This is a genomic window from Arthrobacter sp. 01N442, from assembly GCF_056399345.1.
Map to the genome: position 1 here is coordinate 397,274 of NZ_JBFTRD010000001.1, position 56,506 is coordinate 453,779.

50 protein-coding genes, 7 tRNA genes and 1 riboswitch (2 of these 58 cut by a window edge) are annotated in these 56,506 nt (G+C 66.6%); of the genes, 20 read left to right on the top strand and 37 right to left on the bottom strand.

Annotated elements, in window-relative coordinates:
- Both AC1DNC_RS01800 and AC1DNC_RS01805 read right to left on the bottom strand, forming a co-directional pair.
- Window positions 1-79: the start of an NAD(P)-dependent oxidoreductase gene (locus AC1DNC_RS01800; protein WP_476860849.1), read on the bottom strand. 839 nt of this gene lie to the left of the window's left edge; only the first 79 of its 918 coding nucleotides appear in the window; it begins with the start codon at window positions 77-79; its stop codon lies beyond the left edge, outside the window.
- A 441-nt stretch (window positions 80-520) separates the two neighbouring features.
- Window positions 521-1,444 (bottom strand): LysR family transcriptional regulator, encoded by a 924-nt coding sequence (locus AC1DNC_RS01805; RefSeq protein WP_476860850.1) that lies wholly within the window; start codon window positions 1,442-1,444, stop codon window positions 521-523.
- 122 nt (window positions 1,445-1,566) lie between these two features.
- Here AC1DNC_RS01805 and AC1DNC_RS01810 point away from each other — a divergent pair, with 122 nt between their 5' ends.
- Together AC1DNC_RS01810 and AC1DNC_RS01815 are read left to right on the top strand one after the other, a co-directional pair.
- Window positions 1,567-2,109 (top strand): PadR family transcriptional regulator, encoded by a 543-nt coding sequence (locus AC1DNC_RS01810; RefSeq protein WP_476860851.1) that lies wholly within the window; start codon window positions 1,567-1,569, stop codon window positions 2,107-2,109.
- A gap of 3 nt (window positions 2,110-2,112) precedes the next feature.
- Window positions 2,113-3,825, top strand: a complete 1,713-nt coding sequence (locus tag AC1DNC_RS01815; RefSeq protein WP_476860852.1) for an ABC1 kinase family protein — start codon at window positions 2,113-2,115, stop codon at window positions 3,823-3,825.
- A 27-nt stretch (window positions 3,826-3,852) separates the two neighbouring features.
- On the opposite strand, the gene AC1DNC_RS01820 is transcribed toward AC1DNC_RS01815, so the two are convergent.
- The 8 genes from AC1DNC_RS01820 to AC1DNC_RS01855 all read right to left on the bottom strand — a co-directional run bounded on the left by AC1DNC_RS01820 (window position 3,853) and on the right by AC1DNC_RS01855 (window position 15,053).
- Complete coding sequence (locus AC1DNC_RS01820) at window positions 3,853-4,380, bottom strand: DUF427 domain-containing protein (protein WP_476860853.1); 528 nt, start codon at window positions 4,378-4,380, stop codon at window positions 3,853-3,855.
- Window positions 4,381-4,403: 23 nt separating this feature from the next.
- Window positions 4,404-4,706, bottom strand: coding sequence for a DUF4193 domain-containing protein (locus AC1DNC_RS01825; protein WP_476860854.1), 303 nt, complete (start codon window positions 4,704-4,706; stop codon window positions 4,404-4,406).
- Between the two features lie 144 nt (window positions 4,707-4,850).
- Window positions 4,851-5,510, bottom strand: coding sequence for a dihydrofolate reductase family protein (locus tag AC1DNC_RS01830; protein ID WP_476860855.1), 660 nt, complete (start codon window positions 5,508-5,510; stop codon window positions 4,851-4,853).
- A 59-nt stretch (window positions 5,511-5,569) separates the two neighbouring features.
- A complete protein-coding gene (locus tag AC1DNC_RS01835; protein ID WP_476860856.1) occupies window positions 5,570-6,319 on the bottom strand; it encodes a lytic transglycosylase domain-containing protein in 750 nt (249 codons plus the stop codon).
- 109 nt (window positions 6,320-6,428) lie between these two features.
- A complete protein-coding gene (locus AC1DNC_RS01840; protein ID WP_476860857.1) occupies window positions 6,429-6,839 on the bottom strand; it encodes a hypothetical protein in 411 nt (136 codons plus the stop codon).
- 390 nt (window positions 6,840-7,229) lie between these two features.
- Window positions 7,230-7,778: a hypothetical protein gene (locus AC1DNC_RS01845; RefSeq protein WP_476860858.1), complete on the bottom strand. Its 549-nt coding sequence runs from the start codon at window positions 7,776-7,778 to the stop codon at window positions 7,230-7,232.
- 70 nt (window positions 7,779-7,848) lie between these two features.
- Window positions 7,849-14,079 carry a hypothetical protein gene (locus tag AC1DNC_RS01850; protein WP_476860859.1) on the bottom strand — a complete coding sequence of 2,077 codons (6,231 nt, stop codon included), beginning with the start codon at window positions 14,077-14,079 and terminating at the stop codon, window positions 7,849-7,851.
- A gap of 892 nt (window positions 14,080-14,971) precedes the next feature.
- Window positions 14,972-15,053, bottom strand: a tRNA-Leu gene (locus AC1DNC_RS01855).
- A 207-nt stretch (window positions 15,054-15,260) separates the two neighbouring features.
- Here AC1DNC_RS01855 and AC1DNC_RS01860 point away from each other — a divergent pair.
- A complete protein-coding gene (locus AC1DNC_RS01860; RefSeq protein WP_056739732.1) occupies window positions 15,261-15,866 on the top strand; it encodes an ANTAR domain-containing response regulator in 606 nt (201 codons plus the stop codon).
- Window positions 15,867-15,963: 97 nt separating this feature from the next.
- Here AC1DNC_RS01860 and pyk read toward each other — a convergent pair whose 3' ends face one another.
- From pyk to hisI, 11 genes are all read right to left on the bottom strand, one after another.
- Window positions 15,964-17,463 carry a pyruvate kinase gene (gene pyk, locus AC1DNC_RS01865; protein ID WP_476860860.1) on the bottom strand — a complete coding sequence of 500 codons (1,500 nt, stop codon included), beginning with the start codon at window positions 17,461-17,463 and terminating at the stop codon, window positions 15,964-15,966.
- Window positions 17,464-17,554: 91 nt separating this feature from the next.
- A complete protein-coding gene (locus AC1DNC_RS01870; RefSeq protein WP_476860861.1) occupies window positions 17,555-19,012 on the bottom strand; it encodes a glutamate synthase subunit beta in 1,458 nt (485 codons plus the stop codon).
- Window positions 19,005-23,621 (bottom strand): glutamate synthase large subunit, encoded by a 4,617-nt coding sequence (gene gltB, locus AC1DNC_RS01875; RefSeq protein WP_476860862.1) that lies wholly within the window; start codon window positions 23,619-23,621, stop codon window positions 19,005-19,007. Before gltB ends, AC1DNC_RS01870 begins: the two co-directional genes overlap by 8 nt.
- Before the next feature lie 264 nt (window positions 23,622-23,885).
- Window positions 23,886-25,184 (bottom strand): prolipoprotein diacylglyceryl transferase, encoded by a 1,299-nt coding sequence (lgt, locus tag AC1DNC_RS01880; protein WP_476860863.1) that lies wholly within the window; start codon window positions 25,182-25,184, stop codon window positions 23,886-23,888.
- A gap of 3 nt (window positions 25,185-25,187) precedes the next feature.
- A complete protein-coding gene (gene trpA, locus AC1DNC_RS01885) occupies window positions 25,188-26,012 on the bottom strand; it encodes a tryptophan synthase subunit alpha (protein ID WP_476860864.1) in 825 nt (274 codons plus the stop codon).
- Window positions 26,009-27,370, bottom strand: coding sequence for a tryptophan synthase subunit beta (gene trpB, locus AC1DNC_RS01890; RefSeq protein ID WP_476860865.1), 1,362 nt, complete (start codon window positions 27,368-27,370; stop codon window positions 26,009-26,011). The genes trpA and trpB overlap by 4 nt, the downstream gene beginning before the upstream one ends.
- 93 nt (window positions 27,371-27,463) lie before the next feature.
- Window positions 27,464-28,279: an indole-3-glycerol phosphate synthase TrpC gene (gene trpC, locus AC1DNC_RS01895; protein WP_476860866.1), complete on the bottom strand. Its 816-nt coding sequence runs from the start codon at window positions 28,277-28,279 to the stop codon at window positions 27,464-27,466.
- 2 nt (window positions 28,280-28,281) lie between these two features.
- Window positions 28,282-28,569, bottom strand: coding sequence for an HGxxPAAW family protein (locus tag AC1DNC_RS01900; RefSeq protein WP_476860867.1), 288 nt, complete (start codon window positions 28,567-28,569; stop codon window positions 28,282-28,284).
- Window positions 28,570-28,648: 79 nt separating this feature from the next.
- Entirely contained in the window at window positions 28,649-29,275 is a 627-nt protein-coding gene (locus AC1DNC_RS01905) for a Trp biosynthesis-associated membrane protein (RefSeq protein ID WP_476860868.1), read from the bottom strand.
- Window positions 29,272-30,840, bottom strand: a complete 1,569-nt coding sequence (locus tag AC1DNC_RS01910; RefSeq protein ID WP_476860869.1) for an anthranilate synthase component I — start codon at window positions 30,838-30,840, stop codon at window positions 29,272-29,274. Before AC1DNC_RS01910 ends, AC1DNC_RS01905 begins: the two co-directional genes overlap by 4 nt.
- 73 nt (window positions 30,841-30,913) lie before the next feature.
- Window positions 30,914-31,390, bottom strand: coding sequence for a phosphoribosyl-AMP cyclohydrolase (gene hisI / locus AC1DNC_RS01915; protein ID WP_476860870.1), 477 nt, complete (start codon window positions 31,388-31,390; stop codon window positions 30,914-30,916).
- 144 nt (window positions 31,391-31,534) lie between these two features.
- Here hisI and AC1DNC_RS01920 point away from each other — a divergent pair, with 144 nt between their 5' ends.
- A complete protein-coding gene (locus tag AC1DNC_RS01920) occupies window positions 31,535-32,179 on the top strand; it encodes a TIGR03085 family metal-binding protein (RefSeq protein WP_476860871.1) in 645 nt (214 codons plus the stop codon).
- A gap of 128 nt (window positions 32,180-32,307) precedes the next feature.
- Here the strand turns inward: AC1DNC_RS01920 and hisF are convergent, their stop codons facing one another.
- From hisF to AC1DNC_RS01990, 14 genes are all read right to left on the bottom strand, one after another.
- Entirely contained in the window at window positions 32,308-33,084 is a 777-nt protein-coding gene (gene hisF, locus AC1DNC_RS01925; protein ID WP_476860872.1) for an imidazole glycerol phosphate synthase subunit HisF, read from the bottom strand.
- 65 nt (window positions 33,085-33,149) lie between these two features.
- Window positions 33,150-33,992: an ATP phosphoribosyltransferase gene (hisG, locus tag AC1DNC_RS01930; RefSeq protein WP_476860873.1), complete on the bottom strand. Its 843-nt coding sequence runs from the start codon at window positions 33,990-33,992 to the stop codon at window positions 33,150-33,152.
- Window positions 33,993-34,092: 100 nt separating this feature from the next.
- Window positions 34,093-34,356 carry a phosphoribosyl-ATP diphosphatase gene (locus AC1DNC_RS01935; protein ID WP_476860874.1) on the bottom strand — a complete coding sequence of 88 codons (264 nt, stop codon included), beginning with the start codon at window positions 34,354-34,356 and terminating at the stop codon, window positions 34,093-34,095.
- Window positions 34,357-34,437: 81 nt separating this feature from the next.
- Window positions 34,438-34,923, bottom strand: coding sequence for a 6,7-dimethyl-8-ribityllumazine synthase (gene ribH, locus AC1DNC_RS01940; RefSeq protein WP_476860875.1), 486 nt, complete (start codon window positions 34,921-34,923; stop codon window positions 34,438-34,440).
- A 44-nt stretch (window positions 34,924-34,967) separates the two neighbouring features.
- A complete protein-coding gene (gene ribA, locus AC1DNC_RS01945) occupies window positions 34,968-35,663 on the bottom strand; it encodes a GTP cyclohydrolase II (protein WP_476860876.1) in 696 nt (231 codons plus the stop codon).
- Between the two features lie 21 nt (window positions 35,664-35,684).
- Window positions 35,685-36,377 carry a 3,4-dihydroxy-2-butanone-4-phosphate synthase gene (gene ribB / locus AC1DNC_RS01950; protein WP_476860877.1) on the bottom strand — a complete coding sequence of 231 codons (693 nt, stop codon included), beginning with the start codon at window positions 36,375-36,377 and terminating at the stop codon, window positions 35,685-35,687.
- On the bottom strand, window positions 36,374-37,030 hold the full coding sequence (locus tag AC1DNC_RS01955) for a riboflavin synthase (protein ID WP_476860878.1): 657 nt from the start codon (window positions 37,028-37,030) through the stop codon (window positions 36,374-36,376). Before AC1DNC_RS01955 ends, ribB begins: the two co-directional genes overlap by 4 nt.
- Window positions 37,030-38,094, bottom strand: a complete 1,065-nt coding sequence (ribD, locus tag AC1DNC_RS01960; protein WP_476860966.1) for a bifunctional diaminohydroxyphosphoribosylaminopyrimidine deaminase/5-amino-6-(5-phosphoribosylamino)uracil reductase RibD — start codon at window positions 38,092-38,094, stop codon at window positions 37,030-37,032. Before ribD ends, AC1DNC_RS01955 begins: the two co-directional genes overlap by 1 nt.
- Window positions 38,095-38,350: 256 nt before the next feature.
- Window positions 38,351-38,502: riboswitch (FMN riboswitch) on the bottom strand.
- A gap of 82 nt (window positions 38,503-38,584) precedes the next feature.
- Entirely contained in the window at window positions 38,585-39,241 is a 657-nt protein-coding gene (gene rpe, locus AC1DNC_RS01965; protein ID WP_476860879.1) for a ribulose-phosphate 3-epimerase, read from the bottom strand.
- A 62-nt stretch (window positions 39,242-39,303) separates the two neighbouring features.
- Window positions 39,304-40,959 carry an RsmB/NOP family class I SAM-dependent RNA methyltransferase gene (locus tag AC1DNC_RS01970; RefSeq protein ID WP_476860880.1) on the bottom strand — a complete coding sequence of 552 codons (1,656 nt, stop codon included), beginning with the start codon at window positions 40,957-40,959 and terminating at the stop codon, window positions 39,304-39,306.
- The gene (gene fmt, locus AC1DNC_RS01975; RefSeq protein ID WP_476860881.1) at window positions 40,956-41,876 is read right to left on the bottom strand and encodes a methionyl-tRNA formyltransferase; all 921 of its coding nucleotides are present in this window, start codon (window positions 41,874-41,876) and stop codon (window positions 40,956-40,958) included. The genes AC1DNC_RS01970 and fmt overlap by 4 nt, the downstream gene beginning before the upstream one ends.
- On the bottom strand, window positions 41,873-42,448 hold the full coding sequence (gene def, locus AC1DNC_RS01980; protein ID WP_476860882.1) for a peptide deformylase: 576 nt from the start codon (window positions 42,446-42,448) through the stop codon (window positions 41,873-41,875). The genes fmt and def overlap by 4 nt, the downstream gene beginning before the upstream one ends.
- 70 nt (window positions 42,449-42,518) lie before the next feature.
- Complete coding sequence (locus tag AC1DNC_RS01985; RefSeq protein WP_476860883.1) at window positions 42,519-43,364, bottom strand: cytochrome; 846 nt, start codon at window positions 43,362-43,364, stop codon at window positions 42,519-42,521.
- Between the two features lie 86 nt (window positions 43,365-43,450).
- Window positions 43,451-43,522 (bottom strand) — tRNA-Val (locus AC1DNC_RS01990).
- A 1,077-nt stretch (window positions 43,523-44,599) separates the two neighbouring features.
- Here AC1DNC_RS01990 and AC1DNC_RS01995 point away from each other — a divergent pair.
- From AC1DNC_RS01995 to AC1DNC_RS02020, 6 genes are all read left to right on the top strand, one after another.
- A tRNA-Gly gene (locus AC1DNC_RS01995) sits at window positions 44,600-44,672 on the top strand.
- A 46-nt stretch (window positions 44,673-44,718) separates the two neighbouring features.
- A tRNA-Cys gene (locus AC1DNC_RS02000) sits at window positions 44,719-44,789 on the top strand.
- A gap of 41 nt (window positions 44,790-44,830) precedes the next feature.
- Window positions 44,831-44,905 (top strand) — tRNA-Val (locus AC1DNC_RS02005).
- A 57-nt stretch (window positions 44,906-44,962) separates the two neighbouring features.
- Window positions 44,963-45,035: transfer RNA gene (locus tag AC1DNC_RS02010), tRNA-Gly, on the top strand.
- 50 nt (window positions 45,036-45,085) lie between these two features.
- Window positions 45,086-45,160 (top strand) — tRNA-Val (locus AC1DNC_RS02015).
- 159 nt (window positions 45,161-45,319) lie between these two features.
- Window positions 45,320-45,586, top strand: a complete 267-nt coding sequence (locus tag AC1DNC_RS02020; protein WP_476860884.1) for an antitoxin — start codon at window positions 45,320-45,322, stop codon at window positions 45,584-45,586.
- A 99-nt stretch (window positions 45,587-45,685) separates the two neighbouring features.
- Here AC1DNC_RS02020 and zapE read toward each other — a convergent pair whose 3' ends face one another.
- Window positions 45,686-46,723, bottom strand: a complete 1,038-nt coding sequence (gene zapE / locus AC1DNC_RS02025) for a cell division protein ZapE (RefSeq protein WP_476860885.1) — start codon at window positions 46,721-46,723, stop codon at window positions 45,686-45,688.
- Between the two features lie 214 nt (window positions 46,724-46,937).
- Here zapE and AC1DNC_RS02030 point away from each other — a divergent pair, with 214 nt between their 5' ends.
- The 3 genes from AC1DNC_RS02030 to ybaK are packed head-to-tail and all read left to right on the top strand — an operon-like array spanning window position 46,938 to window position 48,884.
- Complete coding sequence (locus AC1DNC_RS02030; RefSeq protein WP_476860886.1) at window positions 46,938-47,855, top strand: sulfurtransferase; 918 nt, start codon at window positions 46,938-46,940, stop codon at window positions 47,853-47,855.
- A 57-nt stretch (window positions 47,856-47,912) separates the two neighbouring features.
- Entirely contained in the window at window positions 47,913-48,377 is a 465-nt protein-coding gene (locus AC1DNC_RS02035) for a SufE family protein (protein ID WP_476860887.1), read from the top strand.
- Between the two features lie 9 nt (window positions 48,378-48,386).
- Complete coding sequence (ybaK, locus tag AC1DNC_RS02040; RefSeq protein WP_476860888.1) at window positions 48,387-48,884, top strand: Cys-tRNA(Pro) deacylase; 498 nt, start codon at window positions 48,387-48,389, stop codon at window positions 48,882-48,884.
- A 35-nt stretch (window positions 48,885-48,919) separates the two neighbouring features.
- Here ybaK and AC1DNC_RS02045 read toward each other — a convergent pair whose 3' ends face one another.
- Window positions 48,920-50,146 (bottom strand): alpha/beta hydrolase family protein, encoded by a 1,227-nt coding sequence (locus tag AC1DNC_RS02045; RefSeq protein ID WP_476860967.1) that lies wholly within the window; start codon window positions 50,144-50,146, stop codon window positions 48,920-48,922.
- A 213-nt stretch (window positions 50,147-50,359) separates the two neighbouring features.
- Here AC1DNC_RS02045 and AC1DNC_RS02050 point away from each other — a divergent pair, with 213 nt between their 5' ends.
- From AC1DNC_RS02050 to AC1DNC_RS02080, 7 genes are all read left to right on the top strand, one after another.
- The gene (locus AC1DNC_RS02050) at window positions 50,360-50,851 is read left to right on the top strand and encodes a hypothetical protein (RefSeq protein WP_476860889.1); all 492 of its coding nucleotides are present in this window, start codon (window positions 50,360-50,362) and stop codon (window positions 50,849-50,851) included.
- Window positions 50,852-50,865: 14 nt separating this feature from the next.
- The gene (msrB, locus tag AC1DNC_RS02055) at window positions 50,866-51,402 is read left to right on the top strand and encodes a peptide-methionine (R)-S-oxide reductase MsrB (RefSeq protein ID WP_476860890.1); all 537 of its coding nucleotides are present in this window, start codon (window positions 50,866-50,868) and stop codon (window positions 51,400-51,402) included.
- A 147-nt stretch (window positions 51,403-51,549) separates the two neighbouring features.
- Entirely contained in the window at window positions 51,550-52,947 is a 1,398-nt protein-coding gene (locus AC1DNC_RS02060; protein ID WP_476860891.1) for a DUF6421 family protein, read from the top strand.
- Window positions 52,944-53,690, top strand: coding sequence for an SDR family NAD(P)-dependent oxidoreductase (locus AC1DNC_RS02065; RefSeq protein ID WP_476860892.1), 747 nt, complete (start codon window positions 52,944-52,946; stop codon window positions 53,688-53,690). The genes AC1DNC_RS02060 and AC1DNC_RS02065 overlap by 4 nt, the downstream gene beginning before the upstream one ends.
- 35 nt (window positions 53,691-53,725) lie before the next feature.
- Complete coding sequence (locus tag AC1DNC_RS02070) at window positions 53,726-54,829, top strand: threonine aldolase family protein (protein WP_476860968.1); 1,104 nt, start codon at window positions 53,726-53,728, stop codon at window positions 54,827-54,829.
- A 69-nt stretch (window positions 54,830-54,898) separates the two neighbouring features.
- Window positions 54,899-55,543, top strand: a complete 645-nt coding sequence (locus AC1DNC_RS02075) for a DUF3000 domain-containing protein (RefSeq protein ID WP_476860893.1) — start codon at window positions 54,899-54,901, stop codon at window positions 55,541-55,543.
- 63 nt (window positions 55,544-55,606) lie between these two features.
- On the top strand, window positions 55,607-56,506 hold the 5' portion of the coding sequence (locus tag AC1DNC_RS02080; protein WP_476860894.1) for an HRDC domain-containing protein. The gene runs 519 nt beyond the window's last position; 900 of the gene's 1,419 nt are visible here — the first part of the coding sequence; it begins with the start codon at window positions 55,607-55,609; the stop codon falls past the right edge of the window.

Genomic DNA, 56,506 nt, shown 5'->3' on the forward strand with positions numbered 1-56,506 from the left:
CGGCCCGCAGCAGATTCCGGGCCATCGCGGCCCCCATGATGCCGGTGCCGAGCACAGCCACCTTGCGTTTCATGTCCATCCCGAAGTCCTCTCGATCGTTGCGGGTGCCTTAGCGATCCACGTCTGTGTAACTGCCCTGGCGGCCCTGACTGTCCCAGGCAGTCATCCTACCCACCAGGGTGTGGACGTCCGCGTAGCTGCCCGGTCGCCCCGCATGCTCGGCCCGCCCCCCGGCCAGGACGTCGACGTCGGTGTACCCGCCCGGCTGCGTCCTCTTCGCCGGGGCCGAGCGATGAAGGGTGTCGGTATCCGTGTAGGCGGCCTTCCTGGCCGGTCCGCGGAGTGGCTGGTGAATGGCAAAAGTACTCAAGGAATCTCCAATTGCTTAGACAGGCGTCCAAAGAGGCCGCGCCGTGAAGTGCCGCGTCCGGGCTCTTCCTGAGCCCGCGGCTGCTACCCACCCTTCTCCGAGCAGCGATAGCTTTCAAAGAAGCAAAGTCCATCGCGCGATAGGGAATGTTTATTCCTGCTGGTCAGCCGGCGCATTTTCCAAGAATGTGAGATCGATCCCACGGGCCACCTCAGTGAGCGCGCGTGCAAGGACGCTTTGCGGCTCGCGAGAGAGCGTCACGAGCCCGATGTGTGGCCGCCGCTCCGATCCGATCAGCCGGAGGGCGCGCAGGCCACGGGGAATCCGAAACACATGCAACCAAGCCGCCGGCACAATGGTGGCCCACAGGCCGGCGCTCATTTGGGCCAGGAGCGAAGCGACCGAGTCCGTCTCAAGCCGCGGGTCAGCGGTCAAACCCACGTCCAGGAACGCTTCGTCCACCTGCCGGCGCCCCTGCATCGACCGGTCCAACAGGCACAGAGGCAGTGTCGCGGCGCCCGACCAGCCCACCGCAGTGCCCTTGAATGCCCCGTGGGCCTCCGACGTGAGGAGCACATACTTTTCGCGGTACAAGCTGGTCATCTCAAAACCGTCCGGAACCGGGTCGGCGACGTAGCTAATTCCGGCGTCAATTTCGTAGTCGGCCAGCAGCCGCAGCACGTCCTCGGACCTGAGGTCGGACGCGACATGGACGTTGGCCAGAGGATGCGCCGCGCAGAAAGCGGCGGTCAGCCCGGACACGGCGGGTGACGCGGTCGGGATCGTGCCGATTCGAAGCTGTCCCGTCACGCCGGACCGCATGGCCGCGATCTGCGCCGTCAGGGCACTGCGGTCCGCCAGAATGCGGCGCGCCCACACCACAATCTGTTCACCCTCGGCCGTCAGACCTTCGAACCTATTGCCGCGCCGGATCAACGGGACGCCCAACTCGACTTCAAGCTTCCTGATGCCCTCGGACAAGGCCGGCTGGGACACCGAGCAACTCTCGGCCGCCCGTGCGAAGTGGCGCTCCCGGGCCAACGCGACCATGTATTCAAGCTGGCTGAAGATCATAGCTTCTGGTCTACCGCACGCAGACAACGAATCCACCACCCCGGCCGCTCCAACCCCTAGTTTTCCCCTATATCGGAATGTATCGTTGAGTATCGTTCGCGACTCACTAAGGAGAGACCAGCATGCGTAGTTCATACCCGGCCGGCGGCTTTGGAGCACCCAACATTGATAGCATGTGGCAGGCGGTTGAAGACCTGCGCGCGCGGTTCGAGAAGCGCTCGGGAACCCGTGCGGGTCGTGGCGAGGTGCGGTCGGCGGTACTCGCCCTGCTCGCTGAGCGGCCGATGCACGGCTACCAAATCATCCGTGAAATCGAGGAGCGCAGCAGCGGCAGCTGGAAGCCGAGTGCCGGCTCCGTCTACCCCACCTTGCAGCTCCTGGCCGATGAGGCGCTGATCCGTGCCGAGGAGTCCAACGGCCGCAAGATCTACTCGCTAACCGAGGCGGGCCGGGAGGAAGTCGCCGGCGCCGATGCGTCGGCACCGTGGGAGCCTACGGGCCACGCAGCCGCCCCCGGTTTCGCGGCGCTACCCAAGGCCGGAGTCGAGCTCGCGCAGGCTGCCTCCCAGGTGGGCCGCACGGGCTCGCCAGAGCAGGTGCAGCAGGCCGTGGCGGTGCTCAACGAGGCGCGTCGCCGGCTGTATTCGATCCTCGCCCAGGACTGACCGGTGCCGTCGGGCCGCCGGGACCGGGCGGATCCGGTTCCCGGCGCCGGGGACACCCGTGCACGCTACCGTCGGATCCTGCGCTTCGCCGCGTGGCATCTCGCGGAGACCTGGTGGTTTGAACTGTTCCTCCCCCGGGTGGGGCTGGGCAGCGTTGCCGGGCGTACCCGGACGAAGCGGATGCGCCGTTTCGCGCAGCGCTTCCATGTGCTCGCGGTGGAGCTCGGCGGCCTGATGATCAAGGTCGGGCAGTTCCTGTCGTCCAGGCTCGACGTGCTTCCGCCCGAAATCACCAAGGAGCTGGAGGGGCTGCAGGATGAGGTGCCGCCCGTTCCGTTCCCCGCAATCCGCGCCCTTGCCGAGGCGGAGCTGGGTGCCCCGCTGGACCAGGTTTTCGACTCAGTAGAGGAGGTCCCGATCGCCGCGGCATCGCTTGGGCAGGCACATCGAGCACGGCTCCTGCCCGCCAATGCCGCCGACGCCGGGCTTCACAGCGTGGTCTTGAAGGTGCAGCGCCCGGGCATCCGCGAGATTATCGACGTCGACCTGGCGGCCCTGCGGAAGGTCGGCGGATGGCTCAGCCGCGTGCGCCTGGTGTCCAGCCGCGCGGACATGCCGGCCCTGGTCGAGGAGTTTGCACAGATCAGCCTCGACGAGATCGACTACCTGCATGAGGCGGCGAACGCGGAGCGCTTCGCGGCTGATTTCGCCGATGATGACCGGGTGGACGTGCCCGAGGTCGCATGGGAGTGGAGCACCCGCCGCGCGCTTGTTCTCGAAGACGTTGCGGCGATCAAGATCACCGACGCCGGGGCGCTTCTCGCGGCGGGAATTGACCCGGCGAAGGTGGCGCCGGTTTTTGCCTCGGTGATGTTCGACCAACTGTTTACCAACGGGTTCTTCCATGCAGACCCGCACCCCGGCAACATCTTTGTCACCCCGGTTACCGATCCATCGGCGGCTCGCCCGTGGAAGCTGACGTTCATCGACTTCGGCATGATGGGCGAAGTTCCGCCGCGCACCCGCAGCGGCCTACGGAAGCTGCTGATCGCGGCCGCCTCGCGTGACGGCAAGGGCCTGGTCAACGCGATCAGCGACGTGGGGGTGCTGGTTCCGACGGCCGACAGGGCAGAGCTGGAGCGGGCGATGACGCAGCTCTTCGCCCGCTTCGGCGGGATGGGCTTTGCCGAGCTTCGCGAGGTGGACCAGCAGGAGTTCCTCGAGTTCGCCGTGGAGTTCGGCGATCTGGTCCGCTCGCTGCCGTTCCAGCTGCCGGAAAATTTCCTGCTCATCATCCGGGCGATGTCGCTGACCTCGGGTGTGTGCAGCTCGCTGGACGCCCGCTTCAATCTCTGGGACGCCGTCGAACCCTATGCGGCGCAGCTGCTGCGCGACGAACGGGGCAACCTCGTCCAGGATGTGGCACAGCAGGTGCTCGACGCCGCCGGGGTGGCCGTGCGCCTGCCGAAACGCCTGGACGGCCTGATCACCGGGTTCGAGGACGGGCCACTGTCCGTGGCCAATCCGCGCCTCGAACGGCAGCTGGCCCGGCTGGACCGCACGGCGCAGCGAGCCGCGTCGGCGCTGGTCTTCGGCGCGCTGCTCATTGCAGGCGCCGTGATCCGGGCGGATGACTTGTTGCTCGGCAACGTGCTGATGGTTGGGTCGGTTGTTCCGCTGCTCCACGGGCTGTGGGCGGGGCGCCGAGGCCTCTGAGTGCGGTGTGAGGACAAACCGCTCGGACTACCACCCGCCGGTGCCCGGACCGCCCTTGAAGGGACCGACGATCTGCCTGGTGATCCAGCCGCCGTAGAAGTCACCCGCCTGGGCGGCCACTCGCTCGCCGTCGACCTCGCAGGAATCCATGCGGGCCGGGTAGAGGGCCACCCTGGTGCTCAGCGCTTCGAACCCCCGGGCGGGATCGGGATAGGTCCACCCGCCGCGGGGAACCACAACACCGCCGGCCACGACGTCGAAGTAGTGCGCCTGCCCCTTGAACTCACAGAAGCTGGTGCCCTCGACCGGGACCAGGACGCCGGCGGAAAAGGCATCCAGCGGCAGGTAGTAGACCGGCGGATGACTCGTTTCCAGGACGCGCACTGAATCGGTGGTGTCGGCAATCACCTGGCCGCCGAGCCGGACAACGATCCGTTCCGATCGCGGCTCGACCCTGGGCGGCCGCGGATAGTCCCAGACCGACTCTTGACCGGCCTCAGGTTTGATGGGCTGCGGACGCCGTAGGAAGCCGGGAAAGCCGTGAGCAGGAGTCATATTAACCGGAGACCTGAGCCGTCCTAGCCTTCGCACTCGATGCAGTACGAATGTCCGTTCCTTTGGCTCGCGAGCTGGGAACGGTGCCGGACCAGGAAACAGGAGAAGCAGGTGAACTCGTCTTCGGCCTGGGGAATGACTTCAACGACGAGTTCCTCGGCGACAAACTCTCCGCCGGGGGTGATGGCATCATCCAGTGCATCGGATTCGTCCAGTTCCCGGACAACGCTGCGGGCATCCGGCGCGTTGGCGGACTGCAGCGCTTCGAGGGAGCGTTCCTGGGATTCCTTGACGTCGGAACGTACTTCGTCGTAATCAGTTGCCACTTAGGTCATTCTCTCTTCCGTCGTTCTTATCTGACGCAGATGCAACGTACGAAGTGGCTACGGAATTCCCTGTTTCGGTGTACAAGCTTCGCGGAGTGTGCGAACAGAGAGAACGCGCCTCCCGGACTGGCCTACCGGCCCTACCTACCTGGCCGCGCGCCGCGTGAAGATCAGGTGGGTGACTCCGAGTGGAGAAGGGGTGGCTTCGATGTCAAAGCGTTGTTCAAGGTCTTCGAGTCCGTCCCAGAGCCGTTCCCCTCGTCCCAGGACGATCGGCACGAGGACGATGTGCATGTGGTCGATCAGGTCGGCCTCAAGGAACTGGCGAATCGTCCGGACGCCGCCACCTATCCGGACGTCGAGGTCTCCGGCCAGGGCGCGGGCCTGCTGAAGCGCTGAGACGGGATCGGCGTCGACAAAATGGAAGGTTGTCCCGCCTTCCATTTCGAGCGTCGGCCGGGGGTGGTGTGTCAGAACAACGACGGGGGTATGGAAGACGGGGTTATCGCCCCACCACCCCTTCCATTCCTCGTCCTGCCAGGGACCGCGTTGAGGACCGAACTTGTTTCGACCCATGATCTCCGCACCGATCCCTGGCTTCCACTGGCTGGCGAAGGCCTCATCGACGCCGGAGGAGCCTTCCGACTCCCCGTGGAAGCCCATCTCGCGGAAGGTGCGCGTTTCGAAGGCCCATTCCATGAGCCGTGAGCCAGCGTGGCCAAATGGAGCCTCGAGTCGCTGGTCCTCGCCGGTGCCGAAGCCGTCCAGGGAGACCGAGAAGTTGTGCACGCGGACGAGGGACATGTCATCTCCTGGGGCTGCTGGCCGTTTGCGGACACTCTATGGGGATCACACCCCGCGGCTCAAGGGGTTCCAGCCTTCTCGGCATAGGCAGTGGCGTGGCTGCGCACCTGGCGGATGTAGTCGCCCGACTGGTTGTAGGCGTAAATGGCGTCGGTCCATCCTTGCGCCGTAGTGAGGTCGCGGCCGCTGCCGCACAGATACGTCGCCGCGCTGAGGGCGGCGTCGTCGATATTGAGCGGATCCGCTTTTCCGTCACCGTTCCCGTCCCGCCCGGCGAGCTGCCAGGTGGAGGGAATGAACTGCATGGGCCCGACGGCGTGGTCCCAACGGGCATCACCGTCCAAGGCGCCGGCGTCCGTGTCCGCGATGGCGGCAAAGCCGACGCCGTTGAGGCTGGGGCCCACGATTGGGCCGCTCGCCTGCCCGGCGCTGTTGAGGCTGCCGCCGCCGTATGATCCGTGCGCTGATTCGACGAAGCCGACGGCCGCCACGGTGTTCCACCCGATCCCGCAGCCGGGCGTCGCTTCATTGGCCGAGACAGCCGCAGCCACGTAGGCCCGGAGCGCGCGGGCCGGGATTCCGGTCTGAGCGGCGGCGCGGGTGAGCCACTGGGCATCAGGGTTGCGGCTGACGTTCACGGCGGTTGTGATCCCGGTGGACAACATTTCAAGCTTTGCCCCGGCCCGCGGCGGTGCAGGAGGGGCCCCGGCTGAGTCCGCGCCGGGCTGCCGGATTACCCAGAACGAGAACGCGATGATGATGCACAGGGCGAACAAGCCGAAAACCAGAAGGCGTTTGAGACGGAGCACTGACCAATCAAACCATCCGGCCCTGAACAGGGAAAACCGGGGAATTGCGGTAGGCAGTCAGAGCCGGAACCCGGCTCACCATCAGGAGCTGATCCTCACCCTGAGTCGGTCAGATGCCTTGGTAGGCGCCGGAACCCTGCTCGGGAATCTCCCACTCCCCCTCCGGCGTCCGGAACCCACGCATCGACCCGAACATCAGGTCGGTCATCCCGGTGGGATCCCCGCCGCAACGGACAAAATCTTCCCGCCGACGGCGGCCCATCCGCGTGGTATTTCGGACGCCCCCAACCGTGACCAGGGTTGCGCCCAACACTGCGGCGGTCAGGACGAACGGCACGTCAGTGCTGAAGCAGGAGGCCAGCCATCCAGCGGAAATTGCTCCAGCCGCGATCCACAGAACGAAGCCGGTGACTACTGCGCCGCGCAGCGATGCGTTACTGGGACGGCGGATGGGGGTGAACTTGGCGGGGTCGACGGGGGTATAGCCGTGCCTGGCACGGCGGCCGGATTGTTCGGGCATGAAGTTCGTCTCCCCTTGAGATGTTTTGACGGCTGCCTCCGCTGGCCGGGGGCATGCTGGCTCTCCCCCGATCCTAGTCCGGAAAACGGCGACGGCCCCGCTAATCGACGTGGCCCGGGATGCTGCTGCGTCCGCGCACCCGTCCGACGCCTAGCCGCCGCGTTAAAGCAAAACCCCCCTCCTGCGAGGGGGTTGCTGTGCCCGAGGTGGGACTCGAACCGGGTTCCAGCCCTTGGATTTCCGCCCTTCCCCCGAAAATGTCCCTAATCCGGCCGAGTCCGGCACCAGTACGACTCGATCCGAAGCCCAGGGTGTGCACATTGTGCACACCCCCCATTTTCCCCATTTTGTTGCAGGCCCGACAGGCTCCGCAGATCTCGCTGGAACGGCTCATTGCTCTTCTGGCGGCGCCGGTTCGGATGCCTCGCGGACCAGGGTCTCCAGAAGCTCGATTACGGACTTAGAGCGTTCAACAATTTTTGCCCGCGCAACTGCAACCGGAGTCTGATCAGAGTCCTCGGCCTGCTCATAGCCTTGCAGCAGCTGTAGGTAGTCGAGCTGAACTGCGCCTGCCGCTCGAGTATGTAGCACCCACTCGTTGTCCTTCGCAGCCGACATCATCGCGGCGCAGGTAACCAGCGAGCGTACAAGATCCGCCATTATTCGGTCAAGGCCCACAGCGGCCCGGAGAAAAGTGTTGACCTCTACCTCTGTTGCGCTCGGGCCAGCCTCTTCTTCGAAGGTTTTGTAGTAACCCCAGGGCTGGAGCCCCTTAGGGTCCAGCCGAGCGATTGCCCGCTCGACACTCTCGGATAGGGCGATAGGATCCTCACGAAGTGCAGCTCCGTGCCGATGTTCCCAGAGCCGGAGGATATGGTCGGCAATTGCATCCTCGGCTTCTGAACGCTCCCGCCCCCGAAGGGACTCGAGTGTGGCCATGCGCTCGGCAAGGTAGTGCGCCATCCACCGTGACAGGAAATCATGCTCATCCAGAGTGGCGGCGATTTGCTTACCTAGCAATAGGATCGCCGCGGTAGTCGCGCCATCCCTCGTTGGGCGTGAAGAGGAAGAACTTGACGTAGTCATCGAGATACCCCAGAGAGTCATCGGAGCCTGAATAGCGCCGGGTGGATTCGTCATTCCTATCAAAGCGGACTGCAAGGATCACCGCACTGTCTGTTGCGGCGGCGAGATCTTCAAGGAGTGTTGGCGTGACTCGAAGTCGGGCACCGTCTGGCCCCCGCCGCTCACGACTACCGTCTTTTTGAGACCACGCCGCAGAGACGGCAACGGCTTCCGGCTTCCCAGGCTGGAGCCAGTCCAGTCCGTTCGTCGTCGAGCTCAGGTTCAGCAGCTTTCGCACCCAGTCGGAAGGTCGCGGTGTTGGGTACCGCACATCGAGGGAGAATTGGTCTCGTCGGTCACTGCCACTTTCCGAGTCAGGATCGTCAAGCCATCCTTGAAGCCGAAAAGTTCCGAGGTCGTATGTGAAATCTTCATCACCACCGAGCGGGATACGGAAATTGTTGAATGACGGTGAAGTTTGCAGGGCCCGGACGAGCGCCGGACCAGTTTCACGGCCAACGAGGGCGCTTGTCACGAAAATATTGTCTGAGGTTCCATAATCAATTCGGTGAGCGGATTGTCTCACCGTGATCCAACCATCCGCCCCGAGAAATGCCCGGACGAAGTCGCCGGTGGTAACTTCCCACAACCATCCGTCGCGGCCACTACGCGAAGAGTGGCCCAGGTCGCGGGGCACGGCCCGACGGGCGTCGGACAGCCACAGCCGGTCCTCGCGGCTTAGATCGAATGTTGAAAACCAGCGGTCGAACTCTGTACGGTCATCCTCTGGCTCCTGATACGGCGTCTTACTCCTAAGCAATCGGCCAGCGACTGTGAGCATCGCGTGATATGAGAGATAGAAGTCCAAATCCTCCGCTTCGGGGAAGTCGTATTTGTAGAAGTATGTTTCCCCCTCCATGTAGGTGTCTGCGGCTCGTCGGGGGTCGAGCGTCAATAACGGCGAGTCGCGCCACTCCCACTCTTCAAGGATCAAGTCGCTCGCGGCCTTAGCCACATCGGAGTGCTCAACCTGGAAAGAATCGCTCAAAGGACCAAGCCAGTACTCATCTATATCGAAGTGGAAGTCGAACTCCGAGGTCACCCGACTTGTGGTGAATGGTTTGGGCGCACCAGCGCGTTCATAGCGGGCGAGCACTTCAATTGGCTTCGGAGTGATCGTGGCTTTATCGGCCAATTCGTTATCGCCAGTACGAATGCCGATTTGGGCGCAGCAACGCTGCATTCGTACATGATCCGGGTATTCTGCCTGCAGCCTCTTGATTGTTGGCAGTACCGAAACGACGTTCCCGGGATGTGCGACGGAGGCACGCTCGGCGGCAACCAGCAGCGCTTCCACGGCGTGCATCCGATAGAAGGTAAACCTCTGGTCGGCGTAGCCTATGGGCGCATCGCCACGGGAGAACTCGCAAAGGGCATCAATCAACATTTGATCGCCGTACTCGAAGAGGAATCGCACAGCGTGTGTAGCCCGCCAGCGAATACTAGCCCGCGGATCTGCCAGCGCGGACCAGAGAAAGGCAGCGGTAGCGGAGTGGATATCCGAGGAGGTAGGGATTTCAAGACCCTCCGTTGACCACGGTTCAATCTCTAGGGCCTGTTCCAGGTCAGTGAGCGCCGACGTGAGTGAGGAGACTGCCTCCTGTGGCGTCAGGAGAGACGCAACTGCACCTGCTAGGCGGTAGCAGGACTCCGCAGACGAGACGACGATCGTGGCATCCGTTGCCTCGAGCGCAAGCATGGAGACGCCGCGCGCGTTTGTGCCCAGGAGAGCAGCGAACTCTTCCAGATCGATTCCAAATCGGTATCCCGACATGATGGTTGTGCCATTCTCAGCGAGAAAGTCGTTGGCGAGTGCACGGAGAGCTCCACGAAATGCCTGGCTGTTCGACGGTAACTGTAAGGCATGTTGAAGGAAGGACGCTCTCTGCCATGCCGTGAACTCATCACATTCACGGAAGGCATGAGTCACTGCCGCCCAATGGCTGACGGGCCGCTCCATCATCGCCTCGATGAGCGGAAGAATCTCGCTCCCGTGGTTGGCATCCGCGATTGCTTCTGCGGCCTGCGACATGCTCTTTTGCGCAGAGAGGTTGAGCTCGTGCAAACGTTCTCGCAGCCCCGCGAGTTTAAGTGCCTGTGATGCCACGTAGGCGCCATTGTCGTTAGAAAAACTGGATTCATAATCTTTGCTCCGGGTCTCGGAGGTGTCCTTGGAGTCCAGCCCGAAGCGGGCGGCAACACTGGCATCAGTGTCTTCAGCGTGGAGCTCCGAGCCACGTGCCCGCGCCAAATCGCGAACTGCAACGAATCTACTGTCGGTGAGTTCGCCGCGGTCCTGAAGCAGGGTCAGTTGCGGACCTATGGATATACGTTCGCTAAACGAGGCCAAAGCTATCGACAGATGAGGCGCTGGCTGAAACAAACCAGCTTGTTCCTCGGAAAGTGAGTGGAGAAGCCACTCCAAAGACCCAAACCGCCGATCGCGCCACTGGCCAAGCAACCCCAAGGATCTGGGGCCAGCGATTTGTCGAACTGCTAGGATCAGTTCCCCCTCTTCGAAGCCGTCGTCCAGGTAGGGCTTTATCCTTTCTGATACATACGCAAGGTGTGCAGCCAACACGAACGCCTCGCTCTCGTCTTCGACTGCGGCTACGCGTCCAATCGCGATAATCGACCCCCAGCGTTGCCACCCGTCATCACCCACACGGGACACGACCGTGACCGCGCGCTCGAAGTAAAGGCGCGCTTCAAGAGAGTCATAGGTAAAGATCGATCGCGCTATGCGAACCAGGTCATCCGCCATCTGGTCTGCAGACTGGTGTTCTCGCTCGGACGCGCCGGCCGCGGCACTGGCGCAGGCATAAGCAGCATCAACGAAGCGTTCGTCCCCGCGCAAGCAGGCAATCATGTCGGCCGCTACATATAGCCCTGAATGGTCGTTGGCGTTTCGCAGGATTTCACGGAATCGATCTGCAACAGTTTCTTCGCGGGTGTCACGCGCTAATTGGGCGGCGATAGGCCCGGCTATCCGGCGAAGGAGAACAGGGTCCCGGTAGCCTGAGCGCTTGTTCGGATAGGTGCCAAGCAAGGCATCAATCCCGCTAGCTGCGACACTGCCCAAGCTCCAATTCGCCCATTCGTTAAGCCACGGGAGAAGCTGCTGGAGTTGAGCTTGCTGTTCTTCAGATTCTTGCCGTCCTCGGCGACGTTCGACCGTATCGTTTGTTGGTTGCAGGTCCGGAAAAGTGAGCGGTTGCTCTCGTAGGCGCGCGCGCAATGCATAAGCATGAAGCATGCCAGCACGCATGCGCCCATGGATGTCACCCAAGTCGGTTGGCGGTTCGGTGGGAAGGTACTCGTTCAGCAGCGAAATCGCTTCCCCTGGGGCCGCGATGCTGGAGCGTACAGCCCATGCTGCGATCCAAGAGACACCGCGATAGACCATGTCTGCCGCATTCTGAAGCGCGTACTCTCTGAAATCGATGTCGAGGCGCTTTCCCCGTAACGTCTCCCACGCGCGCTGGGCGTGCTTCTGCGTCAACGGAACGCCACGGCGCTGCGATTCGGCAGCGATCGCTACGCTGAGCGCTGCCGTCTGGGATGCGGCTCCGAGTCGCGTGGCGTTAACCTCCTCGCCTCGTGCTAAAAGGGTCGCGGTTACAAGACCCGCGGGCTCGAGGATCCAGCGAGCTGGACGCCAACTTTCCAAGAATCGCGCCGCAGGTCCTTCTCCGTGCAGGTAGAGGGCCGCCAGCGCGATGTCTGCAACGTTTTTGGGCTCGACCCTAGAATCGACTGATTCTTCAGACGCCTGGACCCATGCGTGCAACGCGGCTTGTGCAGCCCGCAGCCGGTTCCGTCCTTCAGCTTGTCTATCTGCCCTCATAGCCAACATGACAGATTCAGCTCCTAGCACCGCGCCCGGCCAGTCACTCGGAAACATGCGGGCGGCTCGTAGCTCATCCAGTGTTGAGCTGTCGAGAATTTCTCCTGTCAGGTCGGGTTCGTTGCAGAGGAGCTTATAGCGACGCTCACTGCTTGCTGCCGCCACGCCTGCACGCATCGCAAGTCCTACGATGTCCTCAGGATGACGAAGCTTTATTGCTGCACGGAGCGCGAAGGCGGTTCGCAATTGTGCGATCTGGCGCCGCTCGACCTCGCTTGCACTTGGAAGCGCGAGATCGGCACCCGCAAGTTGTGTCAGTTGGGTGTAGCGACCGGTCTCCCACAGCACCTGTGGGAGTGAACCAGCGGCATACGAACTCGTGGCCGATAGCTCTGTAAGAGTGGCCACAACTCGCTCAGCATTTTCCGGGTTCAGCGCATATCGCGTCCGAAAAAACGTTTCGGTTGGTTCGTCTAGGAATTGCACCGAGTCTTCATCGACGAGGAGCCCACGACCAAGGTCAGACACAAAACTGCGTATCAGCCCACTGTCCCGTTCGGTTAGAGACGCCAGAACACTAATCGGAATTCGGGGGCGCAGGGTAGCGAGCAGCTGTCCGGCGAACTCTAGCGCGTCACGGTCATCCCCAGCAGCGTCAAGAATTTCATCGAGCTGTTGATTGAGCAACTGCTCGACGGCATCGCCACCTTCCGCCGTTATCCCAGCAAGCCATTCAAGACATTGGCGAAGGCTACTGCACCGCTCGAGCGATAGCGCTTGGATTCGAGGATTGGCCGAAGTCCGTCGATGGAATTCTTCTACCTCGGTCGGCGTCGCTTCTGGATATCGCGAGCGAAGCATTCCCGAAGATTCGGCAATGGAGAACTCTGACAAGTCGAGTTGTACGAGTCCCGGGGGCGGGTCAAGGTCATTTACACGGTAAGGGCGACAAGTGAGGACTATGCTCACGTTTTCGACTGGATCTAGGCGCAGCAAGTCACGCACGAACGATTGTTCCCCCGGCCGGGAATCGGCTGCAGCCGCGGCATTATCAGCCGCATCGACAATGACGACAATTCGAGCACCCGGGCTGACTTCGGCATTCCGTAAGGCAGCCTCCACCAGACGCTTACGAAACGCCTTGAGGTACTCAGTTGAAGCCGTCGCTGAGCGCGGGATGATCGGAGGGCAGAGCGCGGCGGCGGCAAGCTCCGAAGTAATCTGGACTAATCCGTCGCGGTGTCTGTGTCTGGAGTGGTTGGACGCACGATAGGATCCATTTCCGAAGCAGTCGTAAACGATCACAGTAGCGCGGTCTTTAAGCAACTGGGGAAGCTGCCTGGCGAAGGTGCTCTTGCCCGCCCCGCCGACCGCTGTAATGATCATCGGACGCTCGGCTGCGAGTATTGCCTCAGCCAGTTCTTTGTAGCGCTCTCGTTCGACTTCGGCCGGTTCGGTGGACAAGAGGGATGGGGCCGGGACGAGGTCTTCAACCGCTACCCCGAACGCGGCAGCCACGGTTGCAAGTCGAATTGGAGCGGCCGTTTCTCCGCTCGCACGTCGACTGACTTGTTCTATCAGAACGGATGGGATCGTAGGGTCCGTCTCTCCAGTAAGCGCTCCCGTCAAGTCATCGAGTTGTGACCTGAGCGCCTTGAGCTCTAACTCGCCGGAAGCAAACTCGACCCGGTTCAGAAACTTGATTGCCGCTTCGCGATCCAGCTGAAGCCACCTCAGCACCTTCCCTGGATACGAATTCTCAGTAAACTGCCGCCCCTCGGTAATCTTTGTAAACGCGGTTGTCAGGGTGCGACTGATAGGACGATTCGTGACGATGACGTAGCGGGCCCTCACATGGGACGGCACTTTCAGAGCTTGAGAGGCCCGAGAGTCGATCTGCGCGAACTTGCGGAGCGTCGGGCCCAGATCACTCAAGCCCATGTTTCGGGTAGCGCGAGTTGTAGAGTACTTCAATTGCCGGACGACGACCTCGTCGAAATCATCAGGTCCCTGACCGTAATACTCAGCTACGTCGATGATCTCATCACCCGCAACCGTTTCACCTCCGGCTCCTTCGATCCACACAGCTTGCAGCCGTGAACTCGCGTCCAGGAGCTTCAACGATCGGGCAGCGGCCCACACATGATGAAATCGCTCACCAGCGCGACTGTATTCGACCAGGGCGGAGTAGTTCGGCGAAGCTTTAGGCTCGACAGACTCGGCGTCCGCGTCCTGCATCGAAATATTAGTCATTGCCTCACTGGTCACTGCTCAGATTCTGTCCAAACAAACGCAAACCGCCGCAATGGGGGCATCGGTCAGTCGCTTTTCATTCTGGCTTTTAGCCAACTTTAGTTGTCAAAGCCTTAGCAGCCCGCTAAGCCAGACGGATGTCGCAGTTGGAGTACGAGATCCTTTTGCCATCCCCGATGGCGACAACCCTGCCCCCTGCCTTGACTGCGGCGGCCTCACTCAGAGCTACCATTACGGGCGCTTCGGCAGACAACGACTCGACTCAAGCCAAGGAAAGAGGCCCTACCCTGACCTTCACGTCGGTGGTGATGCAGGTGGACAAACATGTCAAGTTTCGCCCCCGCTCGCGGGGGTGCAGAACGGCTCCCGCGGGCGTCTGCGCCTGATTGCCTGATTGCCTGATTGCCCAGTACGAGCATGCCGTGATGAGGCCAACCGCGAACGGGCTGAAAACCACAAGGCGTTTTAGACGGACCACGCGCTAGTCAAACCATCCACGCACTGTGACCGGTTGACGAAACGGCTCTCTGCGGATTAGGGACGCCGTCGGGTCGGTCCGTGGTGCTTGGGCCGGCCACGCGGACCTGACACCGAACGCTCCATAAGCACCACGGCGTCCCTCCGTTCCGTCATGTCGTCCTCGACCACGCAGGCAATGAACGGATGTGAAGTACCAGCCAGATAGCAGGCAGATCCCTACGGGACACCGCCTCTCAAGTCCAGCGTCATGTAGTAGACGCCGCAGGCACCCATGAAGAAGTATCCAAGACCCGAACAGTCGACCACATAGGAAAGGAGGCGCCGGCTACAGGAACGGCGACCAACAAAAAGGGCCCCGAAGGGGCCCATAAGTGAACAGCTTGTGCACACTCAGAGGCTCACAAGCCCCTGAACGGGGAAAACACTGTGCCCGAGGTGGGACTCGAACCCACACACCTTTCGATACCGCATTTTGAGTGCGGCGCGTCTGCCAATTCCGCCACTCGGGCGCGGAGTACACCGGTTGTCATATTCGCCTGCTCCATGGTGCTGTGAGCAACGCGATCGCTTCCGGTGCGCGAAATTACTCTACATGCAGATAGGCTGAATTCCAGAATCGCGCCAGTGACGCCGCATTGATCCCTACCGGCCCCCAGTACACCAGCGGACTTGCCTCAGATGGTCGAGTTCCCGCCGTACCTTTCCAAGGAGTTCCCGTGTCAGAACAGACGGAGTCAACCCCCACTTCCCAGCCGGCGCGCCGCGTCGTCGTCGCCGAGGATGAGACCCTCATCCGGCTGGACATCATCGAGATCCTGCGCGGCGAGGGCTACGACGTCGTCGGCGAGGCGGACAACGGCGAGAAGGCCGTGCAGCTCGCGGAAGAGCTGAAGCCTGACCTGGTCCTGATGGACGTCAAGATGCCCGTCATGGACGGCATCTCCGCCGCCGAAAAGATCGTCAAGGCCCGCATCGCCCCCGTGGTGCTGCTGACCGCCTTCAGCCAGAAGGAACTCGTCGAGCGCGCCCGTGACGCCGGCGCCATGGCCTACGTGGTGAAGCCCTTCACCCCGGCCGACCTGATCCCGGCCCTGGAGATCGCGCTGTCCCGCCACGAGGAAATCAAGGCCCTCGAGAGCGAGGTCAGCGACCTTCAGGAGCAGTTCGCCACCCGCAAGCTCGTGGAGCGCGCTAAGAGCCTGCTGACCACCAAGATGGGCCTGACGGAGCCGGAGGCGTTCCGCTGGATCCAGAAGACCTCAATGGACCGCCGACTGAGCATGCGTGAGGTTGCCGAGACCATCATCAACCAGGTCAACTAGCCGCCGGCCAACAGGCAGCAAACAGACAAACAAAAGGAAGGGCCCCGCCGCTGAATCTCAGCGGCGGGGCCCTCCCTTTGTGTTGCTTGGCGAAGAACTAGATCTTGTTGTTCCTCTTCTTCTTTTCCGGCCAAGGGCCGAGCTTGTCTTTGGCTACCGCCGCTTCGCCCTGGCTGCCGGCGTCGGCGAGGTCGCCCACCTTGTGGACCTTGAGCATGTTGGTGGAACCGGCCTTTCCGGGAGGCGAACCGGCGGCGATGACCACCATGTCCCCGTCCTCAACCAGGTCCATCTCGAGCAGGTTGCGGTCCACCTGCGCGGTCATCGCGTCGGTGTGGCCCACCATCGGGACCAGCACCGGCTGGATGCCCCAGGTCAGCGCGAGCTGGTTCCAGACGTGCTCCACCGGGGTGAAGGCGAAGACCGGGCGGATCGGGCGCAGGCGCGAGAGGCGGCGTGCCGAGTCACCGGACTGGGTGAAGGTACAGATGTACTTGGCTTCCAGCTGGTCGGCGATCTCGACGGCGGCACGAGTGATGGCGCCGCCGCGGGTCTTGGGCTTGGTGCCCAGCGGGGGGACGCGCTCCAGGCCGTGGACCTCGGTGGATTCGATGATCCGGGCCATGGTCTTGACGGTCTCGATCGGGAACTTGCCCACGCTGGTCTCGCCGGAGAGCATGACGGCGTCCGCGCCGTCGAGCACGGCGTTGGCGCAGTCGGAGGCCTCGGCGCGGGTCGGGCGCGGGTTGTCGATCATGGACTCGAGCACCTGCGTGGCCACGATGACGGGCTTGGCCCAGCGGCGGGCCAGCTCGACGGCGCGCTTCTGCACGATCGGCACTTCCTCCAGCGGAAGCTCAACGCCGAGGTCGCCACGGGCCACCATGATGGCGTCGAAGGCGTCAATGATTTCGGGGAGCTGGTCCACGGCCTGCGGCTTTTCGATCTTGGCGATCACCGGCACGCGGCGGCCTTCTTCGTCCATGATTTCGTGGACGCGCTTGATGTCCGAGGCGTCGCGCACGAAGGAGAGCGCCACCATGTCCACGCCGCGGCGCATGGCCCAGCGGAGGTCGTCCTCGTCCTTTTCGCTCAGGGCGGGGACGTTGACGGCAACACCGGGCAGGTTGATGCCCTTGTTGTTGGACACGTAACCGCCGACGACCACCTGGGCGACGACCTTGACGTCGTCGACCTCGATGGCACGCAGGGCCACCTTGCCGTCGTCAATCAGCAGCGCGTCGCCGGGGTTGACGTCCTCGGTGAGGCTCTTGAGCGTCGTGGAGCAAATGTCCTTGGTGCCCGGAACGTCCTCGGTGGTGATCGTGAAGGTGTCACCGACGGCGAGCAGGTGCGGGCCATCGACGAAGCGGCCGAGGCGGATCTTGGGGCCCTGGAGGTCGGCCATGATGGCGACGGCCTTGCCAAGCTGGCCGGCGGCCTTGCGGACGTTCTCGTAGGTGTTGTCGTGCACGGAGTAATCTCCGTGGCTCATGTTCATGCGGGCCACATCGACTCCGGCTTCCAGCACGGCGAGCGTGTTCTCGAAGCTCGCGATCGCCGGTCCGAAGGTGGCCACAATTTTAGCGCGTCTCATATACCTACCCTAGTTGTCTCTTGGTTGTTTTAAGTTGTCGCGGGGATGAACGGCCGGTGCCCGGCCCGGACCCCGCAGGATCCGGGACCGGCTACAGGACGGCGATCGCCCGGTCGGTCGGCGCAACTGGCGCCGGGAGAATGGTGCTGCCCATCAGGAACTTGTCCACCGCGGCCGCGCAGGCGCGTCCTTCCGCGATAGCCCAGACGATCAGGGACTGACCCCGGCCGGCGTCCCCGGCAACGAAGACCCCTTCCGTGTTGGTCATGTAGTAGCCGTCCCGCGCCACGTTGCCGCGGCCGTCGAACTCGGCGTTCACCTGCTCGGTGATCCCGGCGGGTTCGGCGCCGGTGAAGCCGAGGGACAGGAAGACGAGGTCCGCCGGGATGATCCGCTCGGTGCCGGCCTTGGGCAGGCGCTTGCCGTCGACGAATTCGGTTTCGGCGACCTTCACGCCCGTCAACTTGCCGTCCTCACCGACAAATTCCACGGTGGAGGCGAGGTACGTTCGCTCACCGCCCTCCTCGTGCGCGCTGGCCACCTCGAACAGGGTGGGGAACGTCGGCCAGGGCTGGTGCGCGGCCCGCTCGGCGGAGGGCTGCTTGCCGATCGCCAGCGTGGTCACGGACGCCGCCTGGTGCCGGTGCGCGGTGCCGAGGCAGTCCGCGCCGGTGTCGCCGCCGCCGAGGATCACCACATGCTTGCCGGCGGCGTTGATCTGGTTTTCCACCGTCTCGCCGGCCACCACGCGGTTGGCCGGGACGAGGTAATCCATCGCGAAGTGGACGCCTTCGAGCTCCCGGCCCGGGATCGGCAGGTCCCGCGGAACGGTGGCACCGGTGGCGACCACGACGGCGTCGTAGCGGCGGCGCAACTGCTCCCAGGTCACGTCGGTGCCGACGGCGACGCCGGTCCGGAAGCGGGTGCCCTCGGCCTTCATCTGGTCCAGCCGGCGGTCCACGTGCTCTTTTTCCATCTTGAAGTCGGGGATGCCGTACCGGAGCAGGCCGCCGATCTTATCGTCGCGCTCGTACACGGCCACGGTGTGGCCTACGCGGGTCAGCTGCTGCGCCACGGCGAGTCCCGCGGGGCCGGAGCCGACGACGGCGACCGTCTTGCCGGTCAGGCGGGCCGGCGGGAGCGGGGTGACCCAGCCGTTGTCGAAGGCCTGGTCCACGATGGAAACTTCGACCTGCTTGATGGTCACGGCCGGCTGGTTGATGCCCAGCACGCAGGACGCCTCGCAGGGTGCCGGGCAGAGCCGGCCGGTGAACTCGGGGAAGTTGTTGGTGGCGTGCAGCCGCTCCATCGCTTCCTCGCCCTTGTCCCGCCAGACGAGGTCGTTCCACTCCGGGATCAGGTTCCCCAGCGGGCAGCCCTGGTGGCAGAACGGTACGCCGCAGTCCATGCAGCGGCCGGCCTGGCTTTTCAGGACACCCTTTTCCTGGGCTTCGTAGACCTCTTTCCAGTCCATGATCCGGACCGGGACAGGACGGCGCGGCTGCGTTTCACGCTGGCGTACTTTCAGAAATCCGCGTGGATCAGCCACCGGTCACCTCCAGGATTCGAGACCAAACTTCTTCGCCGTCGGGGTCCAGGCCCTCTTCGATGGCGTCAAGACGGGTTTGCAGCACGGCCGCGTAATCGCGCGGCAGCACCTTGGTAATGCGGGCTGCGGTGTCGTCGAAGTTCTCCAGCAGCCGGGCCGCGTGCTGCGACTCGGTCTCCTCGAGGTGCTTGACCAGCAGTCCGTGGACAATTTCGCGGTCCTCGGCGTCGAGTTCGCGCAGCTGCAGCTCGCCGGCGTCGAGGGCCTGCTTGTTGACCCGTTCGGTCTGCAGGTCCAGGACGTAGGCGGTGCCGCCGGACATGCCGGCACCGAAGTTGCGGCCGGTGCGTCCGATGATGAGCGCCTGGCCGCCGGTCATGTACTCGCAGCCGTGGTCGCCGATGCCTTCGACCACCGCTGTGGCACCGGAGTTGCGCACCATGAAGCGCTCCCCCACCTGGCCGCGCAGGAACAGCTCGCCGCTGGTGGCGCCGTAGCCGATCACGTTGCCCGCGATCACGTTCCGCTCCGCAGGGAAGACGTTGGTGCGGTCCGGGCGGACGATGATGCGTCCGCCGGAGAGGCCCTTGCCGACGTAGTCGTTGGAGTCGCCGAACATCCGCAGCGTGATGCCCGCCGGCAGGAACGCGCCGAGCGACTGGCCGGCGGTGCCGGTCAACGTGATGTCGATGGTGTCGGTGGCGAGCACGTCGGTGCTGAAGGTCTTGGTGACCACGTGGCCGAGCATGGTGCCCACGGACCGGTCCGTGTTGATCACGTCGACGGCGATTTTGACCGGGGTGCGGTCGCTGAGGGCCTCGGCGGCCATCGCGATCAGGCGCTGGTCAAAGTGCTTGTCCAGCTCGTGGTTCTGGCCCGTGAGGTTGCGCAGCGGGGCGTCGTCGTCGAACTCAAGCCCGTGCAGGATGGGGTCCAGGTCCAGCCCTTCGGCCTTCCAGTGGCTGATCGCCTCCCGGGTGTCGAGCATTTCGGCGTGGCCGATCGCTTCCTCGAGGCTCCGGAAGCCAAGTTCGGCCAGGATCTCGCGGACTTCCTCGGCGAGGAACTCGAAGAAGTTGACCACGAACTCGGGCTTGCCGCTGAAGCGCGACCGCAGTTCCGGGTTCTGCGTTGCGACGCCCACGGGGCAGGTGTCGAGGTGGCAGACGCGCATCATGATGCAGCCGGAGACCACCAGCGGCGCGGTGGCGAAGCCGAATTCCTCGCCGCCAAGTAGCGCGGCGATCACGACGTCGCGGCCGGTCTTCAGCTGGCCGTCCACCTGCACCACCACGCGGTCGCGCAGGCCGTTGAGCATCAGGGTCTGCTGGGTCTCGGCGAGGCCGAGTTCCCAGGGCACACCGGCGTGCTTGAGCGAGTTCAGCGGCGAGGCGCCGGTACCGCCGTCGTGGCCGGATACCAGCACGACGTCGGCCTTGGCCTTCGTCACGCCGGCGGCGACGGTGCCGATGCCGACCTCGGAGACCAGCTTGACGTGCACCCGGGCCGAGGGGTTGGCGCGCTTGGCGTCGTAGATCAGCTGGGCGAGGTCTTCGATCGAGTAGATGTCGTGGTGCGGCGGCGGCGAGATGAGCCCGACGCCGGGCGTGGAGTGCCGGGTCCGGGCCACCCAAGGGTAGACCTTCTGGGCCATCAGCTGGCCGCCCTCGCCGGGCTTCGCGCCCTGCGCCATCTTGATCTGGATGTCGTCGGCGTTGGACAGGTACAGGCTCGTGACACCGAAGCGGCCCGAGGCGATCTGCTTGACCGCGGAACGGCGGGTCGGATCCAGCAGCCGGTCCACGTCCTCGCCGCCTTCACCGGTGTTGGACTTGCCGCCGAGCCGGTTCATCGCGATCGCGAGGGTCTCGTGGGCCTCCTGCGAGATGGAGCCGTAGCTCATGGCTCCGGTGGAGAACCGCTTGACGATGCTGGAGACGGGCTCCACTTCCTCCAGCGGGACCGCCGGGCGCAGCCCGCCCTTGAACTTGAGCAACCCGCGCAGGGTCATCAGGTTCTGGGACTGGTCGTCCACGCCGCGGGTGTAGGCCTTGAAGATGTCGTAGCGGCGTTCGCGCGTGGCGTGCTGCAGGCGGAACACCGTTTCCGGGTTGAACAGGTGCGGCTCGCCGTCGCGGCGCCACTGGTACTCGCCGCCGCCCAGCAGGGGCTGGTGCGGCAGTTCGATGCCGTTCTCCGGGTACGCCATCCGGTGCCGCGCCGCGACCTCAGCGGCGATGACGTCGAGGCCGACGCCGCCGAGCTGCGAGTGGGTGCCGGAGAAGTATTCGTCCACCAGGTCCTGGCCGAGGCCGAGGGCTTCGAAGGTCTGTGCGCCGGTGTAGGAGGCGACCGTGGAGATGCCCATCTTGGACATGATCTTGAGGACACCCTTGCCGAGGCCCTTGATCAGGTTGTAGACACCGTCCTGCGGGGTGACGCCGGTGACGTCGCCGGACGCGATGAGCTGCTCCACGGATTCCATCGCCAGGTACGGGTTTACCGCGGAGGCGCCGTAGCCGATCAGCACGGCCACATGGTGCGTCTCGCGGACGTCGCCGGCCTCGACCACGAGTGCGGTCTTGGTGCGGTTGGCGCTGCGCAGCAGGTGGTGGTGCACGGCACTGACCAGCAGCAGGGACGGGATCGGCGCCCATTGGGCGTTGGAGTCACGGTCCGAGAGCACGATGTACTGGACGCCGCGGTTGATGGCACCGGAGACCTGCTCGCAGATCTCCGTCAGCCGGGCGCGCAGGGCGTTCTCGCCGCCGTCGGGGCGGTAGAGGCCGCGCACCTTCATGGCGACCCGGTCGCCGTCGGCGTTCTCGATGTTGGCGATCTTGGCCAGCTGGTCGTTGTTGATCACGGGGAACGGCAGCGAAACCTGCGGCTGGCGGACCTGCTTGGTGTCCAGCAGGTTGCCGTTGGGGCCGATCGCGCAGGTCAGGGAGGTGACCAGTTCCTCGCGGATGGCGTCCAGCGGCGGGTTCGTGACCTGCGCGAAGGACTGCACAAAGTAGTCGAAAAGCAGCCGGGGCCGCTTGGAGAGCACGGCCACGGGGGTGTCCGAACCCATGGCGCCAAGGGGTTCCGCGCCGGTCCGGGCCATCGGGCCGAGCAGGATCTTCAGTTCCTCGGTGGTGTAGCCGAAGGTGCGTTGGCGGATGTTGACCGAAGCCGCGGTGTGGACCACGTGCTCGCGCTCGGGCAGGTCCTTGAGGTCGATCAGGTTGTCCTTGAGCCATTCGGCCCACGGGTTGGCGGCGGCCACCTCGGCCTTGACCTCGGCGTCGTCGATGATCCGGCCGGCTTCGGTGTCCACGAGGAACATCTTGCCCGGCGAGACGCGGCCCTTCTTGACCACCTTGGACGGTTCGACGTCGATCACGCCGACCTCGGAGGCGAAGACGACGAGGCCGTCCTCGGTGATCCAGTACCGGCCCGGGCGCAGCCCGTTCCGGTCCAGGGTGGCGCCGACGAGGTTGCCGTCGGTGAAGGACACTGCGGCGGGGCCGTCCCACGGCTCCATCAGCAGCGAGTGGTACTCATAGAACGCGCGCCGGGCCGGGTCCATCGTGGCGTGGTTTTCCCAGGCCTCCGGGATCATCATCATGATCGAGTGCGTGATGGGTCGGCCGGAGAGCCAGAGCAGTTCGGCAACCTCGTCGAAGGAGGCCGAGTCCGAGGCGCCCGGGGTGCAGATCGGGTAGAGCTCTTCCGGGCTGTCGCCGAGCAGCGGGTTGGCCAGCTGTGACTGGCGGGCGCGCATCCAGTTCCGGTTGCCCTTGACCGTGTTGATCTCGCCGTTGTGGGCAATGGTGCGGAACGGCTGGGCCAGCGGCCAAGACGGGAAGGTGTTGGTGGAGAACCGGGAGTGGACGATCGCGAGCTTGGTCTTGAAGCGCTTGTCCGAGAGGTCCGGGTAGAACGGCTCGAGCTGGGCGGTGGTCAGCATGCCCTTGTAGACGATGGTCCGGGAGGACAGCGAGGGGAAGTACACGCCGAACTTGTTCTGGGCACGCTTGCGGATCCGCCAGGCGCGGGAATCGAGCTCGTTGCGGGAGAGCGTTTCGCCGGTGCTGGAAGCGAAGAACGGCTGCGCGAAGTAGGGCATGCAGGCCCGGGCCATCGCTCCGACCAGGTCGGCCACGATCGGAACCTCGCGCCAGCCCAGGACGGTGAGGCCCTCGTCGGCGGCGAGGCCCTCGATGCCGGCCTTGGCGGCATCGGATTCACGCTGTTCGGCCGGCAGGAACGCGGTGCCCACAACGTACTGCCCGGCTCCGGGGAGTTCGAAGTCGGTGACCGCGCGGAAGAACTCGTCGGGGACCTGCATGAGGAGGCCGGCGCCGTCGCCGGTTCCCTCGTCGGCACCGACGGCACCGCGGTGTTCAAGGTTGCGCAGGGCGGTCAGGGCGGCGTCGACAATGTCGTATCCGGGCTCGCCGCGCAGGGTGGCGATGATGGCCAGTCCGCAGGCGTCTTTCTCCTGCTCCGGGTTGTAGAGCCCGCCGGCTTCGGGCAGTGCCGCGAAGCGCTTGAACGGCGAAACGGCCGTGGGTTCCTGGTCCGGACCGGACCAGCTGGGGCTATGCAGGGTTTGGGTCATGGGAGACGTCCTTCCTCCTGATCGTGCGTATGGGAGGGACAACATTGGCCCGAATCGGTGCGCCGGTGTGACGGGCGCAACAACGTGATTTTCCTACTCGAATTGTAGGCCAGCGCCGCTTGCTGTACGAACAGTTACGCGGGCTGCCGGCCCGGGTTTGCATGGCGTGCAGGTCTCTGCTGCCCAGTGCAATCCCCGTTGCCACGACGCTGTGGACTCGGGCCCAGCCGGCGGTTGCCCTGCAGCCCGATTGCCGTCGCTGAGCTACTTGGTGCTGTCAGCGTCCGGCGCGGTCTCGGTGGACCGGCGGCCGGATACTCCGGTTGCCGGTTCTCCGGTGGCGGGCATGGTGCCGCCGGTGGATTCTCCGGCGGCCGCAGCGGGGGCTGCGGCGCGGTCCGGACCGCTCTGGTTCTCCCGGAGATTATCACGCGATTCATTATCTGAGACAGCAGAGTCCGAATGGCGGATGGTTGTGCTTGCGGCCGGGACCGTAGCCGGCTCGCGGGTCTCAGTAGCTGCGGTCGCGGCTTGGGGTGCGACGGCGGCTCCGTCGTCGGCGTTCTTGGCGGCGGCTTCGTCGTCGGCGTTCTTGGCGGCGGCTTCGTCGTCGGAAGCGGTCGCTTCGCCGTCGGCGTCGCCGTCGACCACCGCGGCTTCGGGCTCGCGGCCCGGCAGGTACGGAGTGTCGGGCATCTCCCGCTTGCGCAGTCCAAGCACGATGAAGACCACGAGAGCCGCGACCAGGACGAAGATGCTGGTCCAGACATTGAGCCGGGTGGTGATGCCGAAGAGGCTGATCTGTTCGGCATCGTCGATCCGCATGGCCTCGATCCACACACGCCCCAGCGTGTAGTAGATGGCGTAGAGCCAGAAGAGCCGGGCACGCCGGAACGCGAACTTCTTATCCAGCGCGAGCAGCAGCGCCACGCCGACAAGGTTCCAGAGGGACTCGTACAGGAACGTCGGGTGAAAGAGGGTGTCGGCCGGCATGCCGGCGGGGAAGTTGGGGCTGTTGGCGTCGACCTGGAGGCCCCACGGCAGGGTGGTGGGGCCACCGAAGAGTTCCTGGTTGAAGTAGTTGCCCCAACGGCCGATCGCCTGGGCCAGCAGCAGCCCGGGGGCCGCGGCGTCCATGAAGGCGCTGAGCTTGACGCCGGCCCGGCGGCAGCCGATCCAGGCGCCGACGGCGCCCAGCACCACGGCACCCCAGATACCAAGGCCGCCGCGCTGGATCTGCGGGATCAGGGACAGGTCGCCGGTGCCGTCGAAGCCGGGACCGAAGTAGGCGTCCGGGGAGGACACCACATGGTAGAGGCGGCCGCCGATGATGCCGAAGGGGACCGCCCAGATGGCGATGTCCCAGACGCTGCCCTCGGGCGCACCGCGGCGCGCCCAGCGCACCGACGTCAGCCAGAGGCCGGCGATGATACCGGCCAAGATGCACAACGCGTAGGCGTGGATGCGCAGGGACCCCCAGGGCAGCGGGATATCGAAGCCGGACCAGTCCGGGCTCGGAATGCTCGCGGGAACCATCGCTGCCGCGTGGAGGACTGACTGCATTGCTTACGCTTCTTCCTTGGTGAGGCCGGTGCTGAGCTCTTTCGTCAAGGACGCTACAGCATCGACGCCGCCCTCACCGATCGCCGCGACGAGGGCCGTGCCAACGATTACTCCGTCGGCGTAGGCGGCGATTTCGCGGACGTGGCCCGCGTTGGAGACGCCCAGGCCCACGCAGACCCGCTCGGCTCCGGCCGCATGCGCGGCGGCGACGACGTCCTTGGCCGCGGAGCTGACCGAGGTCCGGGCCCCGGTGACACCCATGATGGAAACGGCGTAAACGAAGCCGCGGCTCGCGTCGACGGTGCGCTTCATCCGTTCCGGCGAGGAGGAGGGCGCCACGAGGAACACCCGGTCAAGGCCGTACTTGTCCGAAGCGGCCATCCATTCCGAGGCCTCGTCCGGGATCAGGTCCGGGGTGATGAGCCCGGCTCCCCCGGCCTCGGCCAGGCGGCGGGAGAACTCGTCCACGCCCATCCGGACCACCGGGTTCCAGTACGTCATGACCAGGACGGCGGCGTCGGTCTTGCTCGTGATGCCGCGCACGACGTCGAACACCTGGCTGACGTGGAAGCCCTTGGCGAGGGCCTCGGTGGTGGCGGCCTGGATGACCTGGCCGTCCATGACCGGATCCGAATAGGGGATGCCGATCTCGATCAGGTCGGCGCCGTTTTCGGCGAGGGCGATGCCGGCGGCGATGGTCTCCTCGACGCTCGGGTAGCCGGCCGGCAGGTACCCGATGAGGGCGGCACGGCCCTGGGCCCTGGCGCGGTCGATCGCCGCCGCGGACTTGCTGGCCGTTGCTTCGGCGTTGGTCTCAGCGGTGCTCACAGCTGCTCCCCCTCCTGGGCGATTTCGTGCTCGGGTGAATCCTTGTCCAGCAGGTCGAACCATTCCGCGGCGGTGGCCACGTCCTTGTCACCGCGGCCGGACAGGTTCACCAGCACGATCTTCTCCGCTGCGTTCCCGCCTGATTCTGCGGCTTCCGCCGCTAGCCGCTGGCCAACCTTGATGGCACCCGCCAGGGCGTGCGCGGACTCGATCGCGGGGATGATGCCCTCGGTGCGGCAGAGCAGCCGGAAGGCCTCCATGGCCTCGCTGTCCGTGATGGGCTCGTAGCTGACCCGGCCGATGTCGGCGAGGTAGGAGTGCTCGGGACCGACGCCGGGGTAGTCCAGGCCCGCGGAGATGGAGTGCGACTCGATGGTCTGGCCGTCGTCGTCCTGCATGAGGTAGGAGCGGGCACCGTGCAGCACGCCGGGCTTGCCCAGGGTGATGGTGGCGGCGTGGCGTCCGGTTTCGACGCCCTCCCCGCCCGCTTCAAAGCCATAGATCTTCACCGAGGGGTCATCCAGGAAGCCGTGGAAGATGCCGATCGCGTTGGAGCCGCCGCCGATGCAGGCGCAGACGGCGTCCGGCAGACGGCCGGTCTGTTCCAGGATCTGGGCGCGTGCCTCCTCGCCGATGACCTCGTGGAAGTACCGGACCATGGCCGGGAACGGGTGCGCTCCGGCGGCGGTGCCCAGCAGGTAGTGGGTGTTGCCCACGTTCGCGACCCAGTCGCGGAGGGCCTCGTTGATGGCGTCCTTGAGCGTCTGGGATCCGTTGGTCACCGGGATGACGGTGGCCCCGAGCAGCTCCATCCGGGCTACGTTGAGTGCCTGCCGGCGGCAGTCCTCGGCGCCCATGTAGACCACGCATTCCAGGCCCAGCAGGGCGGCGGCGGTGGCACTGGCGACGCCGTGCTGGCCGGCTCCGGTCTCGGCGATCACCCGGGTCTTGCCCATGCGCTTGGCCAGGAGCGCCTGGCCCAGCACGTTGTTGATCTTGTGCGAGCCGGTGTGGTTCAGGTCCTCACGCTTGAGGAAGACGCGGACTCCCCCGGCGTGCTCGGCGAAGCGCTTGGCTTCGGTGAGCAGTGAGGGACGACCGGAGTAGTTCTTGTTCAGCTCCGCGATCTGCGCGGTGAACTCGGGATCTGCCTTGGCCTTCTCGAAGGTGTCCTCGAGTTCGTCCAGGGCCGCGATGAGGGACTCGGGCATCCAGCGGCCGCCGTAGGAGCCGAAGTAGGGTCCGGGGGCGTGGCGCAGGGAAGGTGCACCCTGCGGTCCGTCCTCGTCCGGTCGTTTGCCTTCCAGGAACGCATCCACGGGGCTTTCATCTGAGCCGGCTGTTGGCGCATCGACCATCAGTCTCACCATCCTGTTCCACTGCTAACTAGATCTTCGGTGCCGCACGGGAGCCCCGCAGGGGTCCGGCCGGGTGCCGGGCCGCGCCGCGGGTCAGGAGCGTGCGGCGATTTCTTCGGCTCCGGCGGCCATGAATTCGGCGATCCGCTCGCGCGGGGTCGCGTCGCTCACAAGCGCCTCGCCCACCAGGACGGCGTTGGCGCCGCTCGCCGCGTAGTGCCGCACATCGTCGACGCCGCGCACACCGGACTCTCCGACTACGAGCGCCCCCGCGGGGATGCCCGCGGCCAGGTCCGCAAAGACGGAACGGTCGACGTCGAGCGTCTTGAGGTTCCGGACGTTGACGCCAATGATTCTCGCTCCCGCGGCCACGGCGCGTTCGACTTCGCCCGGCGTGTGGGTCTCCACGAGCACGTTCATGCCCAGCTCACGGCTGAGCGCGCTGTATTCGCGCAGCTGCGCATCGGAAAGTGAAGCGACGATCAGCAGGATCAGGTCGGCGCCGTGGGCACGGGCCTCCCAGATCTGGTACTCGTCGATCATGAAGTCCTTGCGCAGCAGCGGGATGTCCACGGCCGCCCGGACTGCGTCCAGGTCTGCGAGGGAGCCGTTAAAGCGCCGCTGTTCGGTGAGGACGCTGATCACAGCTGCGCCGCCGTCGGCGTACTGCACGGCAAGCGAGGCCGGGTCCGCGATGCTCGCCAGATCGCCCTTGGAGGGGCTGCGCCGCTTGATTTCGGCGATCACCTTGAGCTGGCTCCGGTCGGAGGGACCGCCCAGGGCGGCCCAGGCGTCGCGCGCCGGGGCGGCCGCCGCGGCACGCTCCTTCAGCTCGGCGAGCGTGACGAGGCGTTGGCGGGCCTCCATATCCTCCCTGACACCGGCGTTGATGTCATCGAGAACAGTCACTACTAGTGGCCGGAGTTCTTCAGCTTGCTGCCGCCGACGCCGTAACCGGCTTTGCGCATAGCGAAGCCCACCACGAGGCCGATCAGCATGACGGCCGCGCCGGCGATGAAGATCGGAATGTTGGCGATGACGAAGGCGATGGCCGCGATGAGGGCACCGACCAGCATGATGATCACGGTGGTCCAGGCCGCCGGGCTGTTGCCGTGGCCGGTCGGCTCGCTGTGGTCGACGCCGTCGTAGACGCCGGTGCCGGCAGCGGGCTGGGGTGCGGAAACAGGGGCTTTGCTCATGGAAATCTCCTCAGAATCAATACTGCTTACATTCTGCCATTTATTGGCGGGCGTTTTGGCCGCGTTGCGGGCTCCGAGCTCAGGTGGGGTCGTCGCCGCGGGAGAGCCGGTCCCAGCTGTCGATCTCGTCGGCCGGCTGCGCGGTGCCGGAAACGCCTCCGCTGGCGGCGGCGTCGTACTTGGTGCGGCTCTTCCAGTAGCGTCCGGCCGGGACAATGGCGAGGGCGCCCAGTCCCAGCAGCGAACCGGCCACGACGGCGAGGACCGGGAACGCGGTGACCGCAACCTGGACGTTGCTGCCGCTGATGCCGGTGGCGGCTGCGATGGAACCCTGCGCCGCAGCCAGCGGGTCGGCCAGCACGGTGGCCGCCGCGGCCACAATCCCTGCGGCGGCGAGCAGGACGATCGCCGTGATGACCCAGCGCGCGATGCGCCCGGCGATCGATGCGGCGAGCCCGCCGGCCAGCGCCACGAGGGCAAGGGCGGTAACGGTGGTGGCCGCCTTGCTGCCCTGGACCTGCAGGCCGTTCTGGCTGCTGAGGCCCTGGCCGAGCTGGCTGGGGTCCAGTTGCACGGTCAGCCAGGTCTGCGTGGTGGTGCCGAAAGCTGCCAGCGCCAGTGCGGCGATGACCAGGACCAGGGTGGATTTACGGGCCCAGCGCGGCACGGCCGGGCTGGTGCTCTTGACGATGGCGGGGCCGCTCATGGCTGCTCCGTCCCGGCACTGGGCACGGTGTCCGGCGTGATGTTGCGCAACGACTGGGCCGTGTGGACTGCCCGCATCGGGGCGGCGGCCTTATTGATGGTTTCGATCGCCTCGGTGGCGTTGACGGAGTCGGCCACGATCCCGCCGCCGGCCTGCACGTAGGCGCGGCCTTCCCGCAGCAGGGCGGAACGGATGGCGATCGCCATGTCCATGTCGCCGGCGAAGTCGAGGTAGCCCACCACGCCGCCGTAAATGCCGCGGCGGTGGGGCTCCAATTCATCCAGGAGGCGCAGGGCCCGCGGCTTTGGGGCGCCGGAGAGGGTGCCGGCCGGGAAGGTAGCCTTCAGCACGTCATAGGCCGTGGCAGTCGGAGCGAGCCGGCCCACCACCGTGGAGACCAGGTGCATGATGTGGCTGAACCGTTCCACCTCCATGAACTGCGTGACATCCACGCTTCCGGCGACGCAGACCTTGGAGAGGTCGTTGCGGGACAGGTCCACCAGCATGAGGTGTTCGGCGCGTTCCTTCTGGTCCGCGAGCAGCTCCTCGGCGAGGGCCTTGTCCGCCTCGACGGTCTTGCCGCGGGGCCGGGACCCGGCGATCGGGTGAGTGATGACTTCCTCGCCGGTGACCGTCACGAGGGCCTCCGGGGAGGAGCCCACGATCGAGTACTGCCGGCCGGCGGCGTCCTCGAGGCTGAAAATGTACATGTACGGGCTGGGGTTGGTGTTGCGCAGCACGCGGTAGACGTCCAGCGGATCGGCTCCGCACTCCATTTCGAAGCGGCGGGAGATCACCACCTGGAAGACTTCGCCGTCGACAATCGCTTCCTTGCCGCGGTCCAGGGCGGCCAGGTATTCGTTTTCATCCCAGCGTTCCTGCACGCTGGAGGCGAAATCCAGGGCGGCCGGCTGGAGCACGGAGACGGGCTGTTCCGTCGGAGTGCTGATTTTCGCCAGCAGTTCCTTCACCCGGGCGACGGCGTCGTGCCAGGCTTCGTCGACGCGTTCGGAGCTGTTGTCGAAGTTGATCGCGTTGGCGATCAGCAGCACGGTGCCGTCCATGTTGTCGTGCACGGCCATGTCCGTCACGAGGTTCAGCGCCATTTCCGGAAGCTGCAGGTCATCCTCCGGCGGGCTGGTGAGCTTCTCCCAGTGCCGCACCGTTTCCCAACCGAGGAAGCCCACCAGGCCGGAGGTGAAGGGCGGCAACCCATCGAAGCGGTCGGTGTGCAGGGCCCGGAGGGTGTCCCGGATGGCGTCGACCGGGCTCCCGTCCAGCGGCACGCCCACCGGCGGCTCGCCGAGCCAGTGCGCCTGCCCGTCCTTGGTGGTCAGCGTGGCACGGGACTTCGCGCCGATGAAGGAATAGCGGGACCAGGCGCCGCCGACTGCGGCGGACTCCAGGAGGAACGTCCCGGGCTGGCCCTGCGCGAGTTTGCGGTAAAGCCCGATCGGCGTTTCGGCGTCAGCCAGCACCTTCAGCCGGACCGGGATGACACGGCTGTGGCCCGCGAGTTCCCGGAACTCGTCCAGGCTGGGGCTGATGATTCCAAGGTCCTGCATGGCTGCGTTTTCCGCCTGTTCTCTGGGTCTAAAGCTTGCGAAATGCCCGCGGTCTGCGCCGCGGTGCGCCGGGTCAGTCGGCGTGGCCGACGACGGCGTCCAGCGCCCGCCCGTCGAAGCACGTCCGGGTGCCCGTGTGGCAGGCGGCGCCGACCTGGTCTACCCGGACCAGCAGCGCGTCGCCGTCGCAGTCCAGCGCGAGGGACTTGACCCACTGGACGTGGCCGGAGGTGTCGCCCTTGCGCCAATACTCCTGCCGGGAGCGGGAGTAGAAGGTGACACGCCCGGTGGTCATCGTGCGGTGCAGCGCCTCGTCGTCCATCCAGCCGAGCATGAGCACCTCGTTGGTGTCGAACTGCTGGACGATCGCGGCCACCAGGCCGGCGCTGTCCCGCTTCAGGGACTCGGCGAGACCGGCGGGAAGCGGCCCGGCGGCGTGCGCCGAATCCGGCACGGAAGGACCCGCGGCAGCGGAACCCGGGAGGGAATTTTCCACGTTGTCTTGCGCGGTGTTCAGCGGGGCTGGGGCGGGGGCGGGCTGCTCAGACATCAGCTCAAGTCTAGTGCCTCCGGACCGGCCGCCGCCCGGCGCTGGCAGCACCACGCTTAACATGCCGGTCAAAAGCGCGCTGCGGCCGAAACCACGGCGCTTCCTGTGCCCAGAGGCGGGCCTCTCGTGCTAGTTTCACAAGTGATGCATTTCGTCGATCCGTCCCGAGAAGTTCTGGCCGAAACCCTGCTGGCGGCCGGTCCTGACTCCCCCACGCTCTGCAAGGGGTGGCAAACCCGCGATCTCGCGGCCCACCTGTACCTGCGGGAGCGCAAAGCCCGCGTTGGCCTGGGGCTGCTGATCAAGCGGCTGTCCAAGGCCTCGGACGAGGCAACAGCCGAGCTCGCCGCGAACGTCCGGACCCCGGAGGCTTACGCGAAGCTGGTCAACACCTTCCGCGCCGGGCCGCCCGCCCTCTCCCCCATGCGCATCAAGGCCCTGGACGAGAGCTCCAACCTGATCGAGTACTTCGTGCACACGGAGGACGTCCGCCGCGCGGTGGACCGCTGGGCGCCCCGGGCCCTGGACGAGGCGTACTCCGACGCGCTCTGGGACGAATTGATCAAACGCGCCGCCATCCTCTACCGCGGTGTGGACCTGGGCATCGTGCTGGTGCGACCGTCCGGACCGCGTCATGTTGCCAAACGCGCCCCCGTCTCGGTCGCGATCGTGGGCGAACCGGGCGAACTCCTGATGCACGCGCACGGCCGGACCCGGCACGCGCTGGTGACTTTCGAGGGCCAGCCGGACGCCGTCGCGCTGCTGCAGTCGGCCGAAGTCGGTCTCTAGACGCGGCTTAGACACGCAAAAGCGGGGCCACCCGGAAGGGTGGCCCCGCTTTTCTGTGCCAGCTTTTTTGATTGCCAGGGCTTTCGCGTACCGGCGGCCCGGCCCGGGCCTCCCGAAACGCAACAAGGTCAGCGGACTTCGAAGCCTGCCTCGCGGATAGCGGCTTTGACCTGGGCGATCATGTCGAGCGGGCCGAAGTGGAATACCGAGGCGGCCAGGACGGCGTCGGCGCCGGCAGCGACGGCCGGCGGGAAGTGCTCGGGCCTGCCCGCGCCGCCGGAGGCAATCAGCGGCACTTTCACGGCGGCCCGGGCAAGCCGGATGAGCTCCAGATCGAAGCCGTCCTTGGTGCCGTCGGCGTCGATGGAGTTGAGCAGGATTTCGCCGACGCCGCGGTCTGCGGCTTCCCGTGCCCAGGCGAGGGCGTCAATTCCGGTTCCCTGGCGGCCGCCGTGCGTGGTGACCTCGAAGCCCGAGGGGGTCGGCTGCGAGCCGGGACGGGTGCGCCGCGCGTCGAGGGAAAGCACCAGCACCTGCGAGCCAAAGTGCCGGGTGATCTCGTCGATCACCTCGGGCCGGGCCACGGCCGCGGTGTTGATGGCTGCCTTGTCGGCGCCGTAGCGCAGCAGTTTGTCCACTTCGGCGACGCCGCGGACGCCGCCGCCCACGGTCAGCGGGATGAAGACTTCCTCCGCGGTGCGCCGGACGACGTCGAACGTCGTTTCGCGGTTGCCTGAAGACGCGGTGACGTCCAGGAACGTCAGTTCGTCGGCGCCGCCATTGTCGTAGCGGTGCGCGAGTTCCACCGGGTCGCCGGCGTCGCGCAGGCCTTCGAAGTTGATCCCCTTGACCACACGGCCGGCGTCGACGTCCAGGCACGGGATGACACGGACGGCTACGGGCATGGTTGCTCCTGAACTTGGCTGACAGGTGACGGGCTAGCGGATGACGCCTTCACGGGCCGGCCGCGCTAGATCCGGCAGGCGTGGATGCTGCTGACCAGGATGGCGCGCGCGCCGAGGTCGTAGAGCTCATCCATGATCCGGTTGGTGTCCTTCTTCGGCACCATCGAGCGCACTGCCACCCACTCAGAATCCCGCAGCGGCGAGATGGTGGGCGATTCCAGCCCGGGGGTCAGGGCGGCGGCCTGCTCGACAAGCTCCGTGCGGATGTCGTAGTCCATCATCACGTACTGGCGGGCCACCAGCACACCCTGGAGGCGGCGGATCAGCACTTCGGTGGCCGGGTTCTGCTCGCCCTTGCGGCCGATCAGGACCGACTCGGAGTTCAGGATCGGCTCGCCGAAGATCTCCATGCCGGCGGCCTTGAGCGTGGTGCCGGTTTCGACGACGTCGGCAATTGCGTCCGCGACGCCAAGCCGGACGGAGGATTCGACGGCGCCGTCGAGCCGGACGACCTTGGCGTTGATGCCGCGCTGGGCGAGGTACCCGCGGAGCAGCCCGTCGTAGCTGGTGGCGAGGCGCTTGCCCTCAAGCTGTTCGATGGACGTGAAATCCCCCACCGGGCCGGCGAAGCGGAACGTCGAGGCGGCGAAGCCCAGCGGCAGCAACTCTTCGGCCTCAACCTCGGCGTCGAGCAGCAGGTCGCGGCCGGTAATGCCGACGTCCAGCGTGCCTTGTCCGACGTACACGGCAATGTCGCGCGGGCGGAGGAAGAAGAATTCAATGTCGTTGTCCGGGTCCACCATGACCAGTTCGCGGCTGTCGCGGCGCTGGCGGTAGCCGGCCTCGGCAAGCATGGCGGAGGCGGCTTCGGACAGGGAGCCCTTGTTCGGGACGGCAACTCTCAGCATGGGAAGTTCTTTCTGGTTAGGAAGTCATCGGTTCAGGCACAGCGGGCCACGGGATGCGCCGGTCGTGCGGACCCAAGTCCCCAAGGACGGCGCGACGTGGCTAGAGATGCTTGTAGACGTCTTCCAGGCTGAGTCCTTTGGCGAGCATCAGAACCTGCAGGTGATAGAGCAGCTGCGAAATTTCTTCCGCGGCGGCTTCATCCGATTCGTACTCGGCAGCCATCCAGACCTCGGCTGCTTCCTCCACGACTTTCTTGCCGATGCCGTGGATTCCGGACTCCAGTTCGGTGACGGTGCGGGAGCCCTCCGGGCGGGTGGCTGCCTTCTCACTCAGTTCTGCGAACAGCGACTCGAAATTCTTCACACCCTCCAGCCTACTTGTTCACGGCCGGAGCGTGCTTGCCGGGCCCCAGCATGACGGCCCGGATGTGAGCGAATACACAGCCTAGGAGTACTGCTTGAGCGTGACGGCGGTGGCCAGGGCGGCCGTGACAGCCTCGTGGCCCTTGTCCTCGCTGGAGCCCGGGAGGCCGGCGCGGTCGATGCCCTGCTGTTCGGTGTCGCAGGTGAGCACCCCGAAGCCCACCGGCACGCCGGTGCGGACGCTGACCTCGGTCAGGCCGAGGGTGGCGGCTTCGCAGACGTACTCGAAGTGCGGGGTGCCCCCGCGGATCACCACGCCGAGCGCGACGACGGCGTCGAAGTGCGGTGCCAGCCGGGCCGCGGCGACCGGCAGCTCAAAGGTTCCGGGCACGCGCAGGACGGTGGGTTCGGCGATGCCGGCGTCCTTGGCGGCGCGCAGCGCGCCGTCGAGCAGCCCGTCCATGATCTGGGTGTGCCAGCTGGCGGCCACGATGGCCAGTTTCAGCTTGGAGGTCTCGTCGGGCTGGAAGGTGGTCAGGTCAATCTGGGGTGCGCCGTGGCCGCTCATGAAAAAGTTCCTATGCTCTGGGGTGGTGTGCGGTGGTGGGGCTGTTAGCCCTGTTCGTGCTCGAAGCCGAGTTGTCCGGCGGCAGGCGCCGCGGGCTCCATGTCGAGGACCAGGCGGTGGTCCATCCGGTCCTTCTTGGTCTGCAGGTAGCGGAGGTTCTGTTCCCGGGACGGCACCTCGGTGGGAACCATCTCGACAACGCGGACGCCGGCCTGGGCCAGCCTGTCCTGCTTGTCCGGGTTGTTGCTCAGCAGGCGGATCTCGTGCAGGCCCATCTCGGCGAGGATCTGGGCTGCGGCCTTGTAGCACCGGGCGTCCACCGGCAGGCCGAGCTGCTCGTTGGCCTCGACGGTGTCAAAGCCGGCCTCCTGCAGGGCGTAAGCCTTGATCTTGTTCGCCAGGCCGATGCCGCGGCCTTCCTGGCCGCGCAGGTAGAGCAAGGTGCCGCCGAACTCGTGGATCATCTCTAGGGCGTACGCCAGCTGCTCGCCGCAGTCGCACCGGTAGGAGCCGAACACGTCGCCGGTGAGGCACTCCGAATGCAGCCGGACCAGGGGCGCCTGGCCGTCCGTGGTAGGCAGCGGGGAGCTCACCGCGAGGTGTTCCGCCCCAGTGGCCAGGTCGGTCCAGGCCTGCGCGACGAAGTCGCCATAGGCGGTGGGCAGCTGGACGATCGGTCCGCCGCTGACCGGATGCGGCTGCTGTTCCGGGGTGGCCGGCTGCGTTTCAGAAGTCGTCATTGTCTCTCCTCTATCCAGGTGTCAGGCGGATTCCGCTGCGTGGCTGCCGCTGAGGCCGGTGTTACCGGCTTCAAGGTAGGCCACCAGGTCGGCAATCGAGATCAGCGGGCAGCCATGTTCGATCGCGAAGCCGCGAAGTCCGTCCAGCCGCATCATTTCTCCGTCGTCGTGCACCAGTTCTGCAATTACGCCCACGGGTTCCAGGCCGGCCAGCCGGCACAGCTCGACAGCCGCTTCGGTGTGGCCGGGACGCTCCCGCACACCCCCCTTAACGGCACGGAGCGGGAAAACATGCCCGGGACGGGTCAAGGAATTCGGCTGGCTGCTCGGATCGGCCAGGATGCGGGCCGTCAGTGCCCGGTCGGTCGCCGAGATTCCGGTGCTCACGCCCGCCGCGGCGTCGCACGAAACCGTGTAGGCGGTGCCCTTGGCGTCCTCGTTGATTTCCACCATCGGCGGCAGCGCCAGCGTGTCAGCCCGTTCGCTGGTCAACGGCACGCAGATGACGCCCGAGCTGTAGCGGATGGTCCAGCCCATGAGGGTCGGGGTTGCATGCTGCGCGGCGAAAATAATGTCGCCTTCGTTCTCGCGGTCCTCGTTGTCCACCACCAGCACGGGCCGGCCGGCGGCCATGGCACGGATGGCGTCCTCGATCGGGTCCAACGCCGACGCTGCGTCCACGGCAAGGCCGCGGTGGTCCTGCAGCCGGCTCATGATGCGGCCGCCTGGCGGTGTGCAGCCTCCGGGCGGTGCATGGCGGGCGCGAAGGCGAGCAGCCGCTCGGTGTACTTGGCCAGCACGTCCACTTCAAGGTTGACGCGGGCGCCGATGGATTTGGCGCCCAGGCCGGTTTCAGCCAGGGTCGTCGGGATCAGGCCGACTTCGAACCACGGTGCCGGCTCATCCGCCGGGCTCACGGCCGTGACGGTCAGCGAGACGCCGTCGACGGCGATCGAGCCCTTTTCCGCGATGTAGCGGGCCAGCGCGGACGGGACGCCGAAGCGCAGCCGGTCCCAGTTGCCGAGCGCCTCGCGTTCCAGCAGCTCGCCGACGCCGTCGACGTGCCCCTGCACGACGTGGCCGTCAAGCCGTCCGCCGGCCGGGACGCAGCGCTCGAGGTTGACCGGATCGCCCGCGGCCAGGGCCCCGATGGTGCTGCGGACCAGGGTCTCGCCCATGACGTCGACGCTGAAGTCGGTGCCGTCGATGTCCGTGGCGGTCAGGCAGACGCCGTTGACGGCGATCGAGCCGCCGTGGGCCAGCCCTTCGGTGCTGGCCGGGGCGTGCAGTCGCAGAGTCGCGCTGGTGTCGCCGTCGCGCTCGACGGACAGCACCTTCCCCTGTTCGGCGATAATTCCGGTAAACATCAGTAGCCTCCTGCGGCGGTGTCCGCGTCGCTGCGCGGGGTGGAATCGGATGAAGAGTCGGTGGCGGGGCACAAGTGCAGCCGCAGGTCGCGGCCAAGCGTCCTGACGGCGCCGCCGGATGCGTGGTCCCAGTCCCAGTGCTGGGCGTCGGCGAGGGTGCCGATGCCGAGGTCTTCCAGGGCGGGGGTGCCGGAGCCGAGCAGCGTCGGGGCGAGGTAAACGATCAGTTCGTCGACCAGGCCGGCGGCGAGGAAGGCGCTCAGAATCCGTGAGCCGCCTTCAACCATGAGGTGCCGGACGCCGGCGTCGAACAATTGGTCCAGGGCCTCGCGGGGATCCCGGGTCGGAAGGTGCAGCACCTTGCCGTCCCCACCGTTGACGGCTGCGCCGTCGGGAATCCCGCGCAGTCCCATCACGGCCCGGAGCGGCTGTTTGTCTGCGTGTGACCCGTCGGGGGTGCGGGCGGTCAGCCGCGGGTTGTCCACCAGGACCGTCTGGGTCCCGACCAGGATTGCGTCGATCCGGCCGCGCAGTGCGTGGTTGTCGGCGAGCGACTCCGGGCTGGAGATCCACTGGCTGGTGCCGTCGCTGGCCGCGATCCGGCTGTCCAGGGTCTGGGCGATGTGCAAGGTGACGAACGGGCGTTTGGCGGCGACGGCGTCGAACCAGCGCCGGTTCAGGTCCAAGGAAGCCACGGCCCCGAGGCCGGACCGGACCCGGACGCCGGCGGCGCGCAGGGTCGCTGCTCCCCCGGCGGCCGGATCATGCGGGTCGTCGACCGCGTAGACGACGTCGGCGACGCCGGCGTCGATGATCGCCTGGGCGCAGGGGCCGGTGCGCCCGCAGTGGTTGCACGGTTCGAGCGTGACCACCATGGTGGTGCCGGTCAGGTCCAGCCCTGCCGCCGTGGCCTGCGAGATGGCGTCGGCCTCGGCATGCGGGGTGCCGGCGCCGCGGTGGTAGCCGGTTACGAGGGGCGTGCCGTCGGTTCCGATGACGACGGCGCCCACCAGCGGGTTCGCGCCGCGCGGACCTTGGGCCGCCGCGGCGAGGGCGGCGTCCATGGCGGCCGTTTCCGCAGCGCTGAAGCCGGCGGCTTCAGCGACATCGGCGCTGCCCGTTTCCGGGAAATCCTGCGGCCCGGCGGCCGCCTGCTGGAAGCTCATCTGCCGTCCGTTCGGTCCCGTAGGACCGCGGAGTCGGCGAAGAGCCATCGCAAGGGGTTCATGTCTGTCGTTCCTTCCCTCAAGAACCGCGATGGCTCCGGGGGTATACGACAGCGCAATGCCGCGGCGCCGGGAGGGCGCCGCAGTAACAGCTGTACGTGCTTCTCTCATCCAGACTTTAACTGTCGGTACCGGAGTTCCACCGGTTCAACCGTCCGCCGCCACCTTCCCGGGGGAAGAATGCCGGCTCGCGGGTCGCGGACTATAACCGCCGGTTCGGACTTACACCGACCCCGGAGCACGTATGTGTGTTGCTATTCTGACACAACCCGCGGTTGGACCCGGCTATTCCCGCGGAACGGACGGTACAACTTTCGTCATGTTCGGGTCAGCGGCTGCCGGCTTCCCGCAGCCGGGCGATTGCGTCCGCCGGGTCATCGGCGCCGTACACCGCGGACCCCGCAACGAAGACGTCGGCACCGGCCTCGGCGGCTCGCCAGATGGTCTTCTCGGTGATGCCACCGTCCACCTGGAGCTTGATGTCAAGGCCGGAAGCATCGATCGCCGCCCGGGCCCGGCGGATCTTGGGCAGCGTGAGATCCAGGAATTCCTGGCCGCCAAAGCCGGGCTCCACCGTCATGATGAGGATCATGTCCAGCTCGCCCAGCATGTCCAGGAACGGCTCCACCCCGCTGCCCGGCCGCAACGCCAGGCCTGCTTTGGCCCCGCGGGCCCGCAGTTCACGGGCCAACTTCACGGGCGCGATCGATGCCTCGGCGTGGAACGTCACCGAAGCCAACCCGGCGTCGGCGTAGGCCGGCGCCCAGCGGTCGGCGTGCTCGATCATGAGGTGCGCGTCCAGCGGGATGGGGCTCACTTCCTGGAGCCGCTCAACCACGGGAAGGCCCAGCGAGAGGTTGGGCACGAAGTGGTTGTCCATCACGTCCACATGCACGGCGTCCGCGGTCCTGATCTTGTGGAGCTCGGACTGGAGGTTCGCGAAGTCCGCCGACAGGATACTGGGGTGAATGCAGCAATGGGCCATGGATTTCCTTGTCGTTGCGCTGGTCGGAAGGTCGGGTAGCTGGTGCCAGTATGGCCCGGGGCTCAGGCTTTTTTGTGGATGAGCGCCAGGAACATGGCGTCGGTACGGTGACGGTGCGGCCAGAGCTGGGCAGTGAGCTCGTGGCCGGCCTCGAGGTGGCCGGTGAGGCTCACCGCGTCCAGCGCGGCCCCGGCGTCGAGCAGCTCGAGGTCGTCGCGCTTGCGCAGCGCATCACTGACGACGGCGGTAGTTTCGGCCGGGTGCGGGGAGCAGGTCACGTAGGCCACGAGGCCGCCGGGCTTGACGGCGTCCAGCGCGGACTTGAGCAGTTCGCGCTGCAGCGGGCCCAGGTCCACGAGGTCCTTGGGGGTGCGCCGCCACCGGGATTCCGGACGGCGGCGCAGCGCACCCAGCCCGGTACAGGGCACGTCCACGAGTACCCGGTCGAAGCTTTCGGCCATCTCGGACCCCACCTCACGGCCGTCGCCGGTGCGCACATGCCAGACCTCGTGCGGGACGGCGGCCAGGGCCTGCCGGACGAGCTTCGCGCGGTGCGGCGCCGGCTCATTCGCGAGCAGGGTGGCGCCGTGCTGGCGGGCGAGGGCGCCGAGCAGGGCGGCCTTGCCTCCGGGGCCGGCGCAGAGGTCAAGCCAGCGTTCGCCGCCGGCCTGTCCGTTGGCGGCTTCGGCGGTTTCAGCGGCGCCCGTTTCGGTGGTTTCGGTGCCGGTTTCGGTGCCGGCCAAGTCCACCGACGCCAGGGCACGGGCCACCAGCTGGGAGCCGACGTCCTGGACCCGGGTGCTGCCGTCCCGCACCGAGGCGAGCCGGCCCAGGTCGCCGCCGCTGGAGAGCGCCGAACCTTCCACCAGCTCGCCCGGGGTGGCACCACTTTCCAGCGCCTCGTCCAGGCTGCCAAGGCCGGGCAGTGCCACGAGGTTCACCACGGGCGCGGCGTTGTCTGCTTCCAGCAGGTCGTTGATTTCCGTGACCGGGCGTCCGTGCGCCACGAGCGACTGCCGGAACGCCCGCACGATCCACTCCGGGTGGGCATAGCGGACGGAGGCCACCTTGGTCTCGTCCTGCTCGTCGCGGAGCAGCAGCTCCAGCCACTCGTCGAGTGTGTGCGCGGAGACCTTGCGGAGCACGGCGTTGACCAGGCCGGACGGGCCGGCGCCGATCACGGCGCGGGCCAGGCCCACGGTCGAGTCGAGGGCGGCGTGGGCCGGGACGCGCATGGCAAGGAGTTGGTGCGCGCCGATCCGCAGCGCATCGAGGATGGCGGGGTCCAGCTGGTCCAGCGGACGGTCAACGCAGCGGGCCAGGATCGCATCGTAGGTGCCCTGGCCGCGGAGCGCGCCGTAGCTGAGCTCTGTGGCGAAGCCGGCGTCGCGCTTGTCCAGGCCGTGGTGCCGGATCCGGGCCGGCAGCACGAGGTTCGCATAGGCGTCCTCGGCGGCCACCGCACGCAGCACCTCGAAGGCGACCAGCCGCGCCGGGTCGGCGCGCCGGGTGCGCTGGGAGGGAGCGTTCTCGGTGAAGCTGCGCTGCGTACCGCGGTTGCGTTCGCGTCCTTGCGCGTCCCGCCGTACGCCTCCCCGGGGGCCCTGGCCGCCGCGTCCGCCGGCCGACCGTCCGTTGCCTGACTGTCCGCCGCCTGGCTGTCCGCCGGATCGGGGGCCCCGGGCCCGGCCACTGCCGTTGGATCCGGATTCGCTCATTCGAAGACCACGCTTTCCAGTGTTGCCTGTCCGCGCGCCCAATCGGCGGCGGTCATCATTTTCTTGCCTGCGGGCTGGACCCGGGTGAGCTCCACGGGGTGCGAGCCGGTCCCGACCAGGACGGCTTTCCCGTCCAGCGCCAGGTGCCCCGGGCGCAGCGCCGCGGCCCCGGGCCGGAGCAACACCGGTTCAAGCTTGACGCGCTGGGCGTCCAGCGTCGTCCAGGCCCCCGGTTCCGGCGTCACTCCGCGGGCGCGCCGTCCGATCGCGAGGGCCGGCTGCTGCCAGTCGAGCCGGCCGTCGTCGAGCGTGAGCTTCGGGGCCAGGCTGACGTCGCCCTGTTGCGGCACGGCGGCGGCCTTGCCGGCGTCGACGGCGGAGAGGGTCTGGGTCAGCAGCACTGCGCCGCTGTGCGAGAGGCGTTCCAGCAGCTCTCCCGCCGTGTCCGCGGGCCCCACCGCTTCGGTCAGGGTGCCGAACACCGGTCCGGTGTCCAGGCCCTCTTCGAGCCGGAAGGTGACGGCGCCGGTGATGTCGTCCCCGGCAATGAGCGCCCGCTGCACGGGCGCCGCCCCGCGCCAGGCCGGCAGGAGCGAAAAGTGCAGGTTTATCCAGCCGTGCCGGGGAATGTCCAGCGCGGCCCGGGGAATTAGTCCGCCGTAGGCCACGATCGCGGCGACGTCGGGCGCGGCGGCGGCAATCCTCGCCGTTACCGCAGCGTCCACCCGGGACGCGTGGATTACCTCAATGCCGAGCTCCGCGGCACGGGCCGCGACCGGCGAGGGAGTCAGCACGCGCTTGCGCCCCAGCGGCGCGTCCGGTCTGGTCAGCACGGCGACGACGTCGAAGCCGGCTGCGACGAGGGCGTCCAGCGAGGGGACGGCGACGGCCGGCGTGCCCGCGAAGAGGACCCTCACTGGCCGGGTCCGAAGGCGGAACCCGCGCCAAAGCTCGAGCCGACAGTCTTGGCCCGCTTCGACGTCGTCTGCTCCGTGATGGAGTCGTAGTTCGCGTTGCGGATGGCGCGCAAGGCCGCCTTGCGGTCCTCGCCCTCGAGCCGGTCGGTGAAGAGAACGCCGTCGAGGTGGTCGGTCTCGTGCTGGAAGACCCGGGCGAGCATGCCTTCGCCTTCCAGCACCACCGGGTTGCCGTGAACGTCGACGCCGGTGACGCGCGTGGCACGGTGCCGGCGGACCGGGAAGCCGAGTCCTGGAATGGAGAGGCAGCCCTCCACCTCGTCCGGCTGGAAGTCGTCGCTGTTCTCCAGCACCGGGTTAATGACGTGGCCCTCGACTCCACGGATACGGTAGGTGAAGACCCGCTGGCTGATGCCTACCTGCGGTGCGGCCAGTCCGGCGCCTTCCACGTCCTCCATGGTTTCGGTCATGTCGGCAACTAGCTTTTCCAGCTCAGGCCCGAACTCCGTCACCGGGTCGGCAACTGTGCGCAGCACCGGGTCGCCAATGATGCGGATATTCAAAATGGCCATGGGCAATCTGTCCTCACGGTGGGCTGCTTTGGGATCCTGTCCAGTTTAGTGGCAGCCACGGGTTTCCGGGTCAGCGGGCCACCGGCGGTGCAATTGGCAGCAGGGCTGCTCCGGCGGCAGAGGTGTCGGCCGACATCTCCCAGACGCGGCGCAGCGCGCAGAACTTCCACCAGTGGTGCTTGAGAACCTCGGGGTTCGCCCGTTGCGGCCGCACCTCGGTTTCGCCTATGGCCACCGCAAGGAGGATCGGGGAATCTCCGTGCTGCCACGCTTCCCACTCCCCTGCCACCGGATCAACAAGGCTTTCCTCCGCCTTCATACCGGCCACCAGCTGCATGACGACCTTGTCATCAAGCGGCTTGACCGTGCCGTCGCGGCTGGTTCCCTTTGTCTTGTAGTCGATCAGGCAGGTGCGGCCGTTGATTTTGGCCACCAGGTCCAGGGTGCCGGCATAGCCAACGGTCTTGTTCCAGACGGTGATTTCCGGGGCGATCGGCTCAACCTGGAAGAGCTCCCACCACTCGTCGAAGCGGGCGGCGAAGGCTTCTTCGCCGTTGGCCGCGAGGGCCTCACGGGTTTCCTTCATCTGGTGCGGACGGCCGAGCGCCCGCAGGGCCACCTGTTCGCAGTAGTTGTGCACGCGGTCGCCACGCTTGGCCGCGTCGTCCCGGTGCATTTCGGCCGCCTTGGCCGCCCGGCTTACCGCCTGCCGCACCTTGGCCGGGCTGCCCAGAATCGCCGGAAGCGAGGGATCCGCGGCGAGGCTGCTTGCGCCCATGTAACCGAACCAGCCGTCCAAGCCATGGGGCTGCTGGCCGATCACGGTGGTGATGGACGGCACAGAGAACTGAGCGGACGTGGAACGGGCGTACATTCGGCCGTATTCGGTGGCGTGGGCGAGAAGCGGGGCGGTCATAGAAAGACTCTTTCACAGGGGTCGGACGCTGTAGGAAAACAAAATGGCCCGCCCCGCTCTGTGAGCGGAACGGACCATTTTCCAGGTGGGCGATACTGGGTTCGAACCAGTGACCTCTTCGGTGTGAACGAAGCGCGCTACCACTGCGCCAATCGCCCCGGTGCCATTGAATGCTAGCCCACCCTCGCGGAATAGAGAAATCGGCGCGTTTGACGTCGGCTCTGCCTTGTCTGGGACCTGCCTCGCTGGGCCCGTTGGACGAAGATGGCCGGTTCAGGGGGCCACGTAGCGGCCATCTTGGGCGAACGGATGCAGCCTGCGGCGCGGGGGGCAGGTCGCAGCCGGGCTGGCCCACTGCCGGCCGACTTCATGCCCATCTGACGAAGATGGCCGCTTCAGGGTTCCTTTAGCGGCCATCTTTGGCGAATCGGCCCGACGACGGCGCGGAGAGCAGGTCCGAACCGGCCCACGCTCCACCGTTGGACGAAGATGGCCGCTTTCCGAGCCACTTAGCGGCCACTATTGGCGAACGAATGCAGCGACGGAGCCAGCTCGGTGCCGGGCTGGCCCACTGCCGGACGACATCATGCCCATCTGACGAATATGGCCGCTTCAGGGTTCCTTTAGCGGCCATCATTGGCGAATCGGTGGGGCGCGGCGCGGCGGCCAGGTCGGAGCCAGCCCACGTTCGCGAATCTGACGAAAATGGCCGTATTCCGGGCAACTTAGCGGCCATCTTTGGCGAATCGGCCCAACGACGCCGCGGAGGGCAGGTCGCAGCCGGGCCAAGCTGCGCCGCTGGACGAAGATGGCCGCTTTCCGAGACATTCAGCGGCCAATCTTGGTGAAGCGACGGCGCCGGGGACGCGTCGGCGCCGACCCGGACCCCGCCCATTTGACGAAGATGGCCGCAATCCGAGGCAACATAGCGGCCACCATTGGTGAATCGTGAGGTCATCTCCGCTAGGGGTCCATAGAACTGCGCCCGGCACTACCGCCCGGGACCGCACCAGGCAATTGCCACTCCACACTGTCGGCCCCGGGCCCGCGCGCCACCAAGTCAGGCTCTAATTACACCCCTGTAATTAGAAAAATCCCCTAGATTGCAGGGAAGGGAGGGTATGAGATGCCACGGGGCGGCGTGCGATTTGTAGATTCCCTGAACCTCCTATAGAGTTCTTACTCGTTGGAACGCGAGGAAATGCCGAATACGGCACGGAATCGCAGGCAACAATGCGGACGTAGCTCAGCTGGTAGAGCACCACCTTGCCAAGGTGGATGTCGCGAGTTCGAATCTCGTCGTCCGCTCGCAGGACACTGTCACGGAGATGGTTCTTAGGAATCGTGTCTACACGGTGGGTTGGCCGAGAGGCGAGGCAGCGGCCTGCAAAGCCGTATACACGGGTTCGAATCCCGTACCCACCTCGGTGAAAACCCTGGTTTCCGGTTCCGGCCGGATACGAAAGGGGCGATTGGCGCAGCGGTAGCGCGCTTCCCTGACACGGAAGAGGTCACTGGTTCGATCCCAGTATCGCCCACCAAAGCAAGGCAACTTGCTTGATCCAGTACCACCGGCCCAGCCGGAACGGACTAAAAATGCGGACGTAGCTCAGCTGGTAGAGCACCACCTTGCCAAGGTGGATGTCGCGAGTTCGAATCTCGTCGTCCGCTCTGTTGTTTCATTAGATTCACACAACTCCACTCCGGATCCTTCCGGTTGCGGGCGATTGGCGCAGCGGTAGCGCGCTTCCCTGACACGGAAGAGGTCACTGGTTCGATCCCAGTATCGCCCACCATCAAAGCAGCTCCCCTGGAGCTGCTTTTTTCGTACCCGCTCCCCTGCCTCGGCACAGAGTCTTTCTCCTCTGGGCGTACACCCTTGGCACGCCCACGGGCGCCGGTTAGGATCGGAAGCGCTAGGAGCGATCTGGCTCCGCGACTGAAGGGAGGTGCCCGTGGGTTTAATTGACGATCTTAAGGGCAAGGCTCAGCATCTGATTGGTGGCAACGAGCAGGCCATCAAGGACGGCATCGAAAAGGCGGGTGATTTCGTCGATTCGAAGACCGGCGGAAAGTACGCCGACAAGGTCGATACCGTCCAGCGTGGCGCCTCCGATTACGTCGACAATGCGAACGGCCGGCCGGCAACGGCCCCCGCCGCAGAGCCGCACGTCGCGGAAGTGCCCCCAGTCGCCGGGGAACCCCGGCAGCAGGGCCTCTGACCCAGGTACGTCAGCGAGGTGCCGGTCCCGCCGAGAGGCGGCGCCGGCACCTTCGTCGTTTAAGGACCCACGCGGCGCCAGCCCATCGCGCCCGGGACGCTAGGAGGGCTCGTGGTTCTGGCCCTCACGGGCCAGGGCGGTGAGGCGGGACACAGCACGGAAGTACTTCTTCATGTACCCGCCGGTCATCATTTCCTCGGTGAAGAGCTGGTCGAACGGCACGCCGCTGGCCAGGATCGGCACGTCCTTGTCGTACAGCCGGTCCGCGAGGACAACGAAGCGCAACGCCACGGCCTGCTCGGTGATGGTTTCGACGTTGCGCCACACCACGCCGTCGATCCCGTCGATCAACTGCCGGTAGCGGCTCGGGTGCACGCCGGCCAGGTGGTTGATCAGGGTGCTGAACTCATCCTTGGCCACCGTCTGGCCGTCGAATTCCGCCTGCATGTGGTGGGTGAGCTCGTCGTTGCGCAGCGGCGCGGGCGCCTTCGGCAGGCCGCGGTGGCGGTAATCCTCGCCGTCGATCCGGACGACGTCGAACTGGTCCGCGAGAACCTGGATCTCGCGGGCGAAGTCGACTGCGGCGAAGCGGCCGTCGCCGAGGGAACCGGGCAGCGTGTTGGACGTCGCTGCGAGCTTGACGCCGGCGTCGGCGAGTTCGCGCATCAATCGGGACATCAGGACCGTGTCGCCCGGGTCGTCGAGTTCGAACTCGTCGATGCAGACCAGCTTGTAGTGGCTGAGCGCCTCCACCGTCTTACGGAAGGACAGTGCCCCCACCAGGTTCGTGTATTCGACGAAGGTGCCGAACGCCTTAGGCCCCGGGGCCGCGTGCCACAGCGAGGCGAGCAGGTGGGTCTTGCCGACGCCGAAGCCGCCGTCGAGGTAGATGCCCGCCCTCGAGGTGTCCTTCTTGCCGAAGAGCCGCTTGAACAGTCCGTCGCCGTCCCGGGAGCCGACGCCGGCGGCAAAGTTTTGCAGGGCGTGGACCGCGTGTGCCTGGCTGGGCTGGGCCGGGTCCGGCCGGTAGCTGGCGAAGGACACCTCACCGAAGCGCGGAGAGGGATAAAACCCGTTGAGGAGTTCATCCACGGAAACCGCGGGGGTTCTGGCGGCAAGCTGTTCGATCTGTACCAAGGTGGTCCGTTCTGCTGGTCTCGTGTCCCCAGAAAGAATACCGGCAAAGGCCTCTTTCCCTTCCGGGCGCCGGAACGGAGGTGATCAAGGCCATATTTCCGAGTATGTTGCCGGAGGAGCAATCCCGCCGGTGCGTGGCTAGGGTGGTAGCAGGCCCGGCGCCGCGCACCAGCCCTGTTCCGGCCTCCCTAACGCCCAGTGAAAGGCCAGCTCCATGCCCTACCCCGTTGAGCAGAACGACAAATTCGCCGCCTACGCACACCCCGAACGCCTGGTTTCCACCGAGTGGCTCGCGGCGGCTATTGACGCGGGTGCGCTCGACGGCGGCAAGCTGGTGGTCGTCGAGTCGGACGAGGACGTGCTGCTGTACGAAACCGGCCACATCCCGGGCGCTGTCAAGATCGACTGGCACACCGACCTGAATGACGAAGTCACCCGGGATTACGTGGACGGTGCAGCTTTTGCCGCCCTGGCTGCCGCAAAGGGGATCTCCCGGGACAGCACCGTGGTGATCTACGGCGACAAGTCCAACTGGTGGGCCGCCTACGCGCTCTGGGTCTTCACCCTCTTCGGCCATGAGGACGTTCGGCTGCTCGACGGCGGCCGCGACAAGTGGATCGCCGAGGGCCGCCCGATGACCACGGACCGGACGGTGCCCGCAGCCGGCGACTACCCCGTGGTCGAGCGCAACGACGCGCCGATCCGTGCCTTCAAGGATGACGTCCTGGCGCACTTCGGCAAGCCGCTGATCGACGTCCGCTCGGCCGAGGAGTACACCGGCCAGCGCACGCACATGCCGGCCTACCCGGAAGAGGGCGCCCTGCGCGGGGGCCACATCCCCACCGCGGCATCCATCCCTTGGGCCCGCGCCGCGGCGGAGGACGGCACCTACCGCAGCCGCCCCGAGCTGGAGGCGCTCTACCTGGACGAAGCCGGGCTTAAGGAAGGCGACGACGTCGTGGCCTACTGCCGGATCGGCGAACGGTCCAGCCACACCTGGTTCGCGCTCAAGTACCTGCTGGGCTTCGACAACGTCCGCAACTACGACGGGTCCTGGACCGAATGGGGCAACGCCGTGCGAGTCCCCATCGTCAAGGGCGCGGACCGCGGCACCGTCCCGGCCGGGTCCTAGCCGCCAGTCGGCGGTCCGACCGGGACACAATCGCCGCCCGTGCGTAAGCTGGGAGTGATGAATACTTCTGCCCTCCCGGCCGCACTCGCGGAAATTGTTGACGACTTCCAAGCCCTCGAAGAAGCCGAGCGGCTCCAGCTGCTGCTTGAGTTTTCGCGCGAACTGCCAGATCCCCCGGCGCGCCTGCAGGACCACCCGGAGCTGATGGAACAGGTGGTGGAATGCCAGTCGCCGCTGTTCCTGACAATTGAGACGGAAGCCGGCGACGGGTCCGCCGGCGCGCCCGAGCACGTGCGTTTGTTCTTCAAGGCCCCGCCGGAAGCGCCCACGACGCGCGGCTTCGCCGGCGTGCTGCACGAGGGCCTCGACGGGCTCAGCCCGGCCGAGATCCTGGCCGTACCGGACGACATGCCCGAACTCCTGGGCCTTACCCGGGCCATCACTCCCCTGCGGATGCGCGGGATGACGGCGATGCTCGGCCGGATCAAGCGTAAAGTCGCGGACCTGCCGCAGCAGGGCTGAGCCTGTCCCATGGCCCGCAAACAGGCATCCCAGGGAACCCCTGCCACCGCGGCCCTCGCGGCGGCCGGGGTTTCCTTCGTTGCGCACCCCTACAGCCATGACCCCGCCGCTGCCAGCTACGGTCTTGAAGCCGCGGAGGTGCTCGGCGTGGACCCCGCCCGGGTGTTCAAGACCCTGATGGTCGACGTCGACGGGCGCCTCGCCGTAGGCGTCGTGCCGGTCAGCGGAAACCTGGACCTCAAAGCGATGGCCGCCGCGCTGGGCGGCAAGAAGGCGGCCATGGCGGACCCCGCGACGGCGGAGCGGCGCACCGGCTATGTGCTGGGCGGCATCTCACCGCTGGGTCAGCGCCAGGCCTCCCCCACCGTGGTGGACGAGAGTGCGTTGGGTCTGGAGACAATCCTGGTGTCCGGCGGCCGCCGTGGCCTGGATCTGGAGCTCAGCCCGGCGGACTTGGTCCGGTTGACCGCTGCGACCACCGCCCGGATCGGCACCTCCACCCGCTAGGTCCGTGCTCGCCCGTTCGCGTTCTGGCGGCGGCGTTAGATCGCGGGTGTCGGCCGGGGCGCGAGCTGCTGGCGGAGCCACGCCGTGACCAAGGACTCCCAGCGTTCCGGATCGACGTTCCATTCCTTGGTGTGCCGGGCCGTGTTGAAGGCTTCGAAGGTCACCATGTCCGGGTTCTTCTCGGCCAGGACCGCCGAGGGGCCGTAAGGAACGTACTCGTCGTCAACCGAGTGCAGGACCAGCGTGGGCGTCCGGAGCTCCACCGCACGGGACACCCAGTCCATTGCCTTGAGGTCCACCGGCGCGGCCAGCCCGGTCAGCCGGCGGCCCAGCGGGTGGCTCATCATCAGCTGCCCATAGCGCCCGACGACGGACGGGATCCGGTTCAGCTCGGCATGGTGGGCCAGCACGTCCACCCAGTTGATGACCGGCGCATCCAGCACCATGGCCCGGATCAGATGGTGGTAGCGGGACAAGTCGGCGGTCTGCAGGCAGATGGCGCCGCCCATCGACCAGCCGAAGAGCACCACCTCATGCGCGCCGTGCTCCAGCGCGTAGCCAATCGCGGCCTCGACGTCGCGCCACTCGGTGGAGCCCAGGCCGTAGCGGCCGTCCGCGGCCGAAGGTGCCAGTCCGTCGTTGCGGTAGGAGATCAGCAGGCTGGACAGACCCAGCTCCCGGGCCACCCGGATGGCCCGCAGGCCCTCCAGCCTCGAGGCGCCACGCCCGTGCACCATGATCGCCCAGGTGTCCGACGACGGCGCCCCGGCGCCGGGGGCGGCCGGGACCAGCCACGCCGGAGCCGTCCCGCCGTCGACCTCGATCTGTACTTCTTCAAACGGCAACCCGACGGCTGCGGGATCCGGATGGACGGCGCCGCTCCAATAGCCGCGACGCGCCGTCGTCAGGTCGCCGCTGTAGACCGCCTCGACTTCGCGCAGCACCGTCTGCTCCGCCGGCGAATAGGACAGGATCCGGCCCAGGCGGGCGTGGCCGCGGCCGCCGTCGAAGAAGAAACCGTAGACGCCTTCCACGGTGGAATCGGGGGTTGCCTTGAGGATGACCTGCAGTCCACGGCCGTCGCGGATCACGGCCAGCACTTCCTGGTCCTCTTCGCGGACCAGGACCGGCGTGATGACGCGCCGGGCGAAGTACAGTGCCAGCGCCGAGGAACCGGCAGCGAGCAGCCCAGCCGCGGCGCTTCCGCCGATGATGCCTCCCACCGCCCACTTCGCGTTCCCGGCGGCTCCGGCTTCCAGCATTCCGGCGTCCAGCGCTCCCGTTCCACGCCTCCCCACAGACTGGACGCGGGGGCCCGATCGGGCCAGCAGGGTCCGGGACGTGGGCGGGGCGAGGCGAGGGGTTGATGCCATGGCACCATTCTTACCGAACTCCCGGCCAACCCCGGCATCCGGCGCACCAGTACCGCCATCCCTACGGGGCCCGTCCCGGCACAATACGGCTAGGCTGGGGGCATGAGCGACCCAATCGTCATCCTGACAGAAGAACCCCTCGGCGCGGACGACCGCGTCAACATCGAAACCCTTGTGGCCGACGGCGACTCGCCGCTTGTGGTCCTGGTCCCGGCGAACACGGAGCGCCACTTGCTGGTGGACTTCCTGGAGAACCTCTCCCTGCTGGAGATCGCCAAGGCATTCCGGGAACTGACTGCCAAGCACCCCGATCCGGCCGCGGAACGGACTGCGGCGGCCGAAACGCTCGCCGCCTCGCTCGCGGCACTGGGTGGAATCGGCGGCGGCGTGACCGGCGAAATCGTCGAAGGCCGGGCCGTGGACGCCTTGGTCGCCAAGGTCAAGGAGCTCAACGCCGGACAGGCCGTGGTGATCACCCGGCCGCACGCCGTCGCGGACACCTTCCACACCGACTGGGCCAACCAGGCGCAGGACAAACTGGGCCTTCCGGTGCTGCATCTGTATGCAGGATCGGGATTTATCGGCGACTCCTGAGCGTTGTTCACGTCATGAGCATCTTCAGCAACAAGCCAAAAGTCGCGCCCGTCTCCTCCCCCGCCGGAAGCGACGCCGGCAATGAAGCCGGTCCCGCCGGCACGAACGCGGGACCGGCGGCCGGCAAGCTGCCGGTGGAGAAGACCGAGCAGCAGTGGCGCGAGGAACTTTCCCCCGAGGAATACCGTGTCCTCCGCCAGGCCGGGACGGAGCGCCCCTACACCGGCGAGTACTGGGACACCCACACCGCCGGCGTGTACCAGTGCCGGGCATGCGGCACCGAGCTCTTCACCAGCCGTGAGAAGTTCGATTCACACTGCGGCTGGCCGTCCTTCTGGGCTCCGCTGGCCGACGGCACGGTGCGCTACATCCACGACCGGACCCTGGGAATGGAACGGATCGAGGTCCGCTGCGCGGCCTGCGACTCGCACCTTGGCCACGTGTTCGAGGGCGAGGGCTACGGCACGCCCACGGACCAGCGCTACTGCATCAACTCGGTCTCCCTGAAGCTGGTCCCGGCCCCGGATGCCGCCTCCGGCACCGACGCCTGACCAGCCCTGCTGCGGCTGGAGCTGGGACGGCTCCGGCGGCCCCGATGCCTCAGACTTCCTTATGCTCGATGGCTTTTTGGGTTAGAGCTACTGATTGCTTGCTACGCTCGCCGTAGACGTTTCCAGCAATCAGAAAGGCGCCTGACGATGACGATGACCGCCCTCACCGCCCCTGCCCCGATCACTGCCAGCTCCCCGGAATGGCAGCGGCTCAAGGCCGCCGCCACCGCCCTGCAGGCCCTCCAGATCCAGGACGGATCGGTGCCGGATGCCGCCGACCACGAGGCCGCGGCCGGGCTCGTCGCCACCATCACGGAGGCGGTCGCGGCGCTGGCCCCGGCTTTCCCGCATGATGCGCGGTACCTGGAACTGCTTGCGGTCGACTTCAAGCGCTGGGCCGAGGGCGGCTTCGGCGTTCCCGACTTCCTGGACTCCCTGCAGGCCTTCCAGCCCCAGCAGCACCGGGTCAACGGCCTCCAGCACCTCGTGGTTTTCCCGATGTACACCCAGAACGGGAGCAGCAACCGCCTGGTCGAGGCCGTGCTGATCGAGGTCATCTGGCCCGAGTTCATCGCCGGCCTGGAAGCGGGCGAGTACTCCAACAAGCTCTTCGTGCCGATCCGTTTCCTCGACTTCACGCCCGGCTACGACACCAACTCCGCGGTGCTCTTCCCCGAGACCGTGGCCGTCCGCGAAACCCCCACCTTCACCTGGGGCGCCATCTTCGCCGACCGTGAAGCCGCCCGTTTCCGCCGCGTGCTGCGCGCCGCCGCGGACATTACCTCCCTGCAGCTGCCCGAGGACGCCGCCGGCCTGCTCGAGGACCAGGAGCTGACCCAGGCAACCTTCGTCATGTGGGACCTCATCCACGACCGCACCCACATGCGCGGGGACCTGCCCTTCGACCCGTTCATGATCAAGCAGCGCATGCCGTTCTTCCTTTACTCACTCGAGGAACTCCGCTGCGACCTCACCGCCTTCCGTGAATCCGTGAAGATCGAAAAGGACGAGGAAGCGGATCCGGAAGCCCGCAGGCACGCCAAGCTGGTCCAGTACGCCGTCATCTTCGACCGCATTTTCCGCTTCGCCATCACCGGCAGCCGCGTGCGCAACTATGACGGCCTCGGCGGCCAGCTGCTGTTCGCCTGGATGCACCAGCACCACGTGCTGCACTGGACCGACAGCAAGCTCAGCATCGACTGGGACGAGGCCGCCGACGTCGTGGTGGAACTCGGCGCCAAGATCGAGGAACTGTACTGGCGCTCGATCGACCGTCCCAAGATGGCCCACTGGCTGGCAGCCTACGAGCTGATCTCCGGCACCGTCACGCCGAACCCGGCCTCGGTCTGGGCCAAGGGGCCGGACGCCCTGCCGCTGGACGGGCCGCCGCGCGGCCTGACCGACCAGGTCCTCGACGACGAGTTCCCGCTCTCCATGTTCTACGAGGCGCTGGAGAAGAAAATGCGGACCGTGATCGAATCGACCGCCGGGATCACCGGTTCGTCCGACACGGGCAGCTCCAACGCTGCACTGAACGCCGGATGAGCGGCCGCACCCTCAACATCCTGGTAGCCGGCGGCAGCAGCCCGTCGGGGATCGCCGTGGCCCGCGCCCTACGGGGCGCCGGCCACGCGGTCTTTACCGTGGGGTCCGACGCCGCCCGGATCGAGGCGGCCGCCGCGGCCGCCGGCGACGGCGTGGTGCCGCTGACCTGCGACCTCGCTGACCCGGAAGCGGTCCGCGGCCTCCACGCGGATCTGCTGGAGGGGGCCGGAAGCATTGACGGCGTGATCCACCTCGTCGGCGGCTGGCGCGGCGCGAAGGGCATCACCGACCAGAGCGATGCGGACTGGGACTTCCTGGAACGCAACGCCGTCACCACACTCCGCAACGTCAGCCGGGCCTTCTACGACGACCTGGCCAGCTCGGATACCGGGCGGCTTGCCATTGTTTCGTCCACTTCCGTGGCCAGCCCGACGGCGGGCGGCGCCAGCTACGCGGCCGCCAAGGCCGCCGCGGAAGCGTGGACCCTGGCAGTGGCCGACGGCTTCCGCCGCGCCCAGTCCGGCGCCGCCCAGCCGGGCACCGACGTCGAGCCGGTGGAACAGCAAAGCGCCGCCGTCGTCTTCGTGGTGAAAGCCCTGGTCGACGCCGCCATGCGCGCCGCCGCCCCCGAGCGCAAGTTCCCGGGCTACACCGACGTCGAGGAGCTGGCGGCGGCCGTCGTCGAGCTCTTCCGGACCCCGGCCGCGGAACTGAACGGCCGGCGGCTGCCCCTTAGCCGGTAAGCCTGCACCTCTAGACTGAAAGTGTGAGTAACGAGATGACCAGCACGGTCGAAACAAACACAGTTGATACTGCCCCGGCCCGCACCATGGAGCGGCTGCACGACCCCTCCGTCCGTGGTTTTGCCTCGGACAACTACTCCGGTGTGCACCCGGAGGTGCTTGCCGCCCTGGCCGCGGCCAATGAGGGGCATCAGGTGTCCTACGGCGAGGACGAGTACACGGCCCGGCTGCAGCAGTTGATGGAACAGCACTTCGGCACCGGCATCGAATGCTTCCCCGTCTTCAACGGCACCGGCGCGAACGTCCTGTCGCTCCAGTCCCTGCTCCCCCGCTGGGGCGCCGTCATTTGCGCCTCCACCGCCCACATCAATATGGACGAGAACGGTGCGCCGGAGCGGATCGGCGGCATGAAGCTGCTCCAGGTCCCGACGCCGGACGGCAAGCTGACCCCTGCCCTGATCGACCAGGAGGCCTGGGGCTGGGGCGACGAGCACCGCGCCCAGCCGCTGGCCGTCTCGATCACGCAGACCACCGAGCTGGGCACTTGCTACACGCCCGAAGAAGTCCGTGCCATCGCGGACCATGTCCACGCCAAGGGCATGAAGCTGCACATGGACGGCGCCCGGCTTGCCAACGCCGCGGCCCACCTGGGCGTGCCGCTGCGCGCGTTCACCCGCGACGCCGGCGTGGACATCCTCTCCTTCGGCGGCACCAAGAACGGGCTCCTCTTCGGCGAGGTGGTGGTGGCCCTGAACCCGGAGGCCGCCCACGGCCTGATCTACCTGCGCAAGATGAACATGCAGCTTGCCTCGAAGATGCGGTTCATGTCCGCGCAGTTCATCGCGCTGCTCGAAGGAGACCTGTGGCTGCGTTCGGCTTCGCACGCCAATGCGATGGCGGCCCGGCTGCGCGCCGGCGTCGAGTCGATCCCCGGCGTCGAGCTGAGCCAGAAGACGGAGTCCAACGGCGTCTTCGCCGTGCTGCCGGCCGGCGTGGCAGACCGGTTGCGGAAGTCCTTCCGCTTCTACGACTGGAACGAGGCGGCCCGCGAGGTCCGTTGGATGTGCTCCTTCGACACCACCGAGGAAGACGTTGATTCCTTTGTTGCCGCGATCAAGCGCGAGCTCGCGGACGCCTAGCAGCCTGACCGGCCCGGCCCGGCGGCGAGCCTGCCGGGCCGGGGCGTGCCCCATGCATAATCTTTCACTGTGAACCCACTCGACCAGGTTCCGGCGGATTTTCTCTTCGCCCTGGGGACGCTTCGAAACGCACGGTGCCGCAGCGAGCTGCGCCTCGATGAGATCCCGGCTCCGGGTCGACTCGCTCCCTATGCGGTGGCGCTCGGCGCGGAAGTCGTCGTCCCCGGCGACGGCGCATCCGGCGCGGTCCACGGCCCGGCGGCCGCCGCGCTGGCACCTGCGTCCGGAAGCGACGACGTCGAACTTGCCACTGGCCGCTTCATCCTGCTGCACGACCCGGACGGCTCCGCGGTCTGGGACGGCGAATTCCGGATTGTCACGTACATCCGGGCCCAGCTGGAGCCGGACATGGGCAACGACGAAATGCTCGGCTCCGTCGCTTGGACCTGGCTCGTGGAGGCGCTTGAGAACCACCAGGCCGAGTACCGTTCGGCGGGCGGCACGGCCACCCGGGTCCTCTCCGAAAGCTTCGGCACACTCGCCGACCGGCCCGGCACCATCGACATAGAACTCCGTGCGTCCTGGACCCCGGCCGGCCGGGACATCACCGCGCACCTTGAGGCGTGGTCGGACATGGTCTGCACCTTTGCCGGCCTGCCGCCGCTGCCCGACGGCGTCTCCGCACTGCCGCGGCGGCGGCCCCGGACGCCATGACGGGACGCCGAGCGGCGCCGCGTCGGCCGGGAACAACGGTGATGTCGGTAAACTGGAGTCATCATGACCCCTCATAACCCGGAAACCACCACCGCGGGCGCAGCCGCCGACTCAGCCACCAACACAGCAGCCGGCCCTGCCGCCAACACCCCGGCCGCCAGCACAGCGGAGGCAGGTGGCACGGCAACCCACATCACGGTGGAGGGCTTTGACAGCCTGGTCCCCGAGGTCATCGACCTCGACGCTCCCCGTGACGGCGTCCCGCTCGTTATCGAGACCCGGGCAGGGCTGGAGCGCTGCGCCGCTGCCCTTGCCGCCGGCCACGGCCCTGCGGGGGTGGATGCCGAACGTGCCTCCGGATTCCGCTACGGCCAGCGCGCCTTCCTTGTCCAGATCCGCCGCGAAGGCGCCGGCACCTGGCTGATCGATCCGGAACCCTTCGGCGACCTCAGCATCATCAATGACGCCCTGCGCGGCGTCGAGTGGATCCTGCACGCGGCCAGCCAGGACCTCCCCTGCTTGTCCGAACTCGGCATGTGGCCGGACAAGCTCTTCGACACTGAGCTCGCCGCCCGGCTGGCAGGCCTGCCGAGGGTTGGCCTTGCCGCGGTGATCGAGCAGCTGCTGGGCTTCGGCCTGGCCAAGGAACATTCCGCAGCCGACTGGTCCACGCGGCCGTTGCCTGAGCCCTGGCTGCGCTACGCCGCGCTCGACGTCGAGGTCCTCACCGAACTGCGTGAGGAGCTGATCGAACTCCTCACCGCAGACGGCAAACTGGAGTACGCGGAGCAGGAATTCGCCGCGATCCTCGAAGCCGGCCAGGCCCCGCCGCGCGTCGACCCGTGGCGCAAGACCTCCGGGCTGCACCAGATCCGGGACCGCCGCCAGCTCGCCGCCGTGCGCGAACTCTGGCTGGAGCGCGACTCGCTGGCGCAGAAGCGCGACGTCGCCCCGGGCCGGCTG

Bases quoted from the DNA above. Each gene is read 5' to 3' on its own strand.
- trpB (WP_476860865.1), bottom strand. From the start codon at position 27,370: ATGGTCGATGCGCCAACAGCCGGCTCAGATGAAAGCCCCGTGGATGCG.
- AC1DNC_RS02050 (WP_476860889.1), top strand. From the start codon at position 50,360: ATGAGCGACCCAATCGTCATCCTGACAGAAGAACCCCTCGGCGCGGAC.
- rpe (WP_476860879.1), bottom strand. From the start codon at position 39,241: ATGGCCCATTGCTGCATTCACCCCAGTATCCTGTCGGCGGACTTCGCG.
- AC1DNC_RS01805 (WP_476860850.1), bottom strand. From the start codon at position 1,444: ATGATCTTCAGCCAGCTTGAATACATGGTCGCGTTGGCCCGGGAGCGC.
- pyk (WP_476860860.1), bottom strand. From the start codon at position 17,463: ATGAGACGCGCTAAAATTGTGGCCACCTTCGGACCGGCGATCGCGAGC.
- ribB (WP_476860877.1), bottom strand. From the start codon at position 36,377: ATGAGCCGGCTGCAGGACCACCGCGGCCTTGCCGTGGACGCAGCGTCG.
- AC1DNC_RS02035 (WP_476860887.1), top strand. From the start codon at position 47,913: ATGAATACTTCTGCCCTCCCGGCCGCACTCGCGGAAATTGTTGACGAC.
- AC1DNC_RS01905 (WP_476860868.1), bottom strand. From the start codon at position 29,275: ATGAGCGGCCCCGCCATCGTCAAGAGCACCAGCCCGGCCGTGCCGCGC.
- ybaK (WP_476860888.1), top strand. From the start codon at position 48,387: ATGGCCCGCAAACAGGCATCCCAGGGAACCCCTGCCACCGCGGCCCTC.
- AC1DNC_RS01845 (WP_476860858.1), bottom strand. From the start codon at position 7,778: ATGGCCACACTCGAGTCCCTTCGGGGGCGGGAGCGTTCAGAAGCCGAG.
- AC1DNC_RS01910 (WP_476860869.1), bottom strand. From the start codon at position 30,840: ATGCAGGACCTTGGAATCATCAGCCCCAGCCTGGACGAGTTCCGGGAA.
- AC1DNC_RS01985 (WP_476860883.1), bottom strand. From the start codon at position 43,364: ATGACCGCCCCGCTTCTCGCCCACGCCACCGAATACGGCCGAATGTAC.
- def (WP_476860882.1), bottom strand. From the start codon at position 42,448: ATGGCCATTTTGAATATCCGCATCATTGGCGACCCGGTGCTGCGCACA.
- AC1DNC_RS01970 (WP_476860880.1), bottom strand. From the start codon at position 40,959: ATGAGCGAATCCGGATCCAACGGCAGTGGCCGGGCCCGGGGCCCCCGA.
- AC1DNC_RS01830 (WP_476860855.1), bottom strand. From the start codon at position 5,510: ATGTCCCTCGTCCGCGTGCACAACTTCTCGGTCTCCCTGGACGGCTTC.
- AC1DNC_RS01955 (WP_476860878.1), bottom strand. From the start codon at position 37,030: ATGTTTACCGGAATTATCGCCGAACAGGGGAAGGTGCTGTCCGTCGAG.
- AC1DNC_RS01920 (WP_476860871.1), top strand. From the start codon at position 31,535: ATGCATTTCGTCGATCCGTCCCGAGAAGTTCTGGCCGAAACCCTGCTG.
- ribH (WP_476860875.1), bottom strand. From the start codon at position 34,923: ATGAGCGGCCACGGCGCACCCCAGATTGACCTGACCACCTTCCAGCCC.
- AC1DNC_RS02030 (WP_476860886.1), top strand. From the start codon at position 46,938: ATGCCCTACCCCGTTGAGCAGAACGACAAATTCGCCGCCTACGCACAC.
- AC1DNC_RS01810 (WP_476860851.1), top strand. From the start codon at position 1,567: ATGCGTAGTTCATACCCGGCCGGCGGCTTTGGAGCACCCAACATTGAT.
- hisF (WP_476860872.1), bottom strand. From the start codon at position 33,084: ATGCCCGTAGCCGTCCGTGTCATCCCGTGCCTGGACGTCGACGCCGGC.
- AC1DNC_RS01840 (WP_476860857.1), bottom strand. From the start codon at position 6,839: ATGCCCGAACAATCCGGCCGCCGTGCCAGGCACGGCTATACCCCCGTC.
- AC1DNC_RS01820 (WP_476860853.1), bottom strand. From the start codon at position 4,380: ATGACTCCTGCTCACGGCTTTCCCGGCTTCCTACGGCGTCCGCAGCCC.
- gltB (WP_476860862.1), bottom strand. From the start codon at position 23,621: ATGACCCAAACCCTGCATAGCCCCAGCTGGTCCGGTCCGGACCAGGAA.
- ribD (WP_476860966.1), bottom strand. From the start codon at position 38,094: ATGGACGCCGCCCTCGCCGCGGCGGCCCAAGGTCCGCGCGGCGCGAAC.
- hisG (WP_476860873.1), bottom strand. From the start codon at position 33,992: ATGCTGAGAGTTGCCGTCCCGAACAAGGGCTCCCTGTCCGAAGCCGCC.
- ribA (WP_476860876.1), bottom strand. From the start codon at position 35,663: ATGACGACTTCTGAAACGCAGCCGGCCACCCCGGAACAGCAGCCGCAT.
- AC1DNC_RS02065 (WP_476860892.1), top strand. From the start codon at position 52,944: ATGAGCGGCCGCACCCTCAACATCCTGGTAGCCGGCGGCAGCAGCCCG.
- AC1DNC_RS02060 (WP_476860891.1), top strand. From the start codon at position 51,550: ATGACGATGACCGCCCTCACCGCCCCTGCCCCGATCACTGCCAGCTCC.
- hisI (WP_476860870.1), bottom strand. From the start codon at position 31,390: ATGTCTGAGCAGCCCGCCCCCGCCCCAGCCCCGCTGAACACCGCGCAA.
- AC1DNC_RS02070 (WP_476860968.1), top strand. From the start codon at position 53,726: ATGACCAGCACGGTCGAAACAAACACAGTTGATACTGCCCCGGCCCGC.
- msrB (WP_476860890.1), top strand. From the start codon at position 50,866: ATGAGCATCTTCAGCAACAAGCCAAAAGTCGCGCCCGTCTCCTCCCCC.
- lgt (WP_476860863.1), bottom strand. From the start codon at position 25,184: ATGCAGTCAGTCCTCCACGCGGCAGCGATGGTTCCCGCGAGCATTCCG.
- AC1DNC_RS01900 (WP_476860867.1), bottom strand. From the start codon at position 28,569: ATGAGCAAAGCCCCTGTTTCCGCACCCCAGCCCGCTGCCGGCACCGGC.
- AC1DNC_RS02045 (WP_476860967.1), bottom strand. From the start codon at position 50,146: ATGCTGGAAGCCGGAGCCGCCGGGAACGCGAAGTGGGCGGTGGGAGGC.